The organism is Prochlorococcus marinus str. MIT 0918, assembly GCF_027359415.1.
GTDB lineage: Bacteria > Cyanobacteriota > Cyanobacteriia > PCC-6307 > Cyanobiaceae > Prochlorococcus_E > Prochlorococcus_E marinus_C.
Genome location: NZ_CP114780.1, coordinates 571,003 through 627,373, shown reverse-complemented (window position 1 = coordinate 627,373; position 56,371 = coordinate 571,003). Strand labels below are relative to the sequence as shown.

Below are 56,371 nucleotides of genomic sequence, written 5' to 3'. Positions count from 1 at the left end.
ATCTCCTGTTGACTCGTCTAATAACTTTTCTGCTAATCGATCTAGTAAATCTTCTTTTTTTTCTTCTAGAATAGCCATTATTTCACTTTCTATAAGTGATCTAACAGCTTTTGATCTTAGATGATCTTCAGTTGCTTCTTCGAAGGTTCCTTGAACAAGTTCTTGAATAAATAAACGGTGAACTTCACTACTCCTAAGAAAACTCTCAGTTGCATTGATAATTCCTTCAACTAGTGTTTCATCTGGTTCTGAATTGTTGTCTGCAAGCTTGAATTCCCAATCAAGATGTTTTCTTTGCCAGCCTGATGAATGAAGACTGGGCATAACCGTTTGTGAAAATGTATCTACAGACATTTCGTAGATTCTTTCGGCTAAGCGCTCACACCATTCCCTTCCATGATTTTGGAGGTTTTTTTCCATTGCTGTTCGAGGGATAGCATGTCCTCCATGATGGCTATGACATACACCGTCTGGACACTCGATTGCTTTTAAGCTCATATTCTTTCAGAATATTTAGGTTCTTCTTTCTTGATAGCCATAATCCTTCGTAAGGAAAAGCTTTTTTCAACAAAAATCCTGGTCTTCGAACCTTTTAGTCTTAGTCTTTAAATTAAGAATCGATTTTATCTTGCCAAGACTTTTAATTCCGATCGAAACAGCTTTAGGTGAAACTCGTGTTTCGGCTACACCTGAGACTGTTAAGAAACTAATTTCCATAGGCTTTTCCGTCTATTTCAAAAAAGGTGCAGGTGAAAGAGCTGGATTCTCAGACGATAGTTATTTGGCTGCAGGTGCTGATCTCTTCTCAGAAGAAAATGGAGAACTTGTTAATCAGATAGATGTAGTCCTGTGTGTTAATTGCCCTTGCCAAGAATTTTTGTCAAAACTTAAAAAAGGTGTATTAATAGTTGGTTTACTAGCTCCTTATGGGAATACAAATCTTGCTACTTCTATAGAATCAGGTGGTATTTCTGCTTTGTCACTTGAACTTTTGCCAAGAATAAGTAGAGCTCAATCTTCTGATGTTCTTTCTTCGCAAGCAAATATTGCTGGTTATAAAGCTGTGCTTTTAGGGGCAAGTGCTTTAGATAGGTATTTCCCGATGTTAATGACCGCGGCAGGTACTGTTCAGCCAGCAAAAGTGGTCGTTTTAGGAGCTGGAGTGGCAGGCTTACAAGCAATTGCAACAGCTAAGAGGCTTGGAGCAGTTGTTTTCGTTAGTGATATACGACCGGCTGTAAAAGAACAGATTGAATCTTTAGGAGCAAGATTTATAGAGCCTCCAGCAATTGCTGAGGATCCCTCTGAGTCTGGTGGATATGCCACACAAGTTTCAGATGAATTCCTTATTGCTCAGCGTCAAGAGTTGAAGAAACAATTAATAGATGCTGATGTTGCTATTTGTACGGCACAAGTGCCTGGGAAGAAATCACCTCGACTAATTGATGAGGAAATGCTTGATCAAATGAGGTCGGGGTCAGTTGTTGTTGATCTTGCCGTTTCTCAAGGTGGAAATTGTTTTGGAACTAAACCTGGAGAAACAATTTTAAGAAAAGGAGTCAAACTAATAGGAGCATCAGATTTGCCATGCACTGTCCCTAATCATGCAAGTACTCTGTTCGCAAGGAATTTATTGGCTCTCTTGGAACCTTTGATGAATGAAGCTGAACTTACACTTAATACTGAAGACGAATTAATAGATGGGGCTTTAATTAGCAAGAATGGTGTGATTCGTCATGCTCACTTAATTAATTCAGGAGGATCTAATTGATGTCTTTTCTTAGCGAGGCTTTTTGGGTGCTTCTATTAGGAAGCCTTCTAGGGTTAGAACTGATTGGGAAAGTACCTCCGACTTTGCATACTCCTTTAATGAGTGGGGCTAATGCAATTTCAGGGATAACAATGCTGGCAGCTCTTACTTTGATAATTAAAGCGGGGAGCAATATTCCATTATTAGTTATGGGGTCTATTTCTCTTGCCTTTGCATTATTCAATGTAGTTGGAGGTTTTCTTGTAACTGACAGGATGCTTGCAATGTTTAGCCGTAAAAAATCACATAAATAAGGAGCAATTTAATGAATCTTTCTGAGATATTGAAATTTGCGATTGATCTCTTAGCAGTACTGTTATTGGCTTTAGGTATTAAGGGCCTGTCAAAGGTTCGTTCAGCGCGTGAAGCCAATCGTTTAGCTGCTATCGCAATGACTCTTGCTGTTATAGGGGTTTTTGTTGATTCTTTTCTTAACTCAAGTATATCTGTAATTTCGTTGATTTGGATAGGTTTTGGTTCTGTAGTAGGTGCTTTCTTGGGAATGCTTGTGGCCAAGAGAGTTTCTATGACAGCAATGCCTGAGACGGTTGCTCTTTTTAACGGATGTGGAGGGATGTCTTCACTTTTGGTTGCTTTGGCTGTGGCTATTTCGCCTTTTTCTAGTTCACCAGAAGAATTGGGAACTCTTTTGGTTGAGAGAATCTCAATAGTAATTTCTATTTTTGTTGGGTCTATAACCTTTACTGGATCTATAGTTGCTATGGCTAAATTGCAGGGTTGGCTCTCAACCCCTGCATGGATGCTAAGTAAAGTTCGTCATGTAATAAATATTGGTTTAGCAGTGTTATCGCTAGTAGCTATAGGCTCACTCTTAAGTGGGAGTGGAAGTGGAATTTGGTTATTAGTTATAGGCTCAGCTGTTTTGGGGATAGGAGTGACATTACCTATAGGTGGTGCTGATATGCCAGTAGTTATCTCATTATTAAATAGCTACTCTGGTGTAGCTGCAGCATCAGCAGGATTTGTTGTAGGTAGCCAACTCTTGATCGTTGCTGGTGCAATGGTTGGGGCAGCTGGTTTAATTCTTACGCAGGTAATGTGTAATGGTATGAATAGATCTTTGATTTCAGTCCTTTTTGGAGGTGCATTAGGTTCGACAATATCCTCGGGAGATAGTGATTCTGGTGAATATAAAAACATCACTAGTTGTAGCGTTGAAGAATGCGCTTTAACCCTTGAAGCTGCAGAACGGGTTGTAATAGTTCCTGGCTATGGTTTGGCTGTAGCACAAGCCCAACATACGCTTAGAGAAGTTACTAGAGCTTTAGAAGGGAGTGGAATAGAAGTGGTTTATGCAATTCACCCTGTTGCTGGCCGTATGCCTGGGCATATGAATGTTCTTTTGGCAGAGGCAGATGTCCCTTATGAACAATTAAAAGAAATGGATGTCGTTAACCCTGATTTTCCAGCCACTGATGTTGTATTAGTACTTGGTGCAAATGATGTTGTTAACCCTCAAGCAAAAAATGACCCAACATCTCCATTGTATGGAATGCCAGTTCTAGATGTTCAGGAAGCTAGAACAGTATTTGTGGTTAAAAGAGGAATGAGTGCTGGATATTCAGGTATAAAAAATGATCTTTTTGATTTGTCAAATACCTCTATGGTTTTTGGGGATGCCAAGAAAGTATTAGGGGAACTCTTATTGGAATTAAAGGAATTAGGTATTAGTGGTAAAGCTTGAACATTCGGGACTTATTCCTCAGATTGGGATCACTCCTTTTAAGGAGCGTTTACCTTGGATAGGAGGAGATCTGCAAACACTTAGAGATACTTTTGTTGACGATAGAATTCACCTATCAGATGAAGATCCTATAAAAATTCAAGTACCTTCTAAATTAAATTCGATATCGACTAAAGAGTATTTAATTGCTTTTTTAAATAAACCTCCTAAATCCCAACAGATAAAGGGTTTAGTGTTAATGATTCATGGACTGGGTGGATCAAGTCGTCGAAGAGGTCTAAGGAGGATGGCATTCTCCTTAATTGAATCAGGCTTTGCAGTATTACGAGTTAATCTTAGAGGAGCTTCTCCTGGAAGAGAGTTTGCATCAGGGACATACTCAGCGAATTGTAATAGTGATATATTCCCTGTAATTCAGAAAGCTAGAGACATACTTGATTTATTGATAAAGAAGGAAGAGCTAGTAAGCAAATATAGTCCTCTTTTTGGAGTAGGAATTTCCTTAGGCGGGACGATTCTTTTGAATGCTTGTTTAGAATTTGGTTTATCTTTCAACAGACCTGCTTTAGATGGTTTGGTATGCATAAGCAGTCCTTTGGACTTGGCAGAATGTAGTGCTTCAATTGAGAGAATTCGTAATAAGCTTTATCAAACCTGGTTATTGAATAGATTAATTAGACAAACTCTAGAAGATCCTTTTGGAATTAAAGATTCCGAAAGAGATCTTTTGGTTAGAGAAAGTATAAGAACTTTTCCAAAGATTGCATCTATACGGGCTTTTGATTCGATCATTACAGCCCCTAGATGGGGATTTAAGAATGTAGATATTTATTATAAGGAAGCCTCCCCATTAAAGACATTACTCAGCAGAAATTCTATTAAATTACCAAATACTTTCTTCATTCAAGCCCTTGACGATCCATGGGTTCCTCCAAATGGTGCGAAAACTTTGAAAGAGAAAGTGAACAATAATCAATTATCTTATAAAATGGAAATTCTTTTGACGAATAAGGGCGGTCATAATGGTTTTCATTCTGTGAATGGATGCTGGGGCGACGATGTGGTTAAAAGTTGGCTTCTAAGATGTAGTTCTAGTTCTTAATTCTTTAGTAAAACTTGCCAGAGGTGTTTCTTTTATTATCCATTCTTTAATAGGGTTTCCTTTTATTAGGTGATTAGTAATTATTGCATCTATCCGTTTTGGGGAGACATTTTCGTACCAAATGCCATCTGGCCATATCAAGAGAATTGGACCTGATTTACATACTCTGAGACAATCTACTTTGCTACGTAAAATCATTCCTTTTGGATGATTAGGACTGTCAAGATTTAGATTTTTTAAAATATTTTTTAGTCGTTCCCAACTTTTAATGCCTTGTGTGCTCTTACAACATAATTGCTTTTTAGATGATGCACAAAGCAATAAGTGATAACGCACTTTCGTATTCATTAGTTATAACTTGCCATTGTTATTTGAGATGAGTTTTTTTGTACTTCAGCCCTTACAGCTTTTCGAGCCCAAATGTCAACATCAATCACATCATCAAGTTTAGGGGAAGAGGAAAAGTCTGGCTTGTGATTTTCACAAGCAGCTTCAATGACTTTTGGAATATTTAAAAAATGTATTTTTTCTTTTAGAAATAATGCTACGGCTTCTTCATTGGCAGCATTAAGAACTGCTGGCATAGTGCCACCAGCTTTTCCTGCCGCATAAGCAAGTTCCATACATGGGTATTTTGTAGTGTTTGGTTTATTGAATGTTAATTGCCCTACTTCAGAAAGGTTTAGTCTTTTCCATGGGGTTTCAACTCTTTCTGGCCAACTCATTGCATATAAAATAGGTAGTTTCATGTCTGGCCAGCCCATTTGAGCTAAAACTGAAGAATCTGCTAATTCAATCATTGAATGAATAATACTTTGAGGGTGAACGACTATTTCTATGTTGTCGTAATCAAGACCAAATAAATAATGGGCTTCAATTACTTCTAGACCTTTATTCATTAAGGTTGCTGAATCCACTGTTATTTTTTTGCCCATGCTCCAATTGGGATGGCTAGTAGCATCTTTTACAGTGGCATTTTTTAAATCCTCTGCGCCCCAATCACGAAAGGCACCACCAGAAGCAGTTAATTGAATGTTTCTTAATCCAGGTGTTGGGATACCTGTTGATAGGCGAGCATTCTCAGCCCATGGTGTTCCTTGTAGACATTGAAATATTGCTGAATGCTCAGAATCTGCAGGAAGGAGTCTACTTCCACTACGCTTTAATTCAGGCAGAACAACTGGGCCTGCTGCTATTAAAGTTTCTTTATTGGCAAGAGCTATGTCTTTCCCTGCTTTGATTGCAGCTAGAGTTGGGAGAAGACCAGCACAGCCAACAATGCCAGTCACGACAAGATCGGAATTGCTCCATGCAGCTGCTGTTTGTAACCCTTCATTACCTGCAACTAATTGGGGAAGATTCTTTGGTTTGTCTTTAGGAGGTAATATCTCTAAACGTTCTTTAAGTTCAGGTAAATGAATTTCATCTGCGAGTGCGACTAATTCTGGTTCGTGTTGCTTAATTTGCTCTATGAGTAAATCAAGATTCTTCCCTGCTGTTAAAGCAACTACGGTGAATTCTTCTGGGAATTCCTGGGCTATTTCAAGGGTTTGGGTGCCAATAGAACCAGTTGAACCCAGCACGCTTATGGCTTTCACAATGTTAAATAGTTTTTAATAGTCTCTCACCTGAAGTTAAGTTCTGGAAGGAAAGTTCACGATCTGGGAAATAATTAAAATTAGTCTAGGTTTGAATCCAGTCTGTTATTCCACCAGGCTTATCGGTTAATTCAACCCCTTTAGCTTTTAACCCTTCCCTTATCTTATCTGCTCTAATAAAATTCTTGGAAAGTTTAGCTTCTGTACGTGCTTTAATTGCGGCTTGAATTTCCTCCTTAGTTAATGCATTACTTTGATTAGAGGTTTCTTTCTTAGGCAACTCAGCTTTGAGACCTAGAATATTTGCTAATTCTACGAGAAGTGACCATCTTGAATATAACTCACTCTTTTCTAAATTAGAAATTGACGTGAAGATTTCATGGTCAATTTCATTAGCTAATGACCTCAATGGCTTGGCAAGTTCAAAAAGGATAGCAAGAGCTACAGATGTATTGATGTCATCATTTAATGCATCTATAAATCGTTGTTTATATTCAATAAACCCCTCTTTTAACTGATCAGATTTGTGAAGCCTATTCGTTTGCAAATTCATCTCAGGCTTTGGCCAATTAAGTGTTTGATAACTTGCCTGGCCTATTGAAAGAGCTTTATTAAGTCCTTTCCATCCTGCTGATGCAGCGTCAAGAGCTGTTACCGTAAAATCTAGAGGTTTTCGGTAATGTGCTTGTAAAACAAAAAACCTTAATGTCATAGGAGAAACCCCTTGCTCAAGTAAAGCTCTGATTGTTGTAAAGTTTCCAAGTGACTTACTCATTTTTTGCCCTTCAACATTAACCATCCCATTATGTAGCCAATACCTTGCTAATTTTTTACCAGTAGCCTTTTCAGATTGAGCAATTTCATTTTCATGATGTGGAAAGATTAGATCAGCACCTCCTAAATGAATATCAATTGTTTCTCCTAACTCTTTAAGAACCATTGCAGAGCACTCTATATGCCAGCCAGGCCTCCCTTGGCCCCAGGGAGAAGGAAAGCTTGGTTCATCTTTTTTTGCACTTTTCCAAAGTGCAAAATCAAAAGAGTGCTCCTTACGAGTTTCTTCTTTGATTGTGATACGACCATCTGCATTTAGTTGTTGTTTTGATAGGTCACGTCTACTTAGTTTTCCATACTCTGAATACTTCATAACAGAGAAGTAGACATCACCATCAACTGAATATGCCGCACCCTTCTTTTCTAATTCTTTAATCATTGAACAAATCCCATCAATACACTTTGTAGCTCTAGGCATTCGATCAGGACGCAATATGCCAAGAGCGTCCATATCTAAATAAAATTCAGTAATATTTTTTTCGCTAACTTGTTGCATTGTAGAGTTCTCTTTGGCTGCTTTAGCCAAAATTTTGTCATCAATATCCGTAAAGTTTTGAACAAAAGTCACTTTATATCCTTTTGAAAGAAGAAATCTCCTCAAAACATCCCAAGCTATATAGCTCCTTGCATGGCCTAAATGACATAAATCATAAACTGTGACACCACAGCAGTAAATACTTACTTCCCCTTCTTTCAATGGAGTGAATTCTTCTGTTTGTCTTGTGAGAGTGTTGGTTAACCTTAGGGACACTTGTTTATTAAGAGGTTTTGAGAATGGATCAGTATAATTTGTTGGCTTTATTTTATTACTTAGCGTCCATCCAGTTCTCTCCAAAAGCTGTTTGAACAACTAAAGGGACACTAAGTTGAACTGCATTTTCCATTGTACTAATCACTAGTTTTTCTACTTCCTTTTCTACTGATGGATCTAACTCTAAAACTAATTCATCATGAACTTGTAATAGTAGGTTCGCAGACAAGTGTGACTCTTTGATCTGTGTGGCTAGTTTTACCATTGCGATTTTAATGATATCTGCACTAGAACCTTGAATTGGTGCATTGGCTGCAGCACGTAGTTGTTGAGCTTCCATGCCTGCACGTCTTGCATGATTAAGGTCTATGTCCATTGGGTTTTCTCCTAGAAGTCTGCCCAGTCCATCTTTTTCAAATTGAAAGTATCGCCGCCTTCCTAACAGTGTTTCGACATAGCCTTTGCTTAGAGCAAGTCTTTCTTGAAGCTCAAGAAAGGAAAAGACTTTTGCATATCTTTCTTTGAATCGCTTAAGAAAATCTTTTGCGTCAGCTTGAGAAACACCTGTAGACCTTGCAAAACGTTGGGGTCCCATTCCATATATCACACCAAAATTGATTGTTTTCCCTAGACGTCGCTCGTCTGAGTTTATGGAATCTTTTCCTAAGAGGATTTTTGCAGTTAAAGTATGCACATCATTCCCCTTTTTATAAGCTTCTTGTAAAATTTCTTCCCCCGAAAGATGGGCTAAAATACGCAATTCTATTTGTGAGTAATCAGCGCTTAATAACTTCCAGCTTTCTTGAGGAAGAAAAGCTTTTCTTATTCTCTTGCTAAATTCAGTTCTGATTGGAATGTTTTGTAAATTTGGATTGCTACTGCTTAATCGGCCTGTTGCTGTTACAGCCTGGTTGAAATCTGTATGAACTCTCCCGGTGTCTGCTTCAACAAGTTGTGGGAGAGCATCTACATATGTGCTCAGTAGTTTGCTAATTGTTCGATGTTCTATTAATAGAGGAACTAATGGATGATCTTGTTCTAGTTTCTCTAAGACATTTGCATTTGTGCTCCAACCTGTTTTTGTTTTACGAGATTTTCTTTTGTCAAGAGCTAATCTTTCAAAAAGTATTTGACCCAATTGTTTTGGGGAATTTAAATTAAATTCAGTATCTGCGATTTTATAGGATTGTTTTTCTAAAGTTATTAATGTTGTATTGAGTTCATTAGATAACTTTTTTAAGTATGGGATATCTATACAGATTCCTCTTGCTTCCATATCGGCAAGTATTGGTTCAAGTGGTTGTTCAACTTTCTCTAAGAGATTAATTAGATCTCGACCCATATTTTTTAATTGGACTTGTAATTGAAAAGAAAGCTTTCTAGTGAGATATACATCCATGCCGCAATAAAGGCTTGCTGTTTGAATATCAACGTCTTTAAAAGTTTGATTTTTTTGAACCAGATCGTTATAGCTAGTTGGCGTAATCCCAAATTCTCTTTTTGAGATTTCATCTAAACTATGTTTGTTCGTTGAATTGCAAAGATAGTCTGCAAGAAGAGTATCAAGTGCTACTCCTTCTAATGGGATACCATGATGAAGAAAGATAAGACGATCGTATTTTGCATTTTGAAGAACTTTGGGGTGTTTAGAACTTGATAGCCACGGGGTAAGAGTTGTTATTACATCTAGTAGGGGTAATTGTTTGTTTTCTTTTCCGATTTGTGATGACTCTAAAGAGTTGTGTTTTAACGGAATATATGCAATGTCATCTAAAGCATCTCCCCAGCAAAAACCAATTCCAACCAGCTCTGCTTTAAATGGGTTTAAACTTGTTGTTTCTGTGTCAATGGCGACCGGAGTGCTTTCAAGTGTGCATTGCATTAATTTGTTTACAAGACTTTGAAGTTCAAATAGTGACAAAATTACTTGAGGCTGAATATTAGGAAGTTGATTGTGATTTGTTAGAGCAGATGTTTGTTTTAGTGGCTTATCAGCTTTATTAATTTCAATATTTTCGTTATTTATAGAATCTTTATTTGCATTGAAACCACCTTGGGAAAAGGCTGCTGAAAATATTGGAATCTGACGAACAAGACTAAAGAGTTCTAACTTTAATAGTGCTTCATTTAGTTTATTATTGTTAATATAATTCAGTTCAAAGGCTATGTCTTTCTTAATTGGAACATCTACAATTATTTCTGCTAGCTTCTGAGAAAGATAAGCATTTTCTTTACCTTCTTTCAGTTTTGTTTTTAATGCACCTTTAATAACACCATGGGAAGATTTTATTCCTTCCTTTTCCAAGAGATATAGAGACTTATATATTCCGTTTAGATTTTTATTCTCTTTAAGTAAATTGATAGCTGTTTTTGGTCCAACTCCTTTAATGCCAGGAATATTATCTGAACTGTCACCGGTTAAAGCCTTTAAGTCTATTACATCTTTAGGTATTACACCTAGTTTAGCTATTACCCCATCTTCATTGATAAGCAAAGGGCTTCCACTCTTAGCGTAGGGTCCTCCTCCCATATATAAAACGGCTATATCTCTAGAATCATCAACAAGTTGAAACAGATCCCTATCCCCAGAAAGTATTCTTACTTGCCAACCATTATCTGCTGCCCTATTGGCTAGTGTACCAAGAACGTCATCTGCTTCATAACCAGGAGCTGTAAGTATTTGAAGATTGAGAGTTTCTTTTAGGATTGTTTGAAGTTGTGCTAGGTCTTGGAAGAATATTTCAGGAGCAACATCTCTATTTGCTTTGTAATTTGGATCTATTTGATGACGAAATGTTGGTTGGGCAGTATCGAATGCAATTGTTATACCTTGAGGGCTAAGAGATTTACAGTTATCTAAAAGACTTTTTAGAAAGCCATATGTGACGCTTGTAGGTATGCCTTCTTTTGTACTTAAACCACCTTCTTGGCCTTTGCTGAATGCGTAAAAACTTCGAAAAGCAAGTGAATGCCCATCAACAAGTAACAAGGTAGGTTTTATGTTCTCTTTAGACATAGCTAAGTCAGTCCATTGTTATTGCATCTGAATTAATTTCTTTTCTTTTTAGACCAAGGTGGAATATCAATAAAGATTTTATCTCCTGGATTAATTCCTTTAATAATTGCTGTTTTGTTTCCGCTACTTGAGCCCAGATCAACTTTCTGGAAAACGGGCTCTTTATTTTCTCCGACTATTAATAAACCTGGTTCTCCATCCTTTGTCACTATTGAGACAGTTGGGACAATAGTACTTAAGGCAGATTGTGAAACTTTAAACTCGATATCAACAGTCATTCCTATACGAAGCTTTTTTGGAGGATTAATAATAGATAAGGCTACTTCAAATGACGTTACATTATTATTTCTTATTGCTCTAGGGGCTATATCACTAACAAATGCACTAAAGCGTTCATCAGGAAAAGCCTCAACTCGAACACTGCCTTTTTGGCCAATTTGTATGCGGCCAATATCACTTTCAGGTACTTTTGAAATTACTTCTATGCCCTGAGAAATTTCCACAACCGCACTTTGTACTGAACTTTCATTATTTGAATTGCGAGAATTAGGCGATACAAAAGTTCCAGGCTCAGCATAACGTGAGGTTATTATTCCTTTGAGTGGTGCTTTTATAAACAATTCTTCTCCTTCTATTTTGATTTGATTCAGTTTGGCTTTGCTTATTAAAAAATCTTTCATGAAACCATCATAGGTTTCTTTGCTAATACCCCCCTGAAGAAACAATTCTTTTCGACGCTCAAAAGAAGCTTCTTTGTTTTGAAAGTCTGCTTCCATTTCATCAAACCGGAATTTGAAATCACGGTCTTCTATTTTGGCAATTAGTTGACCTTTGTTGACTTCATCACCTTCTTTGACATAAATATCCTCAATTATTCCTTGGCGTGAAGGGTTTACATTTAAACTTTTTTGAGCTTGCAATTCTCCACTTGAGTTAATCACTGAAGGTAATTTTCCCTCTTCAGCTATAACTGTAAAGCTTGACAAATCTTTTTTTTGTTTTTGACCTGGTCCTGCCTTGAAAATAACATTGGCAAGAATTATCACTATTAAAAATGAGAAAAGATTGATTACCTTTTTTTTACTTAGACCTTTCATTGATTTTGAAAGTAATTAATTTTTGGTATGAAGATTTAGGTTTTTCTCTTAAGCTGGTTAAATAGCCTAGAGTGATTAGTTTGATCAGATTAACCCCTCGAACGTTGCTTTTAGATTTTTCCTGATGCTTAAAGTCGGAATAGTAGGGCTTCCTAACGTTGGAAAGTCCACTTTATTTAACGCCCTTATTGCAAATGCGCAAGCACAAGCAGCTAATTTCCCTTTTTGTACAATTGAACCAAACGTGGGAATTGTCTCAGTTCCAGATGACCGTTTGAATTTGCTCGGGGCGCTGAGTAATAGTAAAGATTTAATTCCAACACGAATTGAATTTGTCGATATTGCTGGTTTAGTTAAAGGAGCAAGTCAAGGAGAAGGTTTGGGAAATAAGTTTTTAGCAAATATTCGTGAAGTTGATGCAATCGTTCATGTTGTGCGTTGTTTTGAAGATGAGAATGTTGTTCATGTTTCAGGATCTGTTGATCCTATAAGAGATATAGAGGTTATAAATTTAGAACTTGGTTTGTCAGATCTAAGTCAAATTGACAAACGAATGGCAAGACTGAAGAAACAAATACTTAATAGTAAAGATAGCCAGTTTGAACACTCTTTATTAGAAAGAATTAAGACGGAACTTGAGAGCGGAGGTTTGGTAAGAAATATTTCCTTTAACCAAGAAGAAATTAATATAATCAAGCCTCTGGGCTTGCTTACTTTTAAGCCAATAATCTATGCATCAAATTTAAGTGAAGATGAACTTTGTTCAGGCAATGTTAATTCAGAAAATGTTTTTAAACTAGCATCGAAAGAACAAGCTAAGAGCGTAAGAATTTCAGCTCAAGTAGAAGCTGAATTGATAGACTTAGGAGATGAAGAAAGATTGGATTATCTTCATGCTTTAGGAGTTAAAGAAGCAGGATTGCAAAGCTTAATAAGAGTTTCTTATGATCTTTTAGGATTAAGAACATACTTCACTACTGGAGAGAAAGAAACTAAAGCTTGGACAATTAAATTAGGCATGACAGCTCCTCAGGCTGCAGGAGTCATTCATACAGATTTCGAGAAAGGATTTATTCGAGCTCAAACTATTAATTATCAAAAATTGATTGAAGCAGGTTCTCTGTCTGAGGCTAAAAGTAAGGGATGGATACGTAGCGAAGGTAAGGAATATATAGTTCAAGAAGGAGATGTAATGGAGTTCTTATTTAATGTTTGATCAATATCATTTCTTTAGAAGGAACCTAGGCTTATTCTTATATTTTAAGCATTTTAATTTTAAATTATTTTAATCTTCTTATCGCGAAGTTTTTCACTGTTGTTTAGATACTTTTAATTAGTTGCGCTTGCTATTACCCTTTCATCATTTCAAGCAACTTCTCGGTTCTCATTAAAACACCTAGACTGGCTAGACGATCTAGCTAATCTAGTATTATCTATACACCCCCTTGTTCTAGGAATCGCTTTTATGAAAATGCTTTTTAAGTTAATCAAAGGAGCAATAGTTGCAGGATCTCTTTTATTCAATTCAGCTTCTGAAGTGCTTTCCGAAGAGGTCGAGTTCAAGATTAGAAAGGGAGATGGATATGTTGAGATGATTGAAGTAGAGGATCATGGGTTCTATTTAACGTTTAGCTCAGGCGTTCTTTTCCCATCGGAAGACACTTATGTTTATCAGCATTCTTCAGGAAGGAGGTATAAAGATGATATAACTAGTGGCTTTTCTGGAGAGATGGGTATTGGATATAAATACAATGATTATCTCAGGAGCGAATTATCCTATCAATTAGATTCAATTCATATAAACACTGAAAATTCGGCGACTCCTCTTGTCTCATATGCATCAATTCATTCCTTATTTATAAATAGCAGCTACTTTTTTGGAAACATAGAATTTACTAAAATGACACCATACATTGGAGCTGGGTTGGGAATTTCACTTATGGATACTAATTGTGCCTGTCGTGGTAAAGAAGATTTGTCTTCAGGTTTGGCTTATCAATTTAAAGGTGGAATCTCTTATCCTTTTAACAAAAAAATAGAAACCTTTGGTGAAGTTACATACAGAAATTTAGAAGAGACAGTTATTAATGGATGGACTACTCAACCTATTAAAAGAACCATTTTTTCTGTTGGTATCCGCTATAAACTTTAGCTTAGTTCAGTGTGTCTGTATTTCATTAATAGATAAAATCTAAGACTCATTATAAGGACATATTTCTAGCTAGCGGTTTAAAATATGTGTTAGTATGAATTTTTTTAATAATTTGCTTCCTCTAAAAAATCAATGAAGAGCTTAAAAAACAACCAGAAATAAATATTGGAATTACTAACGATGATAAATAGATTACTATTTTTTCCATACTGTTCTAATATTTGTCTAACTGACCTAATTTAGGTATGCCCTAGAAACTAGATTGAAATTTTATATAGAGCTAAATGTAATGCGGATCCTAGTTAATATTTAACCAGTTGGTTTAAAAGATAATCTTTTATGGAATTTTTTTCCCAGATTTTACTTTTTACCTTCATTTGCAGCCTAATTTTAAATGCAATTAATAAATAATTAAGTTTATAAAATGCTTGCTTGAAAAGCCTCTGGATGTGATTTATACCATTCAACAGTCTCTTTTATGCCTTCATTGAAATTAGTTTGAGGTGTCCAATTAATAAGTTGATTAGCTTCACTAATATCAGCACAATGTCTTCTAACATCTCCTTTTCTCTTTTCGATAAACTTAAACTCTTTTGTGTAATTCATTAATGAAGCAACTTTTTTAACAACTGACAAAACACTTATTTCTTTCCCACTGCCAATATGAATTATTTTACCTCGGGTTTGAGGATGTTTAAATAATTCTAATGTTGCTTTAACTGTATCTTTTACAAAGATAAAATCTCTTGTTTGAAGGCCATCGCCAGAAATAAATATATCTTCATCTTTGCGCATTTTCTTAATTAATATTGGTATTAACGCTGCAAATTTATGTGCATTTTGTCTCGGACCGTATTGATTAAATGGTCTTATTACAGCAACATCACACCCAAAGGTGTTGAAATAAGAAAGTGCTATGTGATCTGTGGCTAATTTTGAAGCAGCATATGGAGTTTCTGGGAAACTAGGGTGATCATTTCCCATTGGAAGTTTCCTAACAGTTCCTAATGCTTCTGAGGATGAATATTGGATTAGAGATGCAAACTTTTCTTCGCGTAATAGCTTACAAATATTAATCGTCATGTCTAAATTTTTCTTTAGTGACCACTCGGGTTTTGTTAAGGATGAAATAAGAGGTATGGTGGCTAAATTAAAAACAATATCTATAGAGTGATTCAATATCACCTCATTAATTTCTTCGAAATCACCAACATCACACCTTTCAATGATTAAATCTGGAAATGATTCTTTTGCTTCTGATAAATTCGCTAACCTGCCAAGAAAAAAATTTGATGCTACTACTACTTTCTTTGGATTTTCTTGCTTGACAATTAAATCTATAAGGTGACTTCCTATAAAACCAGCACCACCTGTTACCAGGATGTTTTTATCATCAAGAGAACATAGTGCTTCCATTGCGAGTTGAAATATTCAAGATATTAATTAAATATAAGGTCAACTTTCTTTAAAAACAATAATTTGTAGTTAAAATCGTTTGGATAGTAAATATAAATTGAGTCCTTTTAGGCAGAATAATAAAAATTTTTTAATACATTATTGAGTTTTCAATGGGAGTCTAACGACGTTGAGAAAAGTTTATTCTAAATATTTACTATATTCAAATTAACTAATGAATATAGTAAAATTATAATGTTTAATTTTGAAAGTCTTTTAAGACACTTATAGCTTCTTTGATATGAGCAGGACCGTTAATAAGATCTTCAAAAATATGACGAATTATTCCTTTAGAGTCTATAACATAAGTTACTCTTCCATCTAATAATCCTAGGAATTTAGGTACACCAAATAACTTTCTTAGTATATTATCTTTATCACAAAGTAAAGGGTATTGAAGTTTATTTTTTAAAGCGAATTTTAAATGACTTTCTTCATTCCCATTGCTAATACCACAGACTCTAGCTCCAAGGATTTTAAACAAATCATACTTATCACGAAAGCCACAAGCCTCAACAGTGCATCCAGGAGTGTCGTCTTTAGGATAGAAAAAAAGTATTAAAGGCTTCCCTTTGAAATCTTTTTTACTTCTACACTGTCCCGATTGGTCAAGTAATGAGAAATCGGGTATTTCGTCACCTATTTTTAAAGCCATGAATTCATAGAGATGAAAATTACTTAAAGTAATAAAATTGCATTTTTATCTTAATGATAGTTGTTATTTATGGTGAATGTGATTTGATATATTTTTCTATTTAAATTTTCTTAAGAAATTGATCTAGCTTTATTCTCTTTTCCCAATAAAGATCTGAATAGACGTCCCCCTATCTGCTATAAGCGTTTAATTGTATACTTGCAATGACGTTTTTAATTAAAACTTAGCATTCTAGAGCCCTAACTGACTTAAGGTAGGATGCTCTAAGGGAGTATTTGCCCATCATGAAAAGTTGATATATCTAAAAAATAATAACTCTTTTCATATAAAAGCTTTTGAAGATTTGGAACTAGCAGACTAGCAATTGAATCTCAGCTTGGAAGATGGTTTTATTACAAGTTTAATAGCTTTCTTATAAAGTATTGAAATGATGCCTAACTTAACTCTTAAACGGATTTCCAACTCCCTTCAAAATACTGTTTTATTTTTAAGTCTCTATGATGTTAGCTTGAAGGATTAAAAAAAGTGAGATTCTGGTTGGGATATAAAGAAACGAATTGTCCCAATAACAAACTGTCACTCAGGATAGTGACAGTAGTAAAAATTTTGATATAATTTTTTTTAAACATCATAATAAAACGAATTAAGTCGATCAGACCTTAGAAGATGTTTTAAATAAGCTTCAACATACATATTCAAAAATCCATTCAATGAATCCAGCTAAGCAACACTCAAAACTTTTAAAACTTCAAGCAAAGGCAGAAAATTGCCTTTCTAGAGAAGAAGCTCAAAAGATTATTCGTAAGGCTAATAAGGCTAATAACAAACTTTCTTCAGAAGAAGCTTTTATTCCTAAGGATTGAATATTTTGAATAAAAATCACGGAAGCATTGACTAAAAATATATTCCACCATCATAGTTTAGATATTTAATTTTCTAATCAATCAGCTAAATGCTCTAAAACTTTACCATAAAGAGATTTAAAGCTTTTACTTATAAATCCTAGTTAGTTTCAAAGTTGCTTCAAATAGAGCTACTCAAAATAACATTAATAAATAATGCTCATGTTTTTTAAAGGTAACTCAGATTATTATTCTTATATAAATGAATCCATCTCTTGTAAATAATTTCTGAAGATCTAATGATTAAAGATTTTCTAAAACCATGGTTATTACCAATTTTATTAATAGGACTTGTGTTCCTCTTAGGAGCAATTGGATATCGAGTTACCGAAGGTTGGGATTGGAGTGATTGCCTTTGGATGGTTCTCATTACCATCACTACAATAGGGTTTGGAGAAGTAGAGCCACTTAGTGAAGCAGGACGAATAATTACATTGTTAATAATTGGTGGTGGAGTTGTTGTTATTCAATTAACTCTTCAACGTTTTGTTGCTCTTAGAGAGTCAGGATACTTTTTCAGAATGAAGGCGCTAAGATTTCGCCGCATGCTAAGAAGAATGGAAAATCACGTTATTATTTGCGGATATGGCCGCATAGGTCAAGAAATTGCAAATCAACTCCTTTCTGATAGCATCCCAACATTAATTGTTGAAATAGATTCATTAAGCAAGGATAAAGCAGAAAAAAATGGGCTTGTGGTTTTGCAAGCAGATGCAACCCTTGATGAAACTTTATTGTCTGCTGGTATATCTAATTGCCGAAGCCTTGTTGTAGTTCTACCAACAGATGCCTCTAACCTTTATGTTTTGCTTAGTGCAAAAGGGATTAACCCAAACTGTCGAATTATTGTGAGAGCTGAAAGTGAGGAGGCTTCAAGTAAGTTGAAATTAGCAGGAGCAAGTGTAGTAATTAGCCCTTATGTAGCAGCTGGTAAGTCAATGGCGAAGGCTGCGATTTAATAAATAAGGTATATTTATAATTACTTGATAATTTAAAAAAGCACCAACTTAAAAGAAAAGGTTTGCGATTTAAACATTACTTTAAAATTTTTAGTTAGATTTAACTGTAAGGCCTTAAATCTTATTAACTATAGAAAATACAACGCCAGTTAGTAATGAAATCAATTCTATTAAAAAGTCAAACAGAATGCCAATTAGCTATAGGTTCATATCCAATATTTCTATATGACGCTCGTGGGGGGGGAGGAGAGGCTAACTTGCTTTCGTCAAATACTAAAAATAATCTACATTATAAATTTGATTCAGAGACATTTTCTATTCCACCACTTAATTCGAAGACCACCAAGTTTTTAGGAATGCCTCTCCCCCCAGGGCTACAGATAAAGATGTTTATGAATAAGCTTGAAGGAACTATAGATTTTCAAACAGGTGAAGTGATATTTGATTTTAACGCAAGCTTCGAGTTTAGTATTTGTCGTTTAATTAAATTTCCTAATTTAATTATCAATACAATTCTGGGAACTCGAAGAGTGAAAAGTCGCTTGTTTGACGTTTCTGGTCAGGTCCTTCAAAAAGATAAACAAACTACACTTGTAGGTATAGCAATGATTGAAAGAACAAATAATTGGATTTTGGATTCTTTTCTCAAACTACCTAATGAAGCCTTGGCTGTACTTAAATGTCAAATTATAGGCTTAGATTGAGGCTTGGTTGAATTTTCTTTCAATATACTGAAAGACTTTCATATGCTGAGTCTCTTTCTATTTGATGAGCAAGTGATTTTAAAGCGTTATCTATTGCTTTTAATTCACGTTCTATACAAATTCGTTTATGTTTTAAAATAGTTATTCTTCTATGGATTTCTAATCTTTTTCGTACTCTATAGCCTGCATGACTCTCTTTGTAATCAAATTGATCATTGTCCATTGCAAAACCTCCTGAGTTCAATTGAATTGAGCTATCTCTAGGCTCAATAGTGATTGCATTAGCTAGGGCTTGTTCTTTTAATGAAAGGCCTACCTTTTCTTTAGCGTAGAAAACTTAAGTCTGTAAATCAGTCTTTACGCTGGAGTGTTTTAACTCTGGTGTTTATACCTTGGTATTTGTTATGGAGTAATTAGGCCTATCAATATAGAAATTATTTTTTAGATGTTATTGATATATGAGGTATATAGAGATAAATGTCTAAAACTTGGCATTCTCGAGGCCATTTTTAATTAGATTTATTATTAATCTCAGTTGAGAAAGTTTCATTGTATAAAGAGTAACCTCCAGCTATTGAAACTATTCCTGTAATAAAAAAGGTAATTGCCATGCCTTTACTTCCTGCTAGATATACATGAGTAATAATTAAGCCAGAATTTATTATTGAACTGAAGAGATACCATGCAATAATCCAGCCAGCGACGTATAAAAGAAGTTTGAGTGAATAATTCATGGACTTCATATGTATTCTGATTTATAAATAATCGAAGTATTAGATGAATAATGGATGCTTTTAGACTTTTTTATGACTCTTAATTTAAAGTAATAAAAAAAACAGGAATATTCTTTTATTCTTAGTTTTTTATAAGTATTTCTACTGTTTCATCATGCTTATGGTTGAAAATTTGATAATTTTATCTTTCAGTCATAATAACCCTCTGACGTTCTTTTAATTAACTAAAGATCTAATTTTTTAGAAATTTTTTCTACAGGATAAACTTCTCTTCAGATTTGTTAATGTTAAGAGATTATGTTTGCCATTAATGCACTTTACTTTTATGGCTATGTAAAGTTTCTAAATCAATGCATTGCTTGATCAGTTATTTTAGTAAGCAAATTATTAGTTCTTTTCTCGGAACGACCAACGCAGCAGCTAGAACATACAAAAGTAGACAATTTAGTGGAGAAACGCTGTATTTGTTAGACATTTCTTAAAGTTAGCGTATTTCTTTAAAAGTTCAGTTTAAAGGTTCTCAATTACAACTGATTCCAATAGTGCTTTTTGGATAAGAAGAGATATGCAGGATTAGAATCGATTAATTAAGCATATTTAAAACAGTAAGCTTACTTCAGTCTGGTCTCAAGCCATATTATCAATTAACAAAAGAGATTAGTCCTTCATACGTCTCTAAGCTTAAATAGTAGACTTGAAAATGTGAGGTTATAACTCAAAGAAGAGACGAGAAAAATGTTTTAAAGATAAAACCTTAGATATATTTAGGTTTAAAAATCTCGTTTTTTACCCTTGAATCTTAGTTATTTAAGTGCGGATTAAATGACTCAACTACTTCTTGTATCAAATGACTTCTATATTGTTTGAAGTGCAAGAATTAAAATGAACAAGTTTCTCGCTAGTGACCATCAAGTTGAATTAATGAATGATGCCTACCAGATTATTTCAAGTGTACTTGCAGAATTGAGGGATAACGGGATTCCTGATGAGGAAATATTCTCTTTCACTCAGACTCTTATAAAACATTTTGACCCAGTAGAGCTAAAAAAACTAGAAACTTTGTCTTACGAGAAAGACGCATTATTTAAGGAAGCAAATGATTTGTAAATTAATCGAGGTAGCACCTTTGATTTCTTATTTGAGCTCCTATTGAAAATAGATGTGAGATGAGGTTGATATTATTTCAGCCTAAAACTTTTAAACAAGCTAATAATGATAAAACTAGGCAACTTGTCCATATTAGGATTTTCACCCTACTTCACTAAGAAACCTCAAATAGCTATCAATATTCATTTATTAGGTTATACTTAATTAAAGCAAGTTAGATTCATTAACCTTTAACAACTATGTTTTTTATAGGAGTTGTTTTATTGTGTATAAGTACCTGGTATGCCTGGTTACTAATTAGTAATGTCTTAGATGATGGAATTAAAAGCAAACTCAATCAATTTTTGTATCCTATAAAGAACACCGTATTTAAAAATAATAGGTTTTTAAGAGATCGTTTGACACGTTCTTTATCACAATATATAAAAGAGACCAAACCTTTTTCTAATGGTAATTCTTCTAATAAGAAATAACATAATAATAGTTTCTGATATTAATTATCCTATAGATTTTAACTTCAGTATATTACATCACTAGATTATATATTTTAAATAAGCTTTACCTTCTTAAGTAAATAAAACTTATAGAAAATTTCTTTTATAAGAATATCTGTGAGTTTCAATTATCCAATATATTAAGGTTTTTTGGTTTAATATTTTTAATGGCAGCGTAAAATTTTTGTTAAAAATGATGATATTATTTTAAACAAGCTATTGATTTAGTTAATCAACAGTATATCTCGTTTGGAGAAGGTTCCTATGAATGTTAACTTTTTAAGAAAGAAAAAAATTTATTCTTATGCTGCATCTTTATGTTTAATGCTTATAACTTATATTTATTTAACTCCTTACTTCTCAATTTTGGGTTTTAAATCTGCTATTGAAGCAAAAGATTCGAACAAAGCTAGCAAATATATTGATTTTATTTCAGTAAGGAGAAGTTTAAAAGATCAACTTCTTCAGAAGGCTATATCAGGAGCTCAGAAACAAGTCTCTGGATCAGCCTTAGGTGAACTTAGTATGCTTTTTATTAATCCAATTCTCGAAAAAATTGTTGATGCAACAGTAGAAGCCACAATTACTCCTTCCGGATTAGAACTGTTATTAACCAAGGGTAAAATTTCGACTATTAACCAAGAAGGAATAAGTACTCCTGTTTCAGATAACGATCAGAAAAAAAATAATGAGCCTAAAATTAATTTGCATTATAATTCAGTAAATACATTTATTTTAAGTAGTAAGATGCCAAATTATAGTGAACCTATAGTTGCTTTTTGGAAAAGGTCTAAAATTACAACTTGGAAGTTACATCGAATTGATTTGCCGATGCAAATAAAGAATGAGGTAAAATAATATATTTAGGATTTCTTTAATTTTATGGGTCAATTAAAAAGACAAAATGAAATTAGTACAGGAGCTCAGAAGATTCTCTTACTAATATTTTCTTTAGGGCCGGTTTTATTTATAATTTGGTTCTTATCATCTAAAGGTTTCTTTGACTCTACTTCTTTTTAAAGGAATCTTAATCTTAATTATATGTTTAATTTACACTATTTTCTTTTAGTAATTTATTTAAGATTTTAGAGAATGAAAAAGAACCTTTTTCTGTTTGGTGAACATTATCTGAAAAGTTTTCCTTATCTTGTAAGAATTTCTTGTGAATATTATCTCCTCTAACCAGAATTGCCCCAACATCATTAGCTAGAGACATCAGGTCATTATGGAAATGATCTAAATCTTCTTTTTTATAATAATTATAGGGTGTAGGCAGACTTAAAATAATTGTTTTGTATCCATTAGATTTCACCTTTATTAATAATCTCCTTAAGGATTCTTTTTCATCGTGATTAATCTCTGGAATGTCATTATTTAACTTATATAAAAAATCTCCCTTAGTACTACATGGCAAATAACCATTGTCATATTTACTAAAATCTGGCCCAGATATATTTTGACTGTTAATCCTTTTACTTGATGCTATTACTTTCTCTAAAATTGAACGAACATTCAGTATTCTAAGTCTGCTTATAAAACCTATAGTATTTTTTAAATAATTACCACGATAGCCAACAAATCTTTCATCAATTGCGATTTTTCTCTCTCTATGAATGAATGAAGCTGGACTTATTCCATAAATCAAATTATCTGCAAGAACTTTGTTTAAAAGATATTTATTATAAAGTTCTTCATTATAAGATGGACTAGTGCCGTCTATTGATAAATTAAAAATATTTAATTTAGGATTAACTTTTGAAGGAGCTATTGAACATAGTGAATCTGAACTTCCTAGTATAAGATAATCTCTTTTAGGATTATTTCTGAAAATCTCCTCATATATCTCTCTTGTCCTTTTATTCATATCAGACTCTCCAACCCTTAGAATTACTTCACTAGAAATTAGAAAACCGACTGGAATAAAAGAGAATAGGCAAATTCTTTTAATTGAGTTTAAAAACACTAGAACACGTATACAAAGGAGGGAGATGAAACAATACCAAAACTTATTATAGTTAAGATTAGCAGTTGGGCACAGATATAGGAATTTATTCTTTTGGTATGTTGTAGTTTAGAACCAAGCGAGTATTTTCTTGCTAAATATATTATAAAAAAACTAATTAAAAGTATTAATGTGTTAATCAAAACAGTAAACCATGGATATTCTTTTGATTCTGAACTTATAAATATACTGATCATATCATTAAGGGAAGTATTCGTTGAAGATATTAGCTGCCGTAAACCTATATATAGATTATTAAAAATACTAAAAACTATATTTAAATTCTCAGACCTAAAGAAAATGAATGACAAGCTAATACCTAAATAAGTTAATAGCCTCATTAAATATAACCTTATTTTATTAATTATTGGTAAATTTATAGTTAACTTATTAAAAATTTTATTCTTTCTAAAGATAATTTCTAGAGAGAGCCATATACCATGAAATGTTCCAAATAAAATAAAAGTAATAGAAGGGCCATGCCATAATCCAGCTAGTATAAAAGTAATTAATGTTGCTAATACTAAACCTAGTTTTTCTTTATGCCTAAATTGATGACTTAAAGGTAAGAATAAGTAATCACGTAAGAAAGAAGATAATGATATATGCCATCTTCTCCAAAAGTCTGTACAAGAAACAGCTACTAATGGATTGTTAAAGTTTTCTAAAATTGTTATACCAAAAAGTTGAGCTGAGCCAATAGCAATTTTTGTATAACCTGCAAAATCAAAATATATTTGTAAGGTATAGGCTAAAATAGCAATTATAGTAGCTACTCCTGAAGCATTTGTTGGGTCTTGATATACAGGATTAATATACATAGATATTCTATCAGCCACTACTGTTTTAAGAAATAGTCCCCATAAAATAATAAAGCTACCTTTTTCTATATTATTAATCTCTATTTTTTTAAGATTATTTAATTGAGGTATAAAGTTATCAGCCCTTTCTATTGGACCTTGTAATAGCTTAGGAAAAAATGAGATGTATGTAGAGAATTTTATAAAGGATTTTTCTGAGGGGCTTGTTTCATAATAAATATCTAAAAGATAGGATATAATATGAAAAGAAATAAAAGATATACCTGCCATTTCAAAGAAAACAATGCTATTTGAATTATTACCAGTTATTAAGTTGATTCCTGAGGATAGAAAATTTAAGTATTTTAAGCTAACTAGTGATAATAATATGAAACTAATCCCTGTATTAATGTAGATTAATTTCTTTTTGCCATGGGAGTTTTCAATTAATTGACCTATTACATAGCTAATTACAGTAATAAGAAATAAAATTAATACAAACTTTAAAGATATTAGACTATAAAATAGATAACTAACGCCTAAAAGGAATAGTAAACGTTGTTCTTTTTTTACAAGTAGATATATTAATATTATAATAGTTAGAAAAACAACATAAGCAGGGCTATTGAAACTCATTACCTAAAATTTAATTATATAAAAGGTTAATTGAATTGCAGTACTTAGAATGCCTACTTAAGATCATGTTGAAGTTTGTTGAAAGTTCATTGATGAAATTTTCTTCAGGCTCATAAAAATTATCATATTTAATTTCCAGTACGTCTGTTGGATTGCCAACTCTTCTAGAAACTATAACCTTTTTTGATTTGGTTTGTATTGCACCGAAATATATTTGATGGTCTAGTGTAATTCTTAACTTATAATCAGATGAAAGATAATATGATCTTTTGTATTCAATATAACTTTTAGGAAAGTATTTAATGTGAAGACATTCTGGAATTACAATATTATTAAGTTGTTTGAATGGCTTATTAAAATATACATCATAGCAGTTATATTTTTGAATAAATGTCTGATCTAATGTAAGCTTAGATCCGGAATCAGAAATCTTCTTTTTGTTTTCGTATTTTAAGCTTTTAAAATTATAATTATAGTATCTAATCCTATATTTGTTTCTTTTTGATATTCCATCTTCTGATTGATTAAATAAATCAAACGATAGAGTATCATAATAAAAGCTAGATATAACTCTATCAGGGTAATGCTGTGTAAAACCTCTTGAGATCATAAAGTAATCTAAATGCCTTAGAGATGTATTATTTATAGAGAATTTTCGTTCGTATCGCATTACCGCTTTGTTTTTATTCCATACTCAGAACCATATAGCCTATCTTCAATACTTTGTGATGATATTTTAGAGTTCTGCTTAACACCTTCTATTATCAAATTTGTATCTGCTGAAAATAACCAATCAATCTTATTATATGGATTGATTCGTTCTACTTCAATACTTGGTGAGGAAAACTCTGCTTTTTTGATATATGCAGCAATAGGCAACTTAACCCCTGTATATTTATAATTCTTTATTTCTAAACTTGATGAATCTTTACTAACTATACCAATTTCACTAGTTTTAACTTCAACATCTTCTAGAGAAATATTTGAGCTTTCTCCTATGCTTAGTGCTTTATCTCCTATTGCATTTGCGATTAGATTCTTTACATAACCTTTAGAGAATGAGAGGTCCAGACAATCATTGCCAATTCTATTGCATATTATTTTACCTATTTTAAATGTAGAATAGTCTGAATCTATGGCATCAGATTTTGCATCTTCAACTGTAATATTTTCTATATCTATATTAGAATTTATGAAATTAACAGAATCTTCTGAATTAGAGTTAAATACCTTGAGATCCTTAAGTTTAAGTCTTGATTCAATAAAATTAATTGATCCATATAGAGTCTTCATTTCTAAATTCGGTTCACTTAGGTAACTTATATGTAACTCTCCACCATTAATAATGCTATCTTGAATAACAACTGAACCAGATTTATTGTTATTTATTTGATTGGTTTTGCATCGAGTTATTATATTTGGTTCCAGTTTATTCCCATTGAATATTACATTAGAATCTTTTATGTATAAATTTACATTTGGTTCTAGGCATATTCCAGCAGACTTTTCGAAGGTAATATCTTTATTAGTTAAATAAGTATTTTCCGTAAATCTAGTTAGTCTTTTACTAAAGATATAATCTTGTCTATTATTTGATATTAAATTAATATTAGATAGGTTTTCATTTATATTTAAATTAATTGTATATGAACTGATAAGTTTTATCTTAGATTTTCTGCTTTCACCATTTAGACTGTAATAGGCATTTGATAATCCACATGAAGCTAGACTATTTATATTATAGTAGTTCTTAACTCCTTTAATCAATAGAATTGAATTAGATTTATCATTATTGCAGTATATATTTAATAATTGAGGAACCTCAGAATATTGATTAAGAAGCATGATTTTATTTTTATTATTATCAATTCCTATAAGAGGTCTTTCTGTTTTTGCCTTGTATATTTTATTGCGAATGCTTTTAAGCCTTTCTTTAACAACAGCCCAGGGAGCTATATGAGGCATTATCCCAGCCTTTTCCTGGCGATCTATTTTCCAGAAGTTTTTATATAGGTATCCTCTCTCTTTTGATAAATTACTCCATATTGGAGTCATAATATTCTCTACCGTACTTAATGATGATATTTGATTTAATTCTTTAATATATCTCTCATAGAAGTTTACATTAGGGTTTTTATTATCGCCAAAGAATCTTTTGAAAAACAATCTATTTCTTCCACAAAAATCTCCACAATAAACAAGATTATTATTGTTTTTGTTTATTAATTGGTAAAAATTAAAGTTATCAAAACCTCTTCCTGAATACATATGACCATCATAAAATATTGGTTCTATTAGTCCAGTTATAGGGTTGAAATAGAATTTTACACTTTTAGGATATGTTCCGTGAAATAAATTAAGAGCGTCAAGAGTAGCAAAATATTTTGCCCATAAATCAAGATCAAAGTATTTATTAATTACATCCTGGTTAACTTTAGATTCTTCTAGTATAGCTCGTACTTTTTGCACAAGTTCTAGATCGCTCTTATTCCAATAGTTTGAATCGTGAAGATCAAAGCGACTTTCTTCGAATATTATTGATGTGTTTTCTTCTAATGAAAATATAGGACCATATCTCCTTTTAGATGATTCAACTAGCTCCCTAGAAAATGCTTCTTCTAAATGTCTTATTCCAATATATTCTCCATTTATAAATAGCCTAATATATCTATGCCTAGGACTACTTATGTTTAATTCACGAAGTAGTCTAGATGCAAATATCTCCATTGTATAATTCCTTATTATAGGCATTTGCATAGAGAACTCTTCCATCCCTAAATATCTCTTTTCTCCCTTTATATCTACTTTAAAACTCATCTTCTTGAAACTTTGCCTATGTATTTGCCTGTCTCCCTTTGCCCTTAACTTTATTGGATAGTTAATTTTATTAATTATTAAATCTCCTTCTTGCCATTCTTTCTTTGGACATATTAATTTTGTATCTGCTGTTCTTATTATATTTGAAGTTTTCCTATGACAATCAAGAGCTAACATTGATTTGTATTTAAGATTAAGGTCAGCTCTTGGCAATACATTATTGATTGGTATTATAGATGCTCCTAATTCTTTTAAATAATTAAAATAGTCACTAGGATAAAAAGTATCAAATTGCCATAATATCCTTTCCTTTATTCTATCTTTTATTTTATTCATCAATACCATTGATGTTCTCGATGGCTCTTGTGTAACAATTGATCCTAAAAGAATAATCTCTATAGATATTATTACAAGAGAAATATTCTTCGCAGACTGAAAAATATTATTAGTAAATCTATTTCTAATACTAATTTTTAGTTTATTTTTATTGCTTAAAATTCTTCTCATGCAATCAATAGGATGGAGAGTTTAAAAAGGTTAGACTAGCTTTTTCATTATTACTCATTATTGATTTCCTTAAAGAATTAAATCCATTTAAATCTCTAAACTTTATTTTAAATGTTGCGGTTATATCCTCACCATTTGTTTGATCAAATGATTGTATTGAGTAATAAAGTGAGTTTAATTCTATTGTTTTATAAATTGCTTCTACATCAGAATTTGGAGGTAATCTTACTATAATAGTGTCTAAATCAATTGTTTTATCATTTGAACGATTACCTTTAGCCGATGATAAGTTATATAGAAGAAAGATGCATATAGCTGATACTGCAAAAGTCATCATAGCGAAGACGAATTGAGAAGCTCCTATAGCAATTCCTATACATACGGATAACAGTAAAAATGCTAGGTTATAAGGCTCTTTAACTGCTGTTCTAAATCTTACTACAGATAAGGCACCTACTAGACCAAGTGATAAAGCTAACGACGACTTAACAACAGCAATAAGTGCAGCGACGCTTATAGTTACTATAAGTATGGTATTACCAAAGCTATTCTTAGAGGAAAATGTTGTCGAGTATTTTTTATAAATTAAACGGAGTAAATGTCCAGCAACAAATGCTAAAAGCAATATCTTTAAACCATCTATATAACCTAAGCTAATTGAATTACTTGCTAAGTTAATGTTTTCTTGGAGCTCATTCATTACCTATTAAAGGTGATCAAATGATTTGATTATAGCATGTCGGTAGAATTTTATATTATAAAGTTAAATTTAAAAAAAATATTTAACATTCTTTGTGTCAAATAATAATAAAATTATAGAATTCAAATAATATTTTATAATTATAATTAATAGTCGTTTGACAATTATTATGGACTATTTTCTTTTAAATAAGTTAATTTGTATTCTTTGACTAAGTAAAATGATTAATAAGTAAATCCAACCATACCATGAGCTATGTTCAATTATTCTTTGCATCATAAGACCTTTGGAAGCAGGGTAAGAATTAAAATTATTAATTGATGCAGTTATATATGTATTATTAGGTAAGTCTGACTCATTAATTATCTTAGAATACATAGCTTTAAAAGTGGTCTCTGTTTTAGACTCTGTAAGCAAATTATTCGCGAAATTACCTGACCAGGTTATATTTGGCATGAGGTCAGAATCCATTAGATAGCTACCCCCTCCTATAAAAGCTATTGTAAAGAAATGCCCACGCCTTACAAGATTCACATCATCCCAGACAACTCTTATTGTTGCATAATTTATATTTAATCCTTTTAAAATTGATTGTATAATAATTGCTTGTTGACTACAAAAAGAATGTTGTGCTTTGGCTATATGACGTGGTCTTATTACATAAAGAGCTTCATTTAATTTAGGTATTTTAGTTTTACTAAATAAACAACCAATCCAATTATAAGAACATCTATACTCTAAATGCCTATGCTTATACTGAAGTGATACTAGCTCTGTAATTGTTTTTGCTATTAAGCCAGGATCCTTAATTCTAATTATTTTTTCTTCTGATTTTCTTACAAAATCTTCAATAGTATCAATATCATTATTAGGATCATGAGGTATATGAGGATAGCCATCCTCCACCCAAGGCCTAAAAATTACTAACTTTTCTTCTTCAAACCTATTCCAGAGATATTGGTTATATATTGAGGAACCTAAAGAGGGCAAAAACAAACCTAGTGTAATCATAATCAATAGATTTTCTTTTATGTTTTTCTGTTTTTTCATTCTCAGTTACGAGTTCTTTATTTATTTTAGTCGAATTGATATCTTTGTACATAGCTTTTGTTTTCATGTGACTAATTTCTAACCACTTAGTCATAGTTACGATATTTTTTTATTTATACTTTATGCAGAATTAATCCTTTACTTTCTTCACAACCTAACCTTAGTACCTTATACTTATTGAATTTATACTAGTAGTTATAATGATTGTATCTTTTATTATGAAAAGAGATTTTTTCCACTTATGGGCTCACAAATAATGTTTCCATAATTATTCCAGTTATTGTCAATGATAACACCCATATGGTAATGAACCTTTCCCAAAAAAATCTTATTGAACTATTACCTAATAGTGATTCTTTAGTAGATGTATATTTTCTTTCTATTTGTGATTGTGCTTCCAACAGTTTTCATATTACGTTCAAAATATAGGTTTAGAAAAGTCTCTCTTTGATTTTTCTGGTTGCTAATTAATTTTCTTGCGAATTATTAATAATTCTAATATTTATTTACCCTTTATAATCTCGTATAGCATGTTGCAGAGTCTTTTTTCAAGCTAATAAAAATCAACTCTTACTATTTTTATAAGATTTTTTACATTTATGTTTAAACTTTACCTAAATTTTGTTCTAAGTACTCTTTTGAGCTGTTATGTTGTAAGTGTTCCTATATCTAACTATGTTAGTAAACGTAAGTGACACTTTAGTCGAGGCTTCAGATGGTGAGAAGAGAAAACTAGGCTTCTACTCTGGAAAAGTACTTTTAATAGTTAATGTAGCTAGTCTTTGTGGTAATACACCTCAGTATGCAGACTTGCAGTCTCTTCATAATAAATATAAGGATAGAGGTTTTGCTGTATTAGGATTCCCCTGTAATGATTTTGGAGAGCAGGAACCAGGAACTATTCCTGAAATAAAAGAATTTTGTTCAACAAAATATGGGGTCGATTTTGAGATTTTTAACAAAGTTCATGCTAAAGGAAATACAACAGAGCCTTATATAACTTTAAATAAGTCAGATCCGCAAGGAGATGTAAGTTGGAATTTTGAAAAGTTTTTAATAGGCAAAGATTCCAATGTTATTGCAAGATTTCAGCCAAATATTAGTCCCAATAATGAAGAGCTTATAGCAGCTATTGAAATGGCTTTAGATTCCTAGCAAGATAATGTGACTATTAAGATTTATAGAGATGACTGGCAATATGCCATCCCTTTCCTTACAATTTTAGCTTTTTTTATATCAACAGATTTATTAAAGGTCATTAATAAGATTGATTTAGCTTATATTTCTGGGGCCTTACCTTATCAGATATATAGATCATTTACTTCACATTTTGTTCATGGAAACTTTGGACATCTTCTTGCTAATACTTTTGGAATAGTAGTTGCTAGATATTTCTTTAAGCAATTATCTCTTAAATTTAATTATTTGTTCCTCTTGCTCGTTTTGTTAATAATTCCTTTGCATTCATTCTTTCAATGGCTTTTTGATACATATGTATTGCATAATAGCCACTCTGTATTAATAGGTTTTAGTGGAATTATTTATGCTGTATATGCATTTATTTTCTTGTCCTCCATTTATGGTAAAAAATATTTTCTAGGAATAAATATTGACTTGCTTAGTGACTTTAATGTTTTCAGATCAATGCGTATTTTAATATTAATAGGTTTCCTTTGGTCTCTCCTGCCTAACATAAGCTTCTCAGGTCACCTAACAGGTTTTATTATTGGATTAATACTTTTCCTTGCTTAATTACTTTTTAACGATGTAAGTAGTATATTTATTTTAATTGAGCTTAGAGTTTAACAATCATTTTTTTTGTTGTTGAATACCTGTTTAGAATACATGAATCAGTAATTGACTATATTTGAGTTGGCTTTAAAAGTTATTCTTGAGTTAATCCAAAGCTATAGATTCGTTAATTAGTTCTATAGCCTTGGATTTAATGGCCTTTAAGTATTTTTTTCTGTTGTTTTAGTAGGTGATTTTCTGGCTCTTCTCGCTTTTCTTGGCTTTACTGCAGTCGTATCTGTAGCTTGTTTAGCAACAGAGCTTTTATTTGCTACGGCTTTAGTTGTTTTTGCTTTTGCTTTTGCTTTTGCTTTTGCTTTGGGAGCCTTATTTGCAGATGGTTTAGTTGTTTTCGTGCCTTTGCGTGTGCGATGGCTTAAGACCATAGCCCACTCATCAGAACTAAGATTTGCGGGTTTATTTCCATGGACCTCAGATACTTTAGCGGCCTTTTCAATATCCTTAATTAAGTTCATCCAAGATGAAGCATATCGCTTGTCAGATTGAGACTTTGCACCGCTTTCTACTAAGGATTCGACTACGCCTGCAGCTGTGATTTTCTTACGCCTACGATTGAAGATTTCTTTTTGAAGTTGAGCGATTAAGGCATCTGCCTTAGCGCTTAGCTTGATTGTAAATTGAGACATTGAGAGGAAGGCACCTAATTTATATCTACCATAAAAAAAGAAAGTCGCTTCAACAACTCTCTAATTACTGGTAGATATTTATGTAAGAGTAAGTACTTTTGATTATGGATCAATTGCTATATCTTCTTGCTCACACATCTATGTCATTTATTCGTTAACTGTTCCACATATTCTTTGGAGTAGCTTAATAATGTTCAGAATTGATAATTTGTGATCTCTTATTGCCTACTTCAATTAGATGTAATTAGGCTGTTAAAATTTATTTCAGATGATGCATATAATTAGTGAGTGACATATTCACAGTTATTCAAGCTTGTCTCTAATGCCTATCTTGCTTTTAGGCCTATGTGTTATTCATATAGAAAACCTTTACGTGTTTTGTTCTTATTGATACTCAATTGAAGCTCTTCATTTTTTCTTCTATTAGTCTTCGCGGTTACGTATGTCAGGTCATATGTAGTTAACCCTTGATGATTTGGGTTGAAGAGGTTGCTAGGATATTTTGAATGTCTAATTTTTTTTTCCATTTACCTGGAAATTTTATTTTATTTTAGTGTTTGTACTTTAAAGTTCAAGTTAAACATTTATAAAGTTACCCTTTCTTGATAAGTCAAGACTTATAGTCGTTAATGACCATAATTTATTCAAGAAATAGAACTTGCGGCTATTTTTATATTATTAAGCTTCCACCTGCTTTTTCTTTTAGAGATATCAGAATACAATTATTTTGTCTTTAACATTTGAGATCCATATATTATGTGGCTAGTATCTTTATTGCTTAGCTTTTTTATTATCATCACTCCTTCTTCCAATTTCATTTGCGATGGTGATCAACTCAAGGCCACTATCAGAAATAATTTAAATGGAGACTTCTCTATTACGAATGACCTTGAGAATATTGATGAAGGAGCTTTTGTTGTTCTTGATTGGCGTGATATAAAGCTGATGCTTCCAGTTACATTTAATGTTGGCGAAATAAGTTTTACTGATAAAAAGTGGTTGTGGAGTTATCAGGATAATGAGAATGGTTTGTATAAAGACAACCCTCGACTTCTCGAACGACTTCCTAGTGGAGGGGTTGTTGAACATTTATGTCATGTGATGTGATTACCTAACGATTAGAAAATTAAAAGAGCCGACTGAGATTATTCCCTAATTTATAATGCTTGATTCAGCTGCAAATATTTTTAAACTTAAAAAATTGAGTTTCTTAGAGTTAAGGCTATTGTTTAATTGGGCTGTTTTTTTTTAATCTCTTAAAATAATTTATAGATATTATTGCATTAATTTCTATGGCAATTAGAAAATATTTGAGCTTTTTGCAAATAATCACAGCCGTTGTGATTGGAATTCTATTGAGCGATGGGTTAAAGCTGTATGCCAAACAATGCATAGCTGGTGACAAAAATGGATGTGCAGAGACTAGATTTGAATGTATGTGGAATTCTCGGAAAGCATTATATGTATTACCCTCTTGCCTATTAGAGTCTAAAATAAAACTTTAGCTCATATTTACATCAACAATTCTTCAAGCCTTCATCTCCCCTCCTCGAGGAAGCTTCAATTACAGATTTGAATAACTCTTTAGTTATTATTATGCGGTAATAAGAATATTAGTGATAAATACCTAACCAGCAAGAACTTGACTGGTCCAATAAATAAATAAGCATTTATATAAGAATTTGGAATGTGATTTGTTTCGATTGACTAACTTTCTTGAGTGATTCGGAAGGAAACATTACGAAATAGTAGTTGATTTAAATATTTAGCTATTACTTAGATAAGTAATATGGATTTGAGATATGGATGCTTTTGCGAGAGTAAGAACAAAATCTTTACTTTTGAGATTATGGCCTACTAAGTCTTTACATAAATCCGTGAAAGAACCAATGGACCATTTAAATGAGACAGCAGGTCTTAATAATGATCAAATTAAACAAAATCAAAATTTTTTGGATGCTATAAAAAATGGTGGAATATGGTTCTCTTAAAATTCTGTTCAATTTAATTATTTATAATTGAATTAAGAATCTATTTATTATTCTTGATTCTCTACCCACATTGGATCTTTTGAAGAGGATTTAGTAGCCGATGGAGGTCTATATTTATTAAGCAGCTCGAGTTTTTTTATCCATTCTGCTGTGATTCCTTTTATTCCTTTAACTATAGTCGGATTTGTAAAGTCAATATTTTTTTTAAGCTTAAGAAGCTTAACTACTTTTTTAAATAATATAGGGTCTTTATATAAGTTTAACCAAAACTCAAAAATCTCTTCAATAACAGAAAGTGGTAAATCATACGATATGCCTTCAGAAGGAATTGGAATTTCATATCCATCATTCAAACATGAATTTATTAAGGTATCAATATTTAATTGAATAGCCATTAAAATTTCTTTGGCAGCATCTTCACCAATTAGTTCCTTGCGATAACACTCGAGGAAATTTTTGTCTGATTTTAATGGATCTACATTCTTTGTTGCACCAATTTTCCAGAACCCTTCTCCTGTTCTTTCCCCATTGACTAAATAAAGATAAATAGATTGGTTCATATTTATTTTATTTTAAATGTCTATTGTGTTAGGTAACTCTATTGCTTTATAATGAGTTGGAAGTATTAATAAAATGTTTTAATTGTTAATCTTTTATTGATAGATCTATATTGAGATATGGTGAAGGTGTTATACCAAAGTTTCAATGATTATTGTTAGGAACTTTTTTTTATTTTCTTCTGCTTTTCTTTTGAGTAGTGTTATTACTGCTTGTGGTTCCTCTAGTAATTCAAATGTTCGTTTAAGCGGCGCAGGAGCGACTTTCCCAGCTTCAATTTATACTCGTTGGTTTTCTGATTTAGCAAAAGAAGGTGGCCCTAGAGTTAATTACCAGGCGGTTGGTTCTGGATCTGGCCGTAAAGCTTTTATTGATCAAACGGTTAACTTTGGAGCATCTGATGATCCAATGAAAGCAAAAGATATAGCAAAAGTAGATCGTGGCCTAGTTCAAATTCCTATGGTAGGAGGGACTATTGCCTTTGGTTACAACTACGATTGCGACCTTATGCTTACACAAGAGCAAGCTGTTCGTATTGCTATTGGTGAAATTACAAATTGGAGTCAAGTAGGTTGTCCTGCAGGTAAATTGACTTGGGTACATCGTTCAGATGGATCTGGAACAACTAAGGCTTTTACGAATTCAATGCAGGCATTTTCCAAAACTTGGACGTTAGGAACAGGGAAATCAGTAGCTTGGCCTATTGGTATTGGAGGTAAAGGTAATGCAGGAGTAGCGGGTGTTATTCGCAATACAACTGGGGCTATTGGATATGTTAATCAGTCTTATATTAAAGGAGTCGTTAAAGCAGCTGCTTTGCAAAACCTTTCAGGTGAATTCCTTAAGCCTGATGCAAACTCAGGTGCTAAAGCATTGAATGGGATTGAATTAGATCAAAATTTAGCAGGACAGAATCCAAACCCAAGTGTTAGAGGTGCTTATCCTATTGCTACTTTGACGTGGATACTTGCATATGAAAGAGGTAATAGGGAGAAAGCAGATGCTATTAAGACCATGCTTAACTACTTATTAAGTGACAATACTCAAGGGAAGGCTCCTGCTTTAGGGTTTGTTCCTTTAAATGGTGAGATTCTTTCCAAAGCACGTGCGGCTGTTAAAAACATTTCTCCTTAAAGTGATATAGCCTTATTAAAATGCATATCGATAAAAACGTTAGAGAATATACTTATCAACTTTATTAGCACAGATTCAAAATATATACCTATAAATAATTTAGTGCTAAAAGTTAATAGCTAAAATAGTTATTGATTGGATTTCAAAAATTTGTAGAATCTTTTCTTGTAAAACTTTTCTTTCAATTTCAAGCTTCTAGCTTTAATTTAAATTAAAAAAATACATATGACTCGTTTTTTGCAATTGATTCAGCATCCAGTTGAAGGATGTGCATATTTAGTATATGCCGGATTCTTTTTTCGCTGGAGATTTCCAAAAAGCTGGAATAAATTAATGGAGGTTATGACAGTTAAGGATTTGCCTACTGCTAAATAATCTGCTTGATTAATGCATAAGTTTAATCTTTCTATATGTAAGTTAAAGATTAGACTGAATAGAAACAGGACATGAAGGGTAGGAAGAGGCTTTAAGGCAATAATTTATTGACGATTCTAAAGCTGCTTTTGCCCAGCGATCATCTGATGAATATCTAGCTTTAATTTTGGCTGGATTTTTCTTTAAAGATAATTGTTTCTTTAACATCTTTTAGAAAGTTCATTTACTGATCTTATTAAAGATTATTTCCCTTCTCAGGGAAATCATTGAGTATAAATACTAGTACACGTAAAGAAGTTCTAATGAAAATTGCCCGTAAGTTTATAAACATTTTTTCCCTTGAAAGTCTTCCTTTTGGATTTCATCCATAGTTTTTAGAGGGTTTATTTAATATTTAAAATTTTGATAAGGTACTCTGTTAGTTGAATCATAATATTATTAAATTACTAAGATTTAAATAATAATAAGAGTTTTAGTCTTAGCGATTAATAAATAACTCTATTTTATTTTATCTGAAACAAGCATCCCCTAGAATCCTTGTTCTACCTAGTATTCCTTTATAACTTTTCCGACCTAAGAAGTATTTGGGTGGAACCGCTAAAATAGCTCTTATTGGAGTTTTTTGTTCTCGAGAATCTATTATTAGATTTTTAGCACAAATCCAACTTTGATTTTTAGTAATTCCTGGCCATGAGGCCCACAAGCCACAAAAAAGACCTAAACTTACCATTAGAATATTCTTGAACATAGATTACCTAATTTAGTGAATAACAACTTACATTCAATTGAGAATTAGATTCATTTGTTTTGAAAACATTAACTTTTCCAAAAGGTAACAATGCTCTAATAGCAATGATTAAGCCCCTAAATAGTTTTATTACTTTAGGTTTTATGTAACTAAAAGATCTTAAATTTCAACGTGAATCTTTTATAGATTCGTCTTGATGATTTTCAGAAGAATCAGTTGTGACATCTAAAACTTCTTCGTTAAGGGATTGAGGAGTTTCCTGGCTTGATTGTTCAGAGGAATCAGTTGTGACATCTAAAACTTCTTCGTTAAGGGATTGAGGAGTTTCCTGGCTTGATTGTTCAGAGGAATCAGTTGTGACATCTAAAACTTCTTCGTTAAGGGATTGAGGAGTCTCCTGGCTTGATTGTTCAGAAGAATCAGTTGCGACATCTAAAACTTCTTCGTTGAGGGATTGAGGAGTTTCCTGGCTTAATTGTTCAGAAGAATCAGTTGCGACATCTAAAACTTCTTGGTTAAGGGATTGAGGAGTTTCCTGGCTTGATTGTTCAGAAGAATCAATTGCGACATCTAAAACTTCTTGGTTAAGGGATTGAGGAGTTTCCTGGCTTGATTGTTCAGAAGAATTGTTTGTCAGTTCTGAGAGTAATGCTTCTGTAGAGGATTTGATTTCTTCTGCAGCATTTGAGGAATTATTATCTTCATTTGGTAAGAGTTCACTGAGTAAGCTAAATAATTTTTGAAAGCTTGAATATAAATTCTTAAAGTCTTTACCTATCTGACTTAACACCGTTTTAATTTCTTGGGCTTTTGCACTTTTATTGGTATATAGGATTAATGTGCCTAAACCAATGAGAAAAAGTATAAAGAGAAAAAAAACAAGCATTTAGAACTTGATTGATTTTCTTAAAGATCCCGTGGAATCATTTTTTTTCAAGTGGTTAGTAACACCATTTAAGGATTCTTTGATATTAGTTGGAGGTTGAACTTTAATTATTAGGTTTTTAATAGGTAGAAATAGTATTAGATTAGCTTCGAATTTAATAGTTGATTAGGACTGAGAGATATACATATAAATAAACTATCCATAAACCTTTTAAAGATGAGCGATAGGTTTTATTTGCTCTTATTATTAAATTAAACTTTACTAATGATTAAAGCCAAGAAGAGGTAATATATTTTTAATTCACATTTTATTTAAAGTAAAGTTTGTCCTTTTTACTTTAAGACTTTTCTAATGCTATGGACTTTAGAAATCAATCTAGATCATATGGAATTTATAGCAATTCACCTTGCTAGATAGTCTTTTGCTAGTCTGCTAAGAAATAAAGCTAAAATGGCAGATTTTGTTGAAATAACAAACCTCTTAGCTTTTTCCGTCAAAAAATGCTATTTCTATTGCATTAGATAAAAAAAATGACTAATTCAGAACCTCCTAATAATGAACCCAAGTGGGATTACACTTCTTCTAGTCAGAATTTCATTACAGGAGCTCTTGTCGTAGGAGGAAACCTTCTTGTGATAATTATCTATTTGCTATATAGAAGTGTTCCAGCTGTTCACCAGTTTATTTCAGGGAAACCACTTTAACCATTGAAATATTTCATAAGTCTTTGTTTTTAATTGCTTTAAGGATTATAAATATTGAGCTTTTTTTGATTTAAACCTTATTAATTATATTTTTTTATAAGAACAATAATGAAAATTAACATTGCAAAAATAGGTAATAAATAAATCGCTGCAACTAATCCTAATATGAAAATTATGATCAAACTAGTTAAGATAGCAACTAAAGAAGCAAATCTCAGCCACTTTTGGAATCTTCTTTTCCAGAAGTTTCCTGTTAAATGATCCAATTTATATTGAATATCCCTGTATTCATTATTAAGTTCTAAAAGTTTTTGTTGATGCCAATTTGCAGATTGAATTGCATTTGATTCGACAATTTTGTTTTGTAGGGTATCAAAAATATTATTCTTCTTAGAAAAATTTGAACGAAATCTTACAATTTGAGCTTCAAATAGATCTTTTGTTGTTTTTTTGATTTCTTGCTCTAGGAGTCTAATTTTGTCAGTTAAATATTCTATTTGGTTAGATGTTGGGTTTCTATCATACTTAGTTATAGAAATTACTTTAGGACGTCTTTTTAAAAGAGATGTAAAAAAAAACACTGAATTCTATCCGTTTGCTAATAAAACCTTCTTCATAATATTATAAGATTTTAAGAATTTTAAAAGTAAAAATAATAACAACTTAACTATAGCTTCTTTTATGAATTGAACTTTTTGATATTTATAGAGTACCGTATTCTGGAAATTATCTGATTTTAGATTGCTATTGCTCCTCACAAAAGAACTATACCTTTGTCAGGAAAAGGAAATGGTTTAGATTAAAAAAACCTTTGCATTGATGGTAAAAGTATTCTGTAGTGTAAAAATATCTAAAATTCTTAAATTTCTTCATGAACTTTTCCTTTCGGATTAAGAGAAAACTAAAAGAAGTTAGGAATCGAATACTTAATAAAATTGTTCAGAGAAATTCATATATTTCTAGTAGATTTTTGACTAATAATCTTGTCAAATTTAATTGGACGTTGAGTGATTTTGATAAACATCAAATACATGAAAAATCTATATATTGCTTATGTCTTCGGATGTTTGATATAACAAGTGGAAAATCTAAAAACAATTCAACTTGCATTATGAAGGAAATAGAAGTAAATAAGAAAATAAATGAGCTTTTTACTAAGCCACCTGTTAAAGATGGAAAACTATTAATAGAGATAGGCTTTAGAAAACCATTAGGACAATGGAATATTCTTGCATTTACAACATTAGATCTTGGCCTTAGAGAAAATCTAAATTTATATCCAGATGATTCTTGGTTTTATTCATCTTCAAAACACTCATATGATTCGATGACTATACACGAACGTATGTATCAGTTGGCTAGACTGTCAAGATCAGGTGGTTCAGAGAAAATACAGCAAAAGTAAAATTGCTCTTTGTATATGAATCTATAAAATTTATTTAAATAACATTTTCAAGTGAACTAATTAACCAGTTTAAAAAATTTATAGGATTAAATATGTAGGATATTTCTTTATTCGGAATAGCTCTTCTTTTATTTGTTGTTGAATATAATTGTTCTTTTTTTATGCTTAGTTCATTATCAAAACCTTTTACTTCCTCTTTGAATAACCATATTTTTTGACCAGTTTTTAATTTTAATATAACTCCTATGTCAGTTCCATCAGTAATTTTATAGTCCACAATTTCTCCGTAGGGATCTGAAGCTATATCATTTAAAAGTTCAGAAGGTATAGGATCTTTAATCTTAGCAAGGTCTATATTGACCTTGGATCCAACTGCTTTTAGTGAATTTTCTTTATTTATGATCTTATAGGAAAAAATTTTCAGAATCCTACGTTAGTAAAAGCTTTTAGTCAAGGATAGATTTTCTTATTTTGCTCATCACTTTTAAAATATCTTTTATTGAAACCAATTTTAATCAATTATATTTTTATAATATTATTAGATAATATCTATTTATTTTGATTAGAGGGATTAATTTTTGATCGAAGAATTCTTGCAATTAAATTAATTCCAGTTAGCACCAAGCGTAAAATCAGGACTATAAAGGCAGTAAAACCAATAAAAATAACTATTGAAAGTATTTTACTGCCTAGATCTACTTGGCCAAGATTTTCCATGATGTCTTGTGGGGCTTCCTTATATTATTATATAATAACCATTATTATATAGCTTTATTTATTATAGGTGTAATCTATTTGTCATTAAAAGTCAGAAATTCGAGCTGTCCTAATTTCAACTCATCCAAGAGCTCTAGTTCTAACTAATTGGTGTAATTGTTAGCAGCTAATAAACTCTTTAACTATTCCTATTATTTAAAGTATAAAAAATAAAAATATATACTCTAAAACCTCTATTTTTGCTAATATATACATACAAGCCTACTTAAACTAACTCAAGAATCTTATTAGAAACTCAGTTTTAACTTATTTATTTCCACCTCTATCTCTACTGCCTTTAAACTATCTATTGCCACAGTTTGATTCTATTGGATATCTTAATTTAGGTTCTCCATCGTAGTCATAACTATTGGCTTGTTTAGAAGCATTTGGTTTTTTAGTCTATTTTTAGAATATTCATAATAGACTGCAGAATGGTAGGACCTTGTTTTCGTTATTGCTATTTGATTGGTAACTTTCTTATCTTTTATACGTATTATTTTTACTTGTGTAGTTATTTATAAACATAATTTAGATTTGCTGACATGAAAATCTCTTTCTCTAGGCACTAGTTAAAGTTGATTATTTCATTTGAATATTGGTTTAGAAAAGTTGTTTCTTTTAAGTAATCAAACTATTGTTATATAACATAAGTAGATTAATCTTTTTTTATGAAAATCCCCGCAATAAATCAGTCAAATGCTTTTCTAGCTTTGGCTTTATTAAGTTCTATCAGTCTTGGATCTATAGCAATTTCTCTTAGGTCTTTTCTTCCTATAGCTGAATGGGCAAAAATCCAAAATGAGTGCATTGATAGGACCATTGCTTTTGAAGGACTTCCAGATAAGGTTTGGAGTTGTAATGGTGGTGGTGATTGATTAAGGATGGAGTAACCTTCTTTCAATTAGTCATTAGATATTATTTCTCTTATACAAGAGGGCGAATGATAGGAAAGAAGCCCATTTTTTAATAAGAATAGAATTATTTACTTTGAAATTATTTAAAGAAAGAAAGGTATTGAGTTTTCTGTGTACTTTGAGAATTATTCTTTCTTGCAGGATCAATGGATGGCTATTTTTTGAATTATACGATTTGAGCACAAAAAAAAAGGGGGTTGGCATTTGCCTAACCCCTATTATTCCTTAAAGCTAAAGGATGTAAAACTTTAGTCCTTTTTAGCAGGAATGTTTTGTTGGTCATAATCAGGACCTACTAAGACTGCCATTACTGCAAATAGTGCTATTGCAGCAATACCAAGATATGCAGCAGATGGGGCTGGGGTGGTGAGTAGGCCAGCAAAAGTTAAAGGAAACATGGCTTTTAGTAAACAGTGTTATTAATACATCAAAAGCATCTTAGGACGTGTCTTTTTACTTACATTGTTATGTTTTTACTCTTTTAGTGGCCTGTGACCATGTTATGAACCAGTCTGATCTTTTGTCTAGAAGCTCTTTGGGCATGTTGTCTTGAAGCTCTGAAATGGCTGCTCTCATATAGGGATCCCCATGGTCAAAATGCTCAAAGAAGTCTATAAGATTAAGAATTTCTTTCATAGTTTATTTAAAATTAACTAGCAACAATATTCTTACGAAGAATAGGAATACGATAGCTAATGTCAAGAGCTTATATCTATATAGATGCGGTTGACTATAGAAATATTTTTTGGAAAATATCATTAATTAAACGAAAATATCATTTAAAAAAATCTATAATTTTATAGAGAAACATATTTTGATCTTAATTTGATCTTATAATTTAAAATTTTGTATGCATTTTTAGTTTAAAAAGAGTTGGATTTATTTATATAGAAAACTATAGGAGACTTAAGTCTAAGCCTGCATTGACTAGATCATCTTGCATGTTGCTTTCGCATGATAGTACTCTAGCCCAGCAAGGCAGCTGTTGAGTAACAGGTGATTTAAGAAATTGTATAATTGAAGGTCTTAGGAGCTTTGTGAATTTTTGAACTGACAATTCTTCTTCATGCCTATCATAAGGAATATTATTTACTGCGGAGTCTAATCCAAATTGTTTAACTCTATCTTGACCTACTCTTTTATATAAAACTTCTAAAGTTGATAATTGAGAATCCGTTAATGTTTCAGCTTGATGTTCCATTAACCCTCTTAAGACACTAGATAAAATTTCCGTACACATTTTCTGAAGGCCTTCTTTTTGACTTTTCCCAATTTCTTTATGTTTGTGATCAAAAACCCCAAGATCAACTTGCGCGATTCTGGATATCCTTACATTTCTATAAACCTCAGATAACAATCCGATTTCTAATCCCCAGTCACAAGGAATTCTTAAATTCATGCCTAGGTCTTTTGTAAATGCAAACTCTCCTGCTAAAGGATATCTAAAAGCCTGTAGGTATTTGAGGAAAGGACCTTGACCATAAATTTGTTCAAGGGATGTCAGTAAAGGGCCAACAAATAACCTTGTTGCGCGTCCTTGTAATGCATTTGTCTGTTGTGATAAACGACTATAAAAAGCTTTTACATATGAGATCCCATTAGATGGATCTAGTAATGGCTGCAACATTCTTACAGGGTAAGAAAGGCCGAATGTTTTTATGTCTGCATCAAAAAGCCCTACCACCTCAGATTTCCTTGTGGCGATACCAATGCCTTGCCAAACAGCCCATCCTTTGCCTGGTGTTCCTAATAAATCAAGCCCATTCTTTTCTTGACTTTTAAGAAGCTCTATTACAGCAGGCCCATTAGTCCATTGAACGTGGACAGGAAAAGGCATGTCAGAGAAAAATCTTTTGGCTTCTGAAACCTCATTAGCAGATTTGGCAGATAAAGCAATAATTAATTCGTTCAACCCTTCCAATTTTTGCAATACATTTTTTGTAAGAGACAAAGCTGGCCTTTTGAATTCTTCAAATAGGCAAGGGATTAAAAGAGCCGTTGGTTTTCTTCTTAAACCTTGCCTTAATAGATCAAGAGAATCTTCAGTAACTCCATATTGATGAATTGTTGTGATTAATCCCTGTTGAAAGTCCATTCGGTAATAAGAGCAACTGAATGAAAGAGTGTTTACGATGATCCTGTACAGAGTATTGGTGAATACGCAGTGACAGGTGCTGGTGCGCAATTAGAAACTCTACGTGGCTTGCTGAAAACAATCTACAAGGATCATTCTCCAGAAGACTTTAATTATATGTGGTCGCAATTGTTGCAGATTTTGGAAGAAAACAAGGATATTGATTTTAATCACAATCAAAAGCAGGCTTCTGTATGGGATTCTTCTACAGCTGTTTTAATTACGTATGCTGATGGAGTTTATTCAAATAGTAAATCTACTTTATCACCATTAAAAAGATTAATTGATAATCATCTAGGTAAACTTGCATCTATAATTCATATTTTACCTTTTTTATGTTCAACTAGCGATGGTGGGTTTGCAGTATCAAGTTATGAAAAAGTAGAACCACGGTTTGGTGATTGGGATGATATTAATAATCTTTCTGAAAATAACTTAATTATGGCAGATTTGGTTTTGAATCATGTTTCTGCTTCTCATCCATGGGTACATCAATTTAAAATGTCTAGTAATCCAGGAATTAAATATATTTTGTCGCCTTCTATTAAGGATGATTGGGGAAATGTTATTAGAGCAAGAAATACTTCTTTGTTTACAAGTATTATAACTAATCAAGGAAGAAAAGACGTATGGACAACATTTGGTCCAGATCAAGTTGATGTTAATTGGAATGAACCTCTCTTAATATTAGAATTTTTAACTTTAATAATTAAATACTTAAGGAACGGTATTCGATGGATTCGATTAGATGCAATAGGTTTTATATGGAAAGAGCCTTCAACAACTTGTTTGAATATGAAGCAAGCTCATGATTTAGTAAAGGTTTTAAGAATATTACTTAAAGAACTTTGTGAATCAGGGGTCCTTATAACAGAAACAAATGTTCCCGAGAAAGAGAATGTTTCATACCTTATTTCTGGTGATGAAGCACAACTTGCATATAATTTCCCTTTGCCGCCTTTGTTACTTGAAGCCTTGATTACTAACAAGGCTGATTTAGTTAATAAATGGTTAGACTCATGGCCTACTCTTCCTGATAAAACAGGTTTTTTAAACTTTACTGCTTCTCATGATGGAATTGGCCTTAGGGCTTTAGAAGGCTTGATGGAGCCATATAGACTACATAACTTGTTAATTGCATGTGAAAAACGTGGTGGACTTATTAGTCATAGAAGAATGTCTAATGGAGAAGATAAGCCGTATGAATTGAATATAAGTTGGTGGAGTGCAATGGCTGATACAGGAATAAATAGAAATCTTTTTCAATCCAAAAGATTTCTATTAAGTCAACTTTTTGTTATGGCTTTGAAAGGTGTTCCTGCATTTTATTTACAAGCAATCATGGCATCTGAAAATGATATATTTGCTTTTGATAAATCTGGTGAAAGACGAGATCTTAATAGAGAAAGATTTGATTTTAAATCATTAGAACATGCATTGAAAGATATTAATTCTAATGCTAGTAAAAATCTTTTAGCTTTAAACCAAGCAATGACAGTTAGAAGTCGTTTAAAAGCTTTTCATCCAGATGAGCCTATGATTTTATATAGTAAGAAACGTAGTGACGTTGTACTTTTTTCACGGGGTATAGAAGACTATCGTGTGTGGGTTCTACATAATATGACTAATAAAAAGCTAAGTTTTTCTTTTGCGGATGTGCTCCTTACAAAATTTCCTTCTGCTTGGTGTGATTGTTTAAATAATAAAGTTTATTTTGACAATCGAATAGAATTAAACCCTTATGCTGTTCATTGGTTAACTCAAAAAAAATGACATTAAATACCAAACGTGATAAATGGTGGATAGTCACTGATATTGATGGAACATTGATGGATCATGATTATGATTTAACTCCTGCGATACCTACAATTAGATGGTTACAAGAACTGAAAATACCAATAATTCCATGTACAAGTAAAACTGCTTCTGAGGTTAGATTATTGCGCAAAGATATAGATCTACATGATCCTTTTATTGTAGAAAATGGTGGTGCAGTATATGGAAATAGTGAATTAGATACTAAAGAGTGGGAATTAATTTTAGGACGAAGTTATAAAGACTTAAAGGCAATATTAGAAAATATTTCATTAGAAATTGGTGTTAAATTAAAGGGGCTTAATGATTTATCTTATGAAGATATTGAGCTTCTAACTGGTTTGAAAGGTAATTCAATAAAACTTGCTTTGGCAAGAGAATGGAGCGTTCCTTTTCTTAATCCAACTGATGAGGATAGGCTTAATGTGAATAGTATTGCTGGGAAATATGGCTGTAAAATCTATCAAGGAAATAGAATGAGTCATCTTTTAGATGAGAATAGTGATAAAGGTAAGGCAGTAGTTAAATTAAAAAAATACCTTAATCAAACTGATGCGAAAATAATAGCTTTAGGAGATTCTCCTAATGATTTACCTTTGTTAGAAATAGCAGATAAAGCTGTCGTTGTTCCAGGAGTTAGTGGACCTAATAAGACTTTAGTTGATAATATTAAGAATCAAGATTTGATTATAGCGCCAGCCCCTCATTCAGAAGGATGGGCTATGTCAATAAAGAATTTGATCAATAGCCATATATAACAATTATGATTAATGTCTCTTCTAAACAAAAAAGTAAGAAAATAATTAAACCTCCATTTGGTGATCCTATCCATGCTGAGATTTTATTCTCAATTGAAAAGTTTGAATCTTTATTAAATAAATTAGAATGGGATTTTTCTGAATGGGTTGATTATTGGTCATATAAAAATGGTGAAAAGTTAGCATCTTCCTATTGGGCCAAGGGAACTAAATTAGATTGGATTTGGGGTTTGGGTCTCCCATTTCTTACAGAGATTAGTAAGTGTTTAGATAATCCTGAAAGAAGGTATGTTTTGGGATTATCAGCATTACCTGGTTGTGGTAAAACTACCTTTGGAAGATGGTTGGAAGCTTCAGCGAAAGAGTTGAATATGTCGGTAAAAGTTATTTCTTTAGATGACTTTTATCTAACAGGTTCAGAATTGGATTTGGCTATGCAAGGTAATCCTTGGGGTGTTCCTCGAGGGTTTCCTGGTAGTCATTCAATTAAGCTTCTAGATCAATCAATTGATCATTGGCTTAAAACTGGCGAGCTTAATGCTCCAAAATTTGATAAAGCGTTGAGAAATGGTTATGGAGATAGGTCTGGTTGGCATAGAGCCTATCCAGACCTTTTAGTTTTAGAAGGATGGTTCTTAGGTTGTTATCCAATTGATTATTCTTTAAGTCAAAGCAAAATGAATCAGGTTTTAACGCCACCACTAACTGAGGATGAATTAATTTATAGGAAAAAAATACAAAAGTCTCTTTCTATGTATTTAGGAATATGGAAAAGAATTTCTAAATTGTGGCATATAAAAACCATTGATTTTTCTTCAACATGTCAATGGAAAGTTCAGCAAGAACAACAGATGTTATTAACTAGAGGATCTGGGCTCCAAGGAGAGGTTTTAACTTCTTTTTTACGGATGATTCAAGCTTCTATACCTCAGTTTTCTTTAATGGAGATTGATTGTGATGTTGTTGTGGAGGTTAATCAATTAAGAGAAATAATTAACATAGAAACAAAGAAATTATAATGAACCTTTTTCTGTTTAAAGTTCCTATCTCTTTCTATAATTAGTTTTAGTTATTTTTTATACAGTATGAATTGTTCAAAGGTGTTCTAATAATTAGAGAATCATTAGGCTATGACTCAATTTTCTTATTGTAATGAAGGAAAATCTATGATTGTCCTTAGATGTATAGGACCACAGAATTTCTTTTTAGAAAGAGTTATATTTCCTAAGGAAGTTTTTCTTTTCTTAGCTCCTCAAGAATCTAAAGTTGAAATTTGGGGTGATGAGCTTTATGGACCTAAACTAGAACAACGTCTTAGGATAGACACCCTTAATAAAGATCTTCCTATTGCAGCATGATCATTAGAAGATTTGTTTAAATATCCTATTTTAATAATTGAATTTCATAGAAAAGTGAAGGTTTTTCTAGGTTTCTATAAGTATTTTCAATATTTTCAGTATATTCTATTTTTTACTCCATAATTAGAATTCTTATATTAGTTTTTATGGAAGGATATGTATATTTAATTCGCAATGGAGATTTGTATAATATTGGTTGTAGCACTAATTTAAATAAGTCGGAAGAATTTTATAGGCCAGGAATCCTTTCGGCGCATTTAAAGACAAAGGAATTCGAATCCATAACCAAGAAGTTGCAATTCCAATACTCTGATGTGCGCCTTCCAGGGTCAGAATATTTTCGTTTATCTAAATCACAAGTTCTAGAATGTCAACTTATATTGAAAAACGAGAGTAATAATAGTTTCTTCAAGCCTATCTTTAGAGGGTCAACTTTTGTACTTACTTTACTTTTCTTTTGGCTTTTGCTATCTGGCTTAATAATAGTTTTTGCGGTTAATCCAATTTTTAAAAATTTCTTGTTAATTTAATTTCTTCTTGATCATATTAGGTTTAAAACCTTTTGGATTTACCCTATATTTGAAAAAGACTAAAATTTTCAAGGTGTTATCAAGCTTTTTAATTTGGATATCAATCCCTTTTGTTATTGCTACTGCTTATTTTGGTACAAGAAATGGGTATTACAATAGTGATAAATATAATGGAGATGGATGTGCGCATGATGTTAAGCGCTAATTAAATTTGATTATTATTACCAACAATTCAACCTAACGATTAGATATTTTTACTTGGCACTCTTAATGCATGACCACTTATTATCAAATTGCCAAACAGGCTTGTAAATTTCTTCTGTAATTTTCGTCCCTGCTTTTTCACATAATTCCATTGATTCCATTGGGATTGCATATAGTGAGGGACTTGTAATACCACTAACTTCAGGTCTTGATCCTGGACCTTGACGATAGCTTCCTATTATTAGCCAATAACTTGCTTCTGCCTGTAGAGGAGAAATCAATAAGGAAGCAATTGAAATTGCAAATGATATATATGCTTTTTTCATAGGTTGGGAATTTACAAGGGAGCTATATATGGTTTTTATAGCTTTTCAGATTACAGTGATTATAAGTAATCTTTTAATTAATTTATATATGAGCTCATTTATCTTTTTTACAATAAATGCTTCTAACACTTTTTTTCAAGAATGTTGGAAAAGTTTTTTTTTAGGAATTATTCAGGGCATAACTGAGTTTATACCGATAAGTAGTACTGCTCATCTTATGATTTTCCCTGCTTTATTAGGTTGGGAAGACCCAGGAGTTTCTATTTCTGCATCGCTTCAATTAGGAAGTATTATTGCTTTGATTACTTATTTCTGGAGTGATATTGTTGATCTTAAGAATGGTTTTTCAAGATTAATTCTACAGAAATCGTGGAATAATCGAAGGACTAATTTATTCTCTTCTATTTTAATTGGTAGCTTGCCAATTATTTTTGTAGGAGGTTTAGTTAAATTATTTTGGAGCAATTATGAAAATTCAGTTCTAAGAACTATTCCATCTGTCGCAATAGTTTCCATTCTTATGGCGATTTTATTATTTTTGGCAGAGTTATTTAGCGATAAAATAAAAACTATAGATAAGGTTTCTAAAATAGATGGTTTTTTTATTGGATGTGCGCAGGTTTTAGCCTTAATCCCAGGTGTGTCAAGATCAGGTATTACCATTACTACTGCTTTAATTACTGGATTAGAAAGAGAATCTGCAGCAAGATTTTCTTTCCTTTTAGGCTTGCCAGCTATTACGCTTGCAGGATTAGTTGAATTAAAAGGAGCTATTTATGAACCTAATTTAGTAGGTGTAACTCCGTTGTTAATTGGTATATGTTCTTCTGCTTTTACTTCATATTTATCGATTGGTTTTCTGATGAGATTTTTACAAAAAAATAATATGATGATTTTTATCACTTATCGATTGTTATTTGGAACTTTTTTATTAGCTTGGTATTACATTAATGAGGCTCTCTAAAAACAAATGATTGAATTACCATATTCTTATTTTCTTTCAATAGCTTTTGGAGAGATTGAATTGTCAACTACAACAGTTTCCATTCTTATTGGCATAAGTGTATTTATTTTCATCGCTGTAGGTATAAGCTCTTTTAGTTTGATTCGTTCAACTTTACTTTCTGATGAGGAAAATGAAAATTAGGTTTTAACTTTTTATTCGAGTATTACCTTTAAACATATAATTCTTTTATATATATTTAATTATTATTAAACAAAAAGATCAAATGTTCTCAGAAAATTAGAAATCAACATGAAAAAGGCTCTCACATTAGGTGAGAGCCTTTTATAGTAATTGAAGTTATCTAAGTAGCTTACTAATTTAGAAGCTAAAGAATGTTTCAACTATATAGCCAACTGTGTCAGCTTGACGACCGTTGCCTTCTTCATAGAACAAACCACCCTGTACATCGATACCATCGGATACAGGATATGAGTAGTAAAGTTCGTAGTTAGAAAGGGTTTGGGTCTTATAAGATGAAATAGAAGCATCTTCGAAGCTCTGCCAAGCAAGGCTTGCAGTACCAGGACCTACCTCATAATCCAATCCGATCGTAAGAGCGGATGAATTCTTACCAGTTGGGTTAGTTGTTGTACTAACTGTTTCTGGATCCTTAGTGTCATAAGCAACACTAATAGTAGGTAGATTCTCAGGAGCAAAGTATGCACCTACACCGAATGTCTTTTCACCATTGGTGTCACCATTGTTATCGGCATTCTTATAAAGAATTCCACCACCGAAGTTGTCTGCATCATAACCAAGTGATGCAGTCAGTACGTCATCTCCTTCTCTGGAGAACATACCTTTAGTACCATTCTCACCATCTTGAGCAACGTAGCTTACTGAACCGTTGAAACCACTGTCATTAGCGTAAGCAACAGCAACACCAGGACCAGTCTCAGTACCTGCAGCACTAAAACGCATTGTGTCTAATCTGAAGTTCTCAGAATAGATAGAAGTGCTTGCTGAAATAACATCATCTTGGTCAACTAGAGGACCAGCTGTTACTTGGAAATCGCCTACTGGGAATGAGTAGTAAAGTGAACCAACAGTTAGAGTACTATCTGTCTCTGAACTTTCAAGTACAAGTTCAGATTGGTTACCTTGTACTACCTGTGCATAAAGACCATCTCTACCATTGAAGCTGGTATTAAGGTCAACAGTGAAGTTGTACTCAGTTGCTAGCTTGTTATCATCTTTGGAGCTAGGTCCATCAACGAAACCAGTTGTGAATACAGCTCCTCCAGACATTTTGGTTGTAGAAGAGAACTGTCCAGCACTAAGTTCCTTAACTTTGTACTCAAGTCCATCAACACGTCCTTTAAGGATGGCCATTTCAGTGCCAAACTCATTGGAAAGACGAACTGCATCAGAATCAACGTCAGCAGAAGCTAAACCGCCTTCTAAACATGCATTAATAAGTGCAGCAGCCTCATAACGAGTTAGAGCCTGACCACTCTTAAGATTTTGTGTGTAGGCATTGTCTACACAGCCATAGCTCTCACTTAGATTTTGAAGAGCTGTATAAGCCCAATCTCCAGGAACAACATCGGAGTATTGAGCAGTAGTTACCTCTGCACCTGTAGTCGCATAATTGGCAACATCATTGATGTTGACTTCAGCTGCATTAGCAGCTAAAGGAGCCAATAGACCCAGAGCAGCAGGAGCTACCAGCAATTGCTGGAAAAGCTTCATTTGTGGAATCCTCACACTTGGACTTCCCTATTATGACTTTCATGACTGGGATTTGCTGTAGCGACGTATGCACTTTTTGAAATGTCTGTTACATTATGATGTATATTTTGATACGTAATATTAGGTTTTTTATTGCTTCCCGGTAGGTATTTTGATGCTAAATAAATAATTCAAACAGGAATTTGATTAGGTAGGGTTAACAAAAATCCCTAAGCTCTTTCCATTTTGCTAGGCCAGTTTCTATGTCAGACATATCGTAATTTGGATCTCTTTCTTGAAAAGCTTTTATCAGTGAGTTAGTTGCATCAATTCCATATTCAGCTGCTTTGCGTTGTTTGATACACCCTTGTATTTCATCACCTTCTTTAAGTGATTGTTCTGCTTTATCTAGATAATCACTTGCTATTTTAATCTTTTCATTCCAATTATTCATATTTATTTCAAACTCTTTGAATGTATTAGCTTGTGCTGAGGGTGTAAATAAGGATATTACAAACAATATAAATAATGCAAAAAAAATATAGGTCAATTTCCTAAGAAAATCAGTTGATTTGATTAGAAGAAAACTTATGCTTTTCAATTTAAAAATTATTGTTGAATAATTAAAACACTAGTTCATTTTAGGTTGAAATGAATTTGTTTTAGTTTATAGGAACAACTTCTAAAAGGCATTAATGTTTTTTTGTTGATCAAATCGGAACGGCGGGATTTGAACCCACGACCCCCACTACCCCAAAGTGGTGCGCTACCAAACTGCGCCACGTCCCGTAATTTAAAGTTATAGCATCTTGGCTATTCATAAGAATTTTTGAAATTTGCAGATTCTTTTTGATTTGCTTTTTAATTTATTTAGAAGTCGCCTTGATAATGAATTTCGGTCTTCTCCTGAATAGCCGTGAATTTTCAATGAAACAGCAAGTTCTCTTAACTGCCTAATGTTCATTGTAGATAGTTTAAGATCTGCTTGTGTCTCCCAGATTTCATTTGCTTTTGGTATATCTAAATTATTATTAGAATCTTTTATAAGAAGAGTTAGTTCAGCAAGCCATTCAGGTATTAAAACTAGTAAAATAGCAATTAAACTATAAAGTCTTACTATCGCTTTTGAAGGAGGCTTAAGTGAATTATTTTTTTTAATTTCTATCCTTTTAATCACTTTATTATAGTACTTGTATTGATCTTAAATAAGTAATAGTTTTTTGATTTATTAAAAAGCTCAAGATCTAATTGATTCAATATATTCTGTTGGTGCATTATCCTTCCATTGAATAGATGGTTCTAATTTATTCTTGGGACGACTAAAGCTAAAAACTAAAATAAATACAAGTAGTATAGTACAAATTATTATTGTTATTATTGTCTTATCATCTAGGTTTTCATTCATTTTTTTATTGGATCATTGCTGCTTCTGAGGACACAATGATTTTCTTCCCAATTAAAATTTTCCCAAATACTAGTACTTAGCTTATAATCTGATCCAGGAAAATTCTGTAAAGAAATATTTGTTGGCATTGCTGAGCAATATGGCCTACTGCCTGGTTTCGCAAGGTATTGCTGATGATATTCTTCAGCAAAGTAGAAAGTTTGATTGCTACTAACTTCAGTTGTTATTGATCCAAATTTTTCCTGAGTTAAAAGATTTTGATATGCATTAAGGCTTTTAAAAGCTATTTCAAGATGTTCTTTGTTATTAGTAAATATTGCTGAACGATATTGACTCCCACAGTCGTTTCCTTGTCTATTCCCTTGAGTGGGATCATGACATTCCCAGAACATTTTAAGTAAATCACTGATATCAATTTCAGACTTTTCCCAAACAACTCTTACTACTTCAGCATGATTAGTATTTCCTGAGCAAACTTGTCTATAAGTAGGATTCTCATTATCCCCACCTGCATATCCAACAGCGGTTGTTATTACACCAGGTAATTTCCAAAACCCTTTCTCAGCTCCCCAAAAACATCCACATCCAAAATATATTTCACTTTGCTTATTACTGGGTTTGTAATTGATATTGTTTCCTAATACAAAATGTTTTACCCCTTCAGGATAGTAAGAATTTTCTTTTTCTTTAGTTAGCCAATTTTTGAACATTTTAAGATTGATCGACTTGGGTAATTGATTTAGGTATCAATTTAATATGATTTAATAAAGTAGTAACAAAAGCAAATAATAAGAATGGGAGGCTTAGTACTAGAATTAAGCCAACTCCAATAAGAGCAAATATTGGTCTGGAAGACCCCATCAAGCCTAATCCACCGGCTAAACTTACGAAAATAACCGCCATCCAAGCAAGTATTTGAAGATAAATATCTCCAAATGTTAGGTCGCATTTCAGGGTATAGGAGGTAGGTATAGGAGTAGTCATTTAATGTTTGCGTTTGTTTTACTTGATAGGTTAAATGGGTTTTTATTTCAGATCCTTCTTTGTGAATCTTTTTAAGAAGATGTTTTATTTATCTCAATCTAGTTGTTCAACTGCTCTCTCTCTTTCCCAAAGTTGTTTGTATACACCATTCTTATTGATCAAATCTGTATGAGTACCTTCTTGAACAAGTTCTCCTTCATTTAAAACAATAATACGATCACATGCTGCAGCTGCTGAAAGTTGATGACTTATCATTAAAATAGTTCTATTTTCTTGTTGCCTAATTGAAGAAAGTATTGCTGCTGCAGTTTTATTATCAACACTAGCAAGTGCATCATCAAGAACAATTATTGGTGAGCTAATTAATAAAGCCCTGCTTAAGGCTGTCCTTTGTCGTTGGCCTCCACTTAGAGTTATTCCTCTTTCTCCAACAAGGGTTTCAAACCCATCAGGGAAACCTTTTATATCTTCATCAAGATGTGCTTGCTGAGATGATTCCTGAATCTCTTTTATTGATGCATATGGATCACCATATCTAATATTATTTGCTAATGAGTCTGTAAATAAATATCCTTCTTGTGGTACCAAAGCAATGTTCTTTCGAAGATCCTCTAGCTTAAGATCAAGAATATCATTACCGTCTAAGAATAATTGGTTTCTTTTTATATTTACCATTCTGCATAAAGCTCTGGCAAGAGTTGTTTTTCCGCAACCAACTGGGCCTACTATTGCAACTAACTCTCCTGGATTAATTGAAAAATTTATATCCTTTATAATATTTTTACCATTATCTTCATACCTAACGGAAAGATTTTTGGCTTTTAACTTTCCTTTGATTGGTTTATTTAAAGGGCTATTATTAATGTTATCTTTAATAAGAGGTTCGTTATTAAGTAATTCTTCTACACGCTCTAGGCTAACCTGACCTAATTGAAAAGTATTTAGAGTAAAGCCTAATAGAGCAGTTGGGAATACTAATCTTTCTACATATAATATTAGTGCGATTAGGCCTCCAATCGTAAGAGAGCCTTTCTCAATAAAACTGCTCCCTAAAGCAAGAATTAAAAGTAATGATATTGAAGAAATTCCCTGCAAAAGTGGGAATAGTGTACTGGCTGTTCTAGCTAAATTTATTGCTGCATTTTTATAATTATTATTTAAACTTGAGAATGCTTTTTCTTCGGCAACCTCTTGACCATAAATTTTTATAGCACTTATTCCTGAAAGATCTTCTTGAATTAATTCGCTGAGACTTGATAGTGCTTCTTGTTGTCGCTTGCGTTGTTTGACCATTCTGCCTCCAAAAAGCCTAACAGTTCCTAGCATTATTGGATAAAGAGATATGGAAACAACAGTTAAAAAAGGGTTAATTGCTAGCATTGCTGGAATTGTGAATGCATAGGCAAGGAAGGTATTGGTAAGACTCAATATTGCGAAGCCAAGCAGTCTCCTAATGTTTTCTATGTCACTGGTTGCTCTGGTAATAACCTCTCCACTTCCTATACCTTGGACCCATCCTGGATCTTGTATGAGCATATGATCGAAAAGTCTTTGTCTTAGATTTACTTCTACTTGCCTACCAACTCCGAATACCAGTTGCCTAGACAAAAGTCGAACTAAACCCATAACTGTTGCAAGGATAATTATCCATGCTGATTTGCTTAGTACATCGTTAAAGGAAAATCCTTCTTTTAAGGCATCTATGATGCGACGAACTTCAAAAGGTATTGCTACGCTTAGTATATTTACAATTATTAGGCTCACTCCTCCCAATATCAAAGTGTTTTTATGAGGCCTTAAATATCTTTTTATTAGATCAATCCTAAAAACTGCCATGATTTGAAAACTCTAATAATTAATCTATATCGGTAAGGATGAAAGTTGATATATTAGTTTTCTTAAGTAAGGCTTTTGCTTAATGGAAGGACAGAACCATCCACTGTACATAGTAGATCGTGAACACCTAAACAGATTGATATCTAAAGACATGCCAGAAGACGAAGACTTGCTTAACATTGCTAGGTTGTTAATGAGATATGAGGGCTTCCCTGGAGCCAAGGATATTCAATTGGATATAGCTAAAATTTTAAAATCTTGGGGAATGACTCAGGAGACACTTAATTCTAAAACAAGAGATATTTGGTCAAAAGGGTATAGACCTTCTAATTATGCAGATGAGAATCTAGGGTCAAGTTTTGATACATCAGATAATTCTTCAAGTTGATTTTAATTGGATAATTTCTTTCTCTTAAACTCTTTTATAAAAATTTTTCAGGTAAGAGTTAGAAATATCTCTATGATTTGGCCCAGAGTGCATAGCACCTGACTTTTCTTTGAGCGTATTTTATGTCGACTGTCTCTTGGCCAAAACTACTTGAAAAGGTTTTATCAGCTGAAGAACTGAATTCATTGGAAGCCAAAACTCTTATGAATGCCTGGCTCAAGGAAGAACTTTTACCTGTACAAACAGGAGCTTTTTTAACTGCTTTAAGAGCTAAGCCTGTTTCAGGTCTAGAGCTTTCTACTATGGCTGAAGTTCTTAGAGACGCATGTGAATATTCTTTGAATCTTTCTGAATCGTTTTTGGTAGATACATGTGGTACAGGGGGGGATGGAGCAGATACTTTTAACATCTCAACAGCAGTGGCATTTGTTTCTGCTGCTTGTGGAGTAACTATTGC

63 protein-coding genes, 1 tRNA gene and 1 pseudogene (2 of these 65 running past the window's edge) are annotated in these 56,371 nt (G+C 32.4%); 30 read left to right on the top strand and 35 right to left on the bottom strand.

Annotated features, from left to right (window positions below):
- On the bottom strand, positions 1–498 hold the 5' portion of the coding sequence (locus tag O5636_RS03360; protein ID WP_269623211.1) for an EF-1 guanine nucleotide exchange domain-containing protein. 81 nt of this gene lie to the left of the window's left edge; 498 of the gene's 579 nt are visible here — the first part of the coding sequence; it begins with the start codon at positions 496–498; its stop codon lies beyond the left edge, outside the window.
- Between the two features lie 130 nt (positions 499–628).
- On the opposite strand from O5636_RS03360, the gene O5636_RS03355 reads away from it, so the two are divergent.
- From O5636_RS03355 to O5636_RS03340, 4 genes are read left to right on the top strand one after another with little or no spacing between them, the layout of a single operon-like run.
- Positions 629–1,771 (top strand): NAD(P) transhydrogenase subunit alpha, encoded by a 1,143-nt coding sequence (locus O5636_RS03355; RefSeq protein WP_269623210.1) that lies wholly within the window; start codon positions 629–631, stop codon positions 1,769–1,771.
- Positions 1,771–2,064 (top strand): NAD(P) transhydrogenase subunit alpha, encoded by a 294-nt coding sequence (locus tag O5636_RS03350; protein ID WP_269623209.1) that lies wholly within the window; start codon positions 1,771–1,773, stop codon positions 2,062–2,064. The genes O5636_RS03355 and O5636_RS03350 overlap by 1 nt, the downstream gene beginning before the upstream one ends.
- Positions 2,065–2,075: 11 nt before the next feature.
- Positions 2,076–3,515, top strand: coding sequence for an NAD(P)(+) transhydrogenase (Re/Si-specific) subunit beta (locus O5636_RS03345; RefSeq protein WP_269623208.1), 1,440 nt, complete (start codon positions 2,076–2,078; stop codon positions 3,513–3,515).
- Entirely contained in the window at positions 3,502–4,617 is a 1,116-nt protein-coding gene (locus O5636_RS03340) for a serine aminopeptidase domain-containing protein (RefSeq protein WP_269623207.1), read from the top strand. The genes O5636_RS03345 and O5636_RS03340 overlap by 14 nt, the downstream gene beginning before the upstream one ends.
- Here O5636_RS03340 and O5636_RS03335 read toward each other — a convergent pair.
- The 5 genes from O5636_RS03335 to O5636_RS03315 all read right to left on the bottom strand — a co-directional run bounded on the left by O5636_RS03335 (position 4,594) and on the right by O5636_RS03315 (position 11,913).
- Positions 4,594–4,965, bottom strand: a complete 372-nt coding sequence (locus O5636_RS03335) for a (2Fe-2S) ferredoxin domain-containing protein (protein ID WP_269623206.1) — start codon at positions 4,963–4,965, stop codon at positions 4,594–4,596. The two genes, O5636_RS03340 and O5636_RS03335, sit on opposite strands and share 24 nt — an antisense overlap.
- Positions 4,965–6,215 carry a 1-deoxy-D-xylulose-5-phosphate reductoisomerase gene (locus O5636_RS03330; protein WP_269623205.1) on the bottom strand — a complete coding sequence of 417 codons (1,251 nt, stop codon included), beginning with the start codon at positions 6,213–6,215 and terminating at the stop codon, positions 4,965–4,967. The genes O5636_RS03335 and O5636_RS03330 overlap by 1 nt, the downstream gene beginning before the upstream one ends.
- 85 nt (positions 6,216–6,300) lie before the next feature.
- The gene (cysS, locus tag O5636_RS03325) at positions 6,301–7,800 is read right to left on the bottom strand and encodes a cysteine--tRNA ligase (RefSeq protein ID WP_269623204.1); all 1,500 of its coding nucleotides are present in this window, start codon (positions 7,798–7,800) and stop codon (positions 6,301–6,303) included.
- 55 nt (positions 7,801–7,855) lie between these two features.
- Entirely contained in the window at positions 7,856–10,816 is a 2,961-nt protein-coding gene (polA, locus tag O5636_RS03320; protein WP_269623203.1) for a DNA polymerase I, read from the bottom strand.
- A gap of 32 nt (positions 10,817–10,848) precedes the next feature.
- A complete protein-coding gene (locus tag O5636_RS03315) occupies positions 10,849–11,913 on the bottom strand; it encodes an efflux RND transporter periplasmic adaptor subunit (protein WP_269623202.1) in 1,065 nt (354 codons plus the stop codon).
- A 124-nt stretch (positions 11,914–12,037) separates the two neighbouring features.
- Between O5636_RS03315 and ychF the strand changes: the two genes are divergently transcribed.
- Together ychF and O5636_RS03305 are read left to right on the top strand one after the other, a co-directional pair.
- The gene (gene ychF, locus O5636_RS03310; RefSeq protein WP_269623201.1) at positions 12,038–13,129 is read left to right on the top strand and encodes a redox-regulated ATPase YchF; all 1,092 of its coding nucleotides are present in this window, start codon (positions 12,038–12,040) and stop codon (positions 13,127–13,129) included.
- A 249-nt stretch (positions 13,130–13,378) separates the two neighbouring features.
- Positions 13,379–14,065, top strand: coding sequence for an outer membrane protein (locus tag O5636_RS03305; RefSeq protein WP_269623200.1), 687 nt, complete (start codon positions 13,379–13,381; stop codon positions 14,063–14,065).
- Positions 14,066–14,482: 417 nt separating this feature from the next.
- Here O5636_RS03305 and O5636_RS03300 read toward each other — a convergent pair whose 3' ends face one another.
- Both O5636_RS03300 and O5636_RS03295 read right to left on the bottom strand, forming a co-directional pair.
- Entirely contained in the window at positions 14,483–15,481 is a 999-nt protein-coding gene (locus O5636_RS03300; protein ID WP_269623199.1) for a dTDP-glucose 4,6-dehydratase, read from the bottom strand.
- A gap of 238 nt (positions 15,482–15,719) precedes the next feature.
- The gene (locus O5636_RS03295; protein WP_269623198.1) at positions 15,720–16,175 is read right to left on the bottom strand and encodes a peroxiredoxin; all 456 of its coding nucleotides are present in this window, start codon (positions 16,173–16,175) and stop codon (positions 15,720–15,722) included.
- 710 nt (positions 16,176–16,885) lie between these two features.
- Between O5636_RS03295 and O5636_RS03290 the strand changes: the two genes are divergently transcribed.
- The 3 genes and pseudogenes from O5636_RS03290 to O5636_RS03280 all read left to right on the top strand — a co-directional run bounded on the left by O5636_RS03290 (position 16,886) and on the right by O5636_RS03280 (position 18,740).
- A complete protein-coding gene (locus O5636_RS03290) occupies positions 16,886–17,038 on the top strand; it encodes a hypothetical protein (protein ID WP_269623197.1) in 153 nt (50 codons plus the stop codon).
- A 278-nt stretch (positions 17,039–17,316) separates the two neighbouring features.
- Positions 17,317–18,033, top strand: a pseudogene (locus tag O5636_RS03285) (potassium channel family protein); the annotation flags it as partial.
- Between the two features lie 158 nt (positions 18,034–18,191).
- Positions 18,192–18,740 carry a hypothetical protein gene (locus O5636_RS03280; RefSeq protein WP_269623196.1) on the top strand — a complete coding sequence of 183 codons (549 nt, stop codon included), beginning with the start codon at positions 18,192–18,194 and terminating at the stop codon, positions 18,738–18,740.
- A 19-nt stretch (positions 18,741–18,759) separates the two neighbouring features.
- Here the strand turns inward: O5636_RS03280 and O5636_RS03275 are convergent, their stop codons facing one another.
- Together O5636_RS03275 and O5636_RS03270 are read right to left on the bottom strand one after the other, a co-directional pair.
- Positions 18,760–18,963, bottom strand: a complete 204-nt coding sequence (locus O5636_RS03275; protein WP_269623195.1) for a hypothetical protein — start codon at positions 18,961–18,963, stop codon at positions 18,760–18,762.
- A 286-nt stretch (positions 18,964–19,249) separates the two neighbouring features.
- A complete protein-coding gene (locus tag O5636_RS03270; protein ID WP_269623194.1) occupies positions 19,250–19,474 on the bottom strand; it encodes a hypothetical protein in 225 nt (74 codons plus the stop codon).
- 882 nt (positions 19,475–20,356) lie between these two features.
- Between O5636_RS03270 and O5636_RS03265 the strand changes: the two genes are divergently transcribed.
- The 3 genes from O5636_RS03265 to O5636_RS03255 all read left to right on the top strand — a co-directional run bounded on the left by O5636_RS03265 (position 20,357) and on the right by O5636_RS03255 (position 21,933).
- Positions 20,357–20,581, top strand: a complete 225-nt coding sequence (locus tag O5636_RS03265) for a hypothetical protein (protein WP_269623193.1) — start codon at positions 20,357–20,359, stop codon at positions 20,579–20,581.
- A gap of 239 nt (positions 20,582–20,820) precedes the next feature.
- Positions 20,821–21,054, top strand: a complete 234-nt coding sequence (locus O5636_RS03260; protein ID WP_269623192.1) for a hypothetical protein — start codon at positions 20,821–20,823, stop codon at positions 21,052–21,054.
- Positions 21,055–21,339: 285 nt separating this feature from the next.
- A complete protein-coding gene (locus O5636_RS03255; RefSeq protein WP_269623191.1) occupies positions 21,340–21,933 on the top strand; it encodes a DUF2939 domain-containing protein in 594 nt (197 codons plus the stop codon).
- A gap of 187 nt (positions 21,934–22,120) precedes the next feature.
- Here the strand turns inward: O5636_RS03255 and O5636_RS03250 are convergent, their stop codons facing one another.
- From O5636_RS03250 to O5636_RS03225, 6 genes are all read right to left on the bottom strand, one after another.
- Positions 22,121–22,939, bottom strand: coding sequence for a hypothetical protein (locus O5636_RS03250; RefSeq protein ID WP_269623190.1), 819 nt, complete (start codon positions 22,937–22,939; stop codon positions 22,121–22,123).
- A gap of 98 nt (positions 22,940–23,037) precedes the next feature.
- The gene (locus tag O5636_RS03245; protein WP_269623189.1) at positions 23,038–24,513 is read right to left on the bottom strand and encodes an MBOAT family O-acyltransferase; all 1,476 of its coding nucleotides are present in this window, start codon (positions 24,511–24,513) and stop codon (positions 23,038–23,040) included.
- Positions 24,514–24,523: 10 nt separating this feature from the next.
- Entirely contained in the window at positions 24,524–25,183 is a 660-nt protein-coding gene (locus O5636_RS03240) for a VTC domain-containing protein (protein WP_332299713.1), read from the bottom strand.
- Positions 25,183–27,837, bottom strand: coding sequence for a CotH kinase family protein (locus tag O5636_RS03235; protein WP_269623187.1), 2,655 nt, complete (start codon positions 27,835–27,837; stop codon positions 25,183–25,185). The genes O5636_RS03240 and O5636_RS03235 overlap by 1 nt, the downstream gene beginning before the upstream one ends.
- 4 nt (positions 27,838–27,841) lie before the next feature.
- Complete coding sequence (locus O5636_RS03230; protein ID WP_269623186.1) at positions 27,842–28,537, bottom strand: DUF4956 domain-containing protein; 696 nt, start codon at positions 28,535–28,537, stop codon at positions 27,842–27,844.
- A gap of 174 nt (positions 28,538–28,711) precedes the next feature.
- The gene (locus O5636_RS03225; RefSeq protein WP_269623185.1) at positions 28,712–29,587 is read right to left on the bottom strand and encodes a hypothetical protein; all 876 of its coding nucleotides are present in this window, start codon (positions 29,585–29,587) and stop codon (positions 28,712–28,714) included.
- A gap of 675 nt (positions 29,588–30,262) precedes the next feature.
- Here O5636_RS03225 and O5636_RS03220 point away from each other — a divergent pair.
- Both O5636_RS03220 and O5636_RS03215 read left to right on the top strand, forming a co-directional pair.
- Positions 30,263–30,742 (top strand): glutathione peroxidase, encoded by a 480-nt coding sequence (locus O5636_RS03220; RefSeq protein WP_269623184.1) that lies wholly within the window; start codon positions 30,263–30,265, stop codon positions 30,740–30,742.
- Between the two features lie 9 nt (positions 30,743–30,751).
- On the top strand, positions 30,752–31,339 hold the full coding sequence (locus tag O5636_RS03215; protein ID WP_269623183.1) for a rhomboid family intramembrane serine protease: 588 nt from the start codon (positions 30,752–30,754) through the stop codon (positions 31,337–31,339).
- 200 nt (positions 31,340–31,539) lie between these two features.
- On the opposite strand, the gene O5636_RS03210 is transcribed toward O5636_RS03215, so the two are convergent.
- Positions 31,540–32,025 (bottom strand): hypothetical protein, encoded by a 486-nt coding sequence (locus O5636_RS03210; RefSeq protein WP_269622701.1) that lies wholly within the window; start codon positions 32,023–32,025, stop codon positions 31,540–31,542.
- Positions 32,026–32,781: 756 nt separating this feature from the next.
- On the opposite strand from O5636_RS03210, the gene O5636_RS03205 reads away from it, so the two are divergent.
- Positions 32,782–33,132: a hypothetical protein gene (locus O5636_RS03205; protein ID WP_269623182.1), complete on the top strand. Its 351-nt coding sequence runs from the start codon at positions 32,782–32,784 to the stop codon at positions 33,130–33,132.
- A 695-nt stretch (positions 33,133–33,827) separates the two neighbouring features.
- Positions 33,828–34,016, top strand: coding sequence for a hypothetical protein (locus O5636_RS03200; RefSeq protein WP_269623181.1), 189 nt, complete (start codon positions 33,828–33,830; stop codon positions 34,014–34,016).
- Between the two features lie 47 nt (positions 34,017–34,063).
- On the opposite strand, the gene O5636_RS03195 is transcribed toward O5636_RS03200, so the two are convergent.
- Entirely contained in the window at positions 34,064–34,576 is a 513-nt protein-coding gene (locus tag O5636_RS03195; RefSeq protein ID WP_269623180.1) for a josephin, read from the bottom strand.
- Positions 34,577–34,721: 145 nt separating this feature from the next.
- Between O5636_RS03195 and pstS the strand changes: the two genes are divergently transcribed.
- Positions 34,722–35,708 carry a phosphate ABC transporter substrate-binding protein PstS gene (pstS, locus tag O5636_RS03190; protein WP_269623179.1) on the top strand — a complete coding sequence of 329 codons (987 nt, stop codon included), beginning with the start codon at positions 34,722–34,724 and terminating at the stop codon, positions 35,706–35,708.
- A 225-nt stretch (positions 35,709–35,933) separates the two neighbouring features.
- On the top strand, positions 35,934–36,083 hold the full coding sequence (locus O5636_RS03185; RefSeq protein WP_269623178.1) for a hypothetical protein: 150 nt from the start codon (positions 35,934–35,936) through the stop codon (positions 36,081–36,083).
- A 42-nt stretch (positions 36,084–36,125) separates the two neighbouring features.
- On the opposite strand, the gene O5636_RS03180 is transcribed toward O5636_RS03185, so the two are convergent.
- From O5636_RS03180 to O5636_RS03170, 3 genes are all read right to left on the bottom strand, one after another.
- The gene (locus tag O5636_RS03180) at positions 36,126–36,290 is read right to left on the bottom strand and encodes a hypothetical protein (protein WP_269623177.1); all 165 of its coding nucleotides are present in this window, start codon (positions 36,288–36,290) and stop codon (positions 36,126–36,128) included.
- Positions 36,291–36,591: 301 nt separating this feature from the next.
- Positions 36,592–36,831, bottom strand: a complete 240-nt coding sequence (locus tag O5636_RS03175) for a hypothetical protein (protein WP_269623176.1) — start codon at positions 36,829–36,831, stop codon at positions 36,592–36,594.
- Between the two features lie 166 nt (positions 36,832–36,997).
- Positions 36,998–37,717, bottom strand: coding sequence for a hypothetical protein (locus O5636_RS03170; protein WP_269623175.1), 720 nt, complete (start codon positions 37,715–37,717; stop codon positions 36,998–37,000).
- Positions 37,718–38,247: 530 nt separating this feature from the next.
- On the opposite strand from O5636_RS03170, the gene O5636_RS03165 reads away from it, so the two are divergent.
- Positions 38,248–38,421, top strand: a complete 174-nt coding sequence (locus O5636_RS03165; protein ID WP_269623174.1) for a hypothetical protein — start codon at positions 38,248–38,250, stop codon at positions 38,419–38,421.
- An 80-nt stretch (positions 38,422–38,501) separates the two neighbouring features.
- On the opposite strand, the gene O5636_RS03160 is transcribed toward O5636_RS03165, so the two are convergent.
- On the bottom strand, positions 38,502–39,002 hold the full coding sequence (locus tag O5636_RS03160; protein WP_269623173.1) for a hypothetical protein: 501 nt from the start codon (positions 39,000–39,002) through the stop codon (positions 38,502–38,504).
- 290 nt (positions 39,003–39,292) lie between these two features.
- Between O5636_RS03160 and O5636_RS03155 the strand changes: the two genes are divergently transcribed.
- Positions 39,293–39,826, top strand: a complete 534-nt coding sequence (locus tag O5636_RS03155; RefSeq protein WP_269623172.1) for a DUF4912 domain-containing protein — start codon at positions 39,293–39,295, stop codon at positions 39,824–39,826.
- 34 nt (positions 39,827–39,860) lie between these two features.
- Here the strand turns inward: O5636_RS03155 and O5636_RS03150 are convergent, their stop codons facing one another.
- Together O5636_RS03150 and O5636_RS03145 are read right to left on the bottom strand one after the other, a co-directional pair.
- Complete coding sequence (locus tag O5636_RS03150) at positions 39,861–40,226, bottom strand: cytochrome b6f subunit family protein (RefSeq protein ID WP_269623509.1); 366 nt, start codon at positions 40,224–40,226, stop codon at positions 39,861–39,863.
- A gap of 149 nt (positions 40,227–40,375) precedes the next feature.
- A complete protein-coding gene (locus O5636_RS03145; RefSeq protein WP_269623171.1) occupies positions 40,376–40,543 on the bottom strand; it encodes a hypothetical protein in 168 nt (55 codons plus the stop codon).
- 710 nt (positions 40,544–41,253) lie between these two features.
- Between O5636_RS03145 and O5636_RS03140 the strand changes: the two genes are divergently transcribed.
- Positions 41,254–41,460, top strand: a complete 207-nt coding sequence (locus O5636_RS03140; protein WP_269623170.1) for a hypothetical protein — start codon at positions 41,254–41,256, stop codon at positions 41,458–41,460.
- Positions 41,461–41,747: 287 nt separating this feature from the next.
- On the opposite strand, the gene O5636_RS03135 is transcribed toward O5636_RS03140, so the two are convergent.
- The 3 genes from O5636_RS03135 to O5636_RS03125 form a co-directional block, all read right to left on the bottom strand.
- Positions 41,748–41,897: a hypothetical protein gene (locus O5636_RS03135; RefSeq protein ID WP_269623169.1), complete on the bottom strand. Its 150-nt coding sequence runs from the start codon at positions 41,895–41,897 to the stop codon at positions 41,748–41,750.
- A gap of 67 nt (positions 41,898–41,964) precedes the next feature.
- On the bottom strand, positions 41,965–42,135 hold the full coding sequence (locus O5636_RS03130) for a hypothetical protein (RefSeq protein WP_269623168.1): 171 nt from the start codon (positions 42,133–42,135) through the stop codon (positions 41,965–41,967).
- Between the two features lie 259 nt (positions 42,136–42,394).
- A complete protein-coding gene (locus O5636_RS03125; protein ID WP_269623167.1) occupies positions 42,395–43,594 on the bottom strand; it encodes a glycosyl transferase in 1,200 nt (399 codons plus the stop codon).
- Positions 43,595–43,663: 69 nt separating this feature from the next.
- On the opposite strand from O5636_RS03125, the gene O5636_RS03120 reads away from it, so the two are divergent.
- From O5636_RS03120 to O5636_RS03100, 5 genes are all read left to right on the top strand, one after another.
- Positions 43,664–45,406, top strand: a complete 1,743-nt coding sequence (locus O5636_RS03120; RefSeq protein WP_269623166.1) for an alpha-amylase family glycosyl hydrolase — start codon at positions 43,664–43,666, stop codon at positions 45,404–45,406.
- Positions 45,403–46,206: a mannosyl-3-phosphoglycerate phosphatase-related protein YedP gene (gene yedP, locus O5636_RS03115; protein WP_269623165.1), complete on the top strand. Its 804-nt coding sequence runs from the start codon at positions 45,403–45,405 to the stop codon at positions 46,204–46,206. Before O5636_RS03120 ends, yedP begins: the two co-directional genes overlap by 4 nt.
- Positions 46,207–46,211: 5 nt before the next feature.
- Complete coding sequence (locus O5636_RS03110; protein WP_269623164.1) at positions 46,212–47,225, top strand: uridine kinase; 1,014 nt, start codon at positions 46,212–46,214, stop codon at positions 47,223–47,225.
- 111 nt (positions 47,226–47,336) lie between these two features.
- A complete protein-coding gene (locus O5636_RS03105) occupies positions 47,337–47,564 on the top strand; it encodes a DUF1830 domain-containing protein (RefSeq protein WP_269623163.1) in 228 nt (75 codons plus the stop codon).
- Between the two features lie 603 nt (positions 47,565–48,167).
- On the top strand, positions 48,168–48,299 hold the full coding sequence (locus O5636_RS03100; protein WP_269623162.1) for a hypothetical protein: 132 nt from the start codon (positions 48,168–48,170) through the stop codon (positions 48,297–48,299).
- A 49-nt stretch (positions 48,300–48,348) separates the two neighbouring features.
- Here the strand turns inward: O5636_RS03100 and O5636_RS03095 are convergent, their stop codons facing one another.
- Positions 48,349–48,624, bottom strand: a complete 276-nt coding sequence (locus O5636_RS03095; RefSeq protein ID WP_269623161.1) for a hypothetical protein — start codon at positions 48,622–48,624, stop codon at positions 48,349–48,351.
- Between the two features lie 88 nt (positions 48,625–48,712).
- Here O5636_RS03095 and O5636_RS03090 point away from each other — a divergent pair, with 88 nt between their 5' ends.
- The gene (locus O5636_RS03090; protein WP_269623160.1) at positions 48,713–49,588 is read left to right on the top strand and encodes an undecaprenyl-diphosphate phosphatase; all 876 of its coding nucleotides are present in this window, start codon (positions 48,713–48,715) and stop codon (positions 49,586–49,588) included.
- A 6-nt stretch (positions 49,589–49,594) separates the two neighbouring features.
- Complete coding sequence (locus tag O5636_RS03085; protein WP_269623159.1) at positions 49,595–49,771, top strand: hypothetical protein; 177 nt, start codon at positions 49,595–49,597, stop codon at positions 49,769–49,771.
- 177 nt (positions 49,772–49,948) lie between these two features.
- On the opposite strand, the gene O5636_RS03080 is transcribed toward O5636_RS03085, so the two are convergent.
- The 7 genes from O5636_RS03080 to O5636_RS03050 all read right to left on the bottom strand — a co-directional run bounded on the left by O5636_RS03080 (position 49,949) and on the right by O5636_RS03050 (position 55,526).
- Entirely contained in the window at positions 49,949–51,322 is a 1,374-nt protein-coding gene (locus tag O5636_RS03080) for an iron uptake porin (RefSeq protein ID WP_269623158.1), read from the bottom strand.
- A 196-nt stretch (positions 51,323–51,518) separates the two neighbouring features.
- Complete coding sequence (locus tag O5636_RS03075; RefSeq protein WP_269623157.1) at positions 51,519–51,851, bottom strand: hypothetical protein; 333 nt, start codon at positions 51,849–51,851, stop codon at positions 51,519–51,521.
- Between the two features lie 165 nt (positions 51,852–52,016).
- Positions 52,017–52,090: transfer RNA gene (locus tag O5636_RS03070), tRNA-Pro, on the bottom strand.
- 28 nt (positions 52,091–52,118) lie between these two features.
- Complete coding sequence (locus O5636_RS03065; RefSeq protein ID WP_269623156.1) at positions 52,119–52,478, bottom strand: hypothetical protein; 360 nt, start codon at positions 52,476–52,478, stop codon at positions 52,119–52,121.
- A 224-nt stretch (positions 52,479–52,702) separates the two neighbouring features.
- Positions 52,703–53,416 (bottom strand): peptide-methionine (S)-S-oxide reductase MsrA, encoded by a 714-nt coding sequence (gene msrA, locus O5636_RS03060; protein WP_269623155.1) that lies wholly within the window; start codon positions 53,414–53,416, stop codon positions 52,703–52,705.
- A gap of 1 nt (position 53,417) precedes the next feature.
- Positions 53,418–53,690, bottom strand: coding sequence for a hypothetical protein (locus O5636_RS03055; protein WP_269623154.1), 273 nt, complete (start codon positions 53,688–53,690; stop codon positions 53,418–53,420).
- Positions 53,691–53,783: 93 nt separating this feature from the next.
- Positions 53,784–55,526 (bottom strand): ABC transporter ATP-binding protein, encoded by a 1,743-nt coding sequence (locus O5636_RS03050; RefSeq protein WP_269623153.1) that lies wholly within the window; start codon positions 55,524–55,526, stop codon positions 53,784–53,786.
- Positions 55,527–55,608: 82 nt separating this feature from the next.
- On the opposite strand from O5636_RS03050, the gene O5636_RS03045 reads away from it, so the two are divergent.
- Positions 55,609–55,914 (top strand): DUF3288 family protein, encoded by a 306-nt coding sequence (locus O5636_RS03045; RefSeq protein WP_269623152.1) that lies wholly within the window; start codon positions 55,609–55,611, stop codon positions 55,912–55,914.
- Positions 55,915–56,036: 122 nt separating this feature from the next.
- On the top strand, positions 56,037–56,371 hold the beginning of the coding sequence (trpD, locus tag O5636_RS03040; protein WP_269623151.1) for an anthranilate phosphoribosyltransferase. Its footprint extends 691 nt past the window's final position; only the first 335 of its 1,026 coding nucleotides appear in the window; its start codon is at positions 56,037–56,039; its stop codon lies off the right edge, out of view.

Coding starts and splice junctions, on each gene's coding strand:
- O5636_RS03155 (WP_269623172.1), top strand. CDS start 39,293: ATGAACTTTTCCTTTCGGATTAAGAGAAAACTAAAAGAAGTTAGGAAT.
- O5636_RS03345 (WP_269623208.1), top strand. CDS start 2,076: ATGAATCTTTCTGAGATATTGAAATTTGCGATTGATCTCTTAGCAGTA.
- O5636_RS03085 (WP_269623159.1), top strand. CDS start 49,595: ATGATTGAATTACCATATTCTTATTTTCTTTCAATAGCTTTTGGAGAG.
- O5636_RS03050 (WP_269623153.1), bottom strand. CDS start 55,526: ATGGCAGTTTTTAGGATTGATCTAATAAAAAGATATTTAAGGCCTCAT.
- O5636_RS03170 (WP_269623175.1), bottom strand. CDS start 37,717: ATGCTTGTTTTTTTTCTCTTTATACTTTTTCTCATTGGTTTAGGCACA.
- O5636_RS03280 (WP_269623196.1), top strand. CDS start 18,192: ATGAAATCAATTCTATTAAAAAGTCAAACAGAATGCCAATTAGCTATA.
- O5636_RS03220 (WP_269623184.1), top strand. CDS start 30,263: ATGTTAGTAAACGTAAGTGACACTTTAGTCGAGGCTTCAGATGGTGAG.
- O5636_RS03045 (WP_269623152.1), top strand. CDS start 55,609: ATGGAAGGACAGAACCATCCACTGTACATAGTAGATCGTGAACACCTA.
- polA (WP_269623203.1), bottom strand. CDS start 10,816: ATGTCTAAAGAGAACATAAAACCTACCTTGTTACTTGTTGATGGGCAT.
- O5636_RS03140 (WP_269623170.1), top strand. CDS start 41,254: ATGAAAATCCCCGCAATAAATCAGTCAAATGCTTTTCTAGCTTTGGCT.
- O5636_RS03080 (WP_269623158.1), bottom strand. CDS start 51,322: ATGAAGCTTTTCCAGCAATTGCTGGTAGCTCCTGCTGCTCTGGGTCTA.
- O5636_RS03305 (WP_269623200.1), top strand. CDS start 13,379: ATGAAAATGCTTTTTAAGTTAATCAAAGGAGCAATAGTTGCAGGATCT.
- O5636_RS03105 (WP_269623163.1), top strand. CDS start 47,337: ATGACTCAATTTTCTTATTGTAATGAAGGAAAATCTATGATTGTCCTT.
- O5636_RS03175 (WP_269623176.1), bottom strand. CDS start 36,831: ATGTTCAAGAATATTCTAATGGTAAGTTTAGGTCTTTTTTGTGGCTTG.
- O5636_RS03210 (WP_269622701.1), bottom strand. CDS start 32,025: ATGTCTCAATTTACAATCAAGCTAAGCGCTAAGGCAGATGCCTTAATC.
- O5636_RS03165 (WP_269623174.1), top strand. CDS start 38,248: ATGACTAATTCAGAACCTCCTAATAATGAACCCAAGTGGGATTACACT.
- pstS (WP_269623179.1), top strand. CDS start 34,722: ATGATTATTGTTAGGAACTTTTTTTTATTTTCTTCTGCTTTTCTTTTG.
- O5636_RS03130 (WP_269623168.1), bottom strand. CDS start 42,135: ATGAAAGAAATTCTTAATCTTATAGACTTCTTTGAGCATTTTGACCAT.
- O5636_RS03090 (WP_269623160.1), top strand. CDS start 48,713: ATGAGCTCATTTATCTTTTTTACAATAAATGCTTCTAACACTTTTTTT.
- O5636_RS03255 (WP_269623191.1), top strand. CDS start 21,340: ATGAATGTTAACTTTTTAAGAAAGAAAAAAATTTATTCTTATGCTGCA.
- O5636_RS03295 (WP_269623198.1), bottom strand. CDS start 16,175: ATGGCTTTAAAAATAGGTGACGAAATACCCGATTTCTCATTACTTGAC.
- O5636_RS03185 (WP_269623178.1), top strand. CDS start 35,934: ATGACTCGTTTTTTGCAATTGATTCAGCATCCAGTTGAAGGATGTGCA.
- O5636_RS03260 (WP_269623192.1), top strand. CDS start 20,821: ATGTTTTTTATAGGAGTTGTTTTATTGTGTATAAGTACCTGGTATGCC.
- O5636_RS03270 (WP_269623194.1), bottom strand. CDS start 19,474: ATGAATTATTCACTCAAACTTCTTTTATACGTCGCTGGCTGGATTATT.
- ychF (WP_269623201.1), top strand. CDS start 12,038: ATGCTTAAAGTCGGAATAGTAGGGCTTCCTAACGTTGGAAAGTCCACT.
- O5636_RS03300 (WP_269623199.1), bottom strand. CDS start 15,481: ATGGAAGCACTATGTTCTCTTGATGATAAAAACATCCTGGTAACAGGT.
- O5636_RS03240 (WP_332299713.1), bottom strand. CDS start 25,183: ATGCGATACGAACGAAAATTCTCTATAAATAATACATCTCTAAGGCAT.
- O5636_RS03245 (WP_269623189.1), bottom strand. CDS start 24,513: ATGAGTTTCAATAGCCCTGCTTATGTTGTTTTTCTAACTATTATAATA.
- O5636_RS03125 (WP_269623167.1), bottom strand. CDS start 43,594: ATGGACTTTCAACAGGGATTAATCACAACAATTCATCAATATGGAGTT.
- O5636_RS03335 (WP_269623206.1), bottom strand. CDS start 4,965: ATGAATACGAAAGTGCGTTATCACTTATTGCTTTGTGCATCATCTAAA.
- O5636_RS03235 (WP_269623187.1), bottom strand. CDS start 27,837: ATGAGAAGAATTTTAAGCAATAAAAATAAACTAAAAATTAGTATTAGA.
- O5636_RS03225 (WP_269623185.1), bottom strand. CDS start 29,587: ATGAAAAAACAGAAAAACATAAAAGAAAATCTATTGATTATGATTACA.
- O5636_RS03180 (WP_269623177.1), bottom strand. CDS start 36,290: ATGTTAAAGAAACAATTATCTTTAAAGAAAAATCCAGCCAAAATTAAA.
- O5636_RS03265 (WP_269623193.1), top strand. CDS start 20,357: ATGAACAAGTTTCTCGCTAGTGACCATCAAGTTGAATTAATGAATGAT.
- O5636_RS03290 (WP_269623197.1), top strand. CDS start 16,886: ATGAATCCAGCTAAGCAACACTCAAAACTTTTAAAACTTCAAGCAAAG.
- O5636_RS03145 (WP_269623171.1), bottom strand. CDS start 40,543: ATGGAAAATCTTGGCCAAGTAGATCTAGGCAGTAAAATACTTTCAATA.
- O5636_RS03095 (WP_269623161.1), bottom strand. CDS start 48,624: ATGAAAAAAGCATATATATCATTTGCAATTTCAATTGCTTCCTTATTG.
- O5636_RS03135 (WP_269623169.1), bottom strand. CDS start 41,897: ATGTTTCCTTTAACTTTTGCTGGCCTACTCACCACCCCAGCCCCATCT.
- O5636_RS03195 (WP_269623180.1), bottom strand. CDS start 34,576: ATGAACCAATCTATTTATCTTTATTTAGTCAATGGGGAAAGAACAGGA.
- msrA (WP_269623155.1), bottom strand. CDS start 53,416: ATGTTCAAAAATTGGCTAACTAAAGAAAAAGAAAATTCTTACTATCCT.
- O5636_RS03350 (WP_269623209.1), top strand. CDS start 1,771: ATGTCTTTTCTTAGCGAGGCTTTTTGGGTGCTTCTATTAGGAAGCCTT.
- O5636_RS03200 (WP_269623181.1), top strand. CDS start 33,828: ATGGATGCTTTTGCGAGAGTAAGAACAAAATCTTTACTTTTGAGATTA.
- yedP (WP_269623165.1), top strand. CDS start 45,403: ATGACATTAAATACCAAACGTGATAAATGGTGGATAGTCACTGATATT.
- O5636_RS03110 (WP_269623164.1), top strand. CDS start 46,212: ATGATTAATGTCTCTTCTAAACAAAAAAGTAAGAAAATAATTAAACCT.
- O5636_RS03250 (WP_269623190.1), bottom strand. CDS start 22,939: ATGAATAAAAGGACAAGAGAGATATATGAGGAGATTTTCAGAAATAAT.
- O5636_RS03205 (WP_269623182.1), top strand. CDS start 32,782: ATGTGGCTAGTATCTTTATTGCTTAGCTTTTTTATTATCATCACTCCT.
- O5636_RS03230 (WP_269623186.1), bottom strand. CDS start 28,537: ATGAATGAGCTCCAAGAAAACATTAACTTAGCAAGTAATTCAATTAGC.
- O5636_RS03315 (WP_269623202.1), bottom strand. CDS start 11,913: ATGAAAGGTCTAAGTAAAAAAAAGGTAATCAATCTTTTCTCATTTTTA.
- O5636_RS03055 (WP_269623154.1), bottom strand. CDS start 53,690: ATGACTACTCCTATACCTACCTCCTATACCCTGAAATGCGACCTAACA.
- O5636_RS03275 (WP_269623195.1), bottom strand. CDS start 18,963: ATGGACAATGATCAATTTGATTACAAAGAGAGTCATGCAGGCTATAGA.